Origin of the sequence: Haloferax sp. KTX1 (assembly GCF_902410085.1) — an archaeon.
Taxonomy (GTDB): Archaea; Halobacteriota; Halobacteria; order Halobacteriales; family Haloferacaceae; genus Haloferax; species Haloferax massiliensis.
Genome location: NZ_CABPRH010000012.1, coordinates 1 through 54532 on the forward strand (window position 1 = coordinate 1; position 54532 = coordinate 54532).

The window sequence follows — 54532 nt, forward strand, 5'->3', positions numbered from 1 at the left end:
AACAAGCAGAAGACGGCATACGAGTTTGCCTCTTGTCTCGTGGGCTCGGAGATGTGTATAAAGAGACAGCCTCGCACGTCCCCGTTTGAGGGTCCCCCGCCCGCGGCGACGCCCGCACGGTCCCGCGGCACTTCGTCTTTTCAAGGCGACGCAGACGCCCCGAGCGACCGCTCCCGCGCCGCCGTCACCGGGTCGGGTCGGAGTCCCGTCAGGGGATTTATGCACGTCGCCCGCCTACTGCACGTCGATGGAACAGTCCGAATCGGCGGACGGACCGCCGGTGGAGGCGCTTCGCGCCGTCTTCGACGTTCACGAGGTGCGGTCGGACGGTCGCCGTCGAATCTACTACGGCGAGTCGCTCGTCCCCGAGCAGATGCTCGTCCGCGAGATCTGGCCGTCGTTCCGGGGGGCCGGCTACGACGTGCAGGCGCAGGTCGCGGAACTCGGGGAGACCGACGTGGTCGTCGTCGAACCCGCCTCGCAGGGCATCGAGGGAGTCCCGTGGAAGAACATCGCGCTGTTCGCGCTGACGGTGCTCTCGACGCTGTTCGTCGGCGCGTACGCGTGGTACTACATCCCGCTGTCCGAGATCACCGCGAACCCGCTCGTGTTGCTTCGGGCGTGGCCCTTCACCGCCGCCGTCCTCGGCGTCCTCTCGGTCCACGAACTCGGCCACTACGCGGTCGGCCGATACCACGGCGTCAACGTCTCGCTGCCCTACCTCATCCCGTTTATCTTCCCGTTCGGCACGCTCGGTGCCATCATCCGCATGCGCGGGCAGATGCCCGACCGGAAGACGCTGTTCGACATCGGCGTCGCCGGCCCGCTCGCCGGCCTCTGTGCGACGGTCGTCGTCACTATCATCGGCCTCTCGCTCGAACCGATGACCGTCCCGAGCGAGGTCCTCGGCCGGTCCGGGGACATGATCGTGTTCAACAACCCGCCGCTGCTCGACGCCATCGCGACCGTGCTTAATCGGCCGACTGAGTACGCCGATCCCCGGACCGTCGTCCACCCCGTCGTCATCGGCGGCTGGGTCGGGATGTTCTTCACGGTCCTCAACCTGCTCCCGGTCGGCCAACTCGACGGCGGCCACATGGTCCGGGCGATGCTCGGCGAGCGGCAGGAGTCGCTGGCGGCGGCCGTGCCGCTCGTCCTGTTCGGCATCGCCGGCTACCTCCACTACGTCCGCGGCCTCGGCCTCAACCAATCCGTCGGCCTGTGGTTCTTCTGGGGCCTGATGTCGACGTTCATCGCCTACAACGGCCCGGCGAAGCCGATAGACGAGACGCCGCTCGGAACGGGACGGATGGCCGTTGGCCTCGTTACGTTCGCCCTCGGCGCGGCGTGTTTCCTCCTCGTGCCGATTCAGGTCATTCCGGGGTAGCGCGCGAGTCGCGGAGTAGAGCGGTTTCGACCCTGTGAAACCCCCCAACGAGACTGTGGCGTCCGTCGGACAGCATGATCTTCAGTAGACAGTTTCAACGGCACCTATGGATAGAATCGAACTCTATCACGTCGTCGGACTGTTCCTTTTGGCGATGATGACACTAACGGCCGATTTCTCCGGGTTCACGTTCCCAGCGAGCATATTCGGCGGCCTCGCGCAGATTGTCTCATACGCGGTGATGGTCGTCGCTCCGTCGTACGTTCTCGCAGACACCGTAACCCACCTGACCGACAGGTAGTTGGTCTGTGTTCAGCGCGGCTTCAACGACCGGACAGTAAGCGTAGTTGCCAACCGCGTCGGCTAGTCGCCACCGTGGGTGTAGCCGCGGTCGGGCACGGCCTCGCCGTCGGCGACGACGGCCTCGGCGGATTCCGATTCCTCGACGACGTTCCCGACCACCGTGAGCGGCACGTCGGTCGCATCGCGGGCGGCGTCGAGCGCCGACTCGGGGAGCGTAAAGACGAGTTCGAAGTCCTCGCCGAAGAACGCCGCAAGGTCGCGTCTGTCGGCGGAATCGGTGGCGGCCTCGGCGACGGCGTCGTGGACCGGGAGCGCGTCGAAGTCGAGTTCGAACCCACAGCCGCTCGCCTCAGCGAGCTGGTGGACCGACCGGGCGAGGCCGTCGCTCGAATCCATCATCGACGTGGCCGACCCGCGGAGGGCGACGCCGGCGGCGACGCGGGGCGTGAACCGAAACAGGTCGTTCGCGCGGACGGTGTCGCCCGCCTCGAACAGGCGGACGGCGGCGGCGGAGCGACCGAGTTCGCCCGTGACGCAGAGCAGGTCGCCCGGCTCCGCGCCCGAGCGGCGAACCGGGTCGTCGGTGCGGCCGATGGCCGTCGTCGCCGTCGTGAACTCCCGGTGGGTGTCGAGGTCGCCGCCGACGTACGACGCGCCGACCGCCTCGCAGACGTCCCGCGCGCCCCGGACGAAGTCGCCGAGTTCCGTCTCGTCGAGTTCGACGGCGGCGTAGGCGGCGACGGCGCAGGTGGCGCTCGCGCCCATCGCGGCCACGTCCGACAGCGACGCGCCGACGGCGCGCCAGCCGGCGGTGTAGCGGGTCGTCCCGGCGGGGAAGTCCGTCGTCTCGTGGAGCATGTCGGTCGTGACGACGAGGTCGTCGACGACGGCGGCGTCGTCGCCGGCACCGGGGAGGTCCGCGGCGAGCAGTCTGAGAGCGGCACGCTCGTCCATGTCTCGGACGTGTCGGGCGACGCGGAAATGTCCATCTATCCGCCGGTGAGCGGCGTCACGGGTTCGGACGACGAGGTGCGGAACGGCGACGGCGTCCGCGACGGACCTGTTTCTCGGCCGTCGAATCCGGTGACTTAATGCCCGTCGTAGACGCATCCCCAGCAAATGGCCCGCGAGAACCTCCGCGCGACGGTGCTCGGTTTCGCAGCGGCGGTCGTCGTCTTCGCCGTCCTGTTCTACTTCGCGGGCGTGGACGAGCTCATCGACCGGGTGACGATGGCCGAGCCGACCTATCTGGTCGCCATCCTCGCCATCACGCTCGTGTGGCTCGTCGCGTGGGGGGCGTCGCTGAAGACCGTGCTCGGCGTGCTCGGCGTGGACATCTCGGTCGTCCGCTCGTTTCTCATCTTCACGGGCGCGACGTTCTCGAACAACATCACCCCGTTCGGGCAGGCGGGCGGCGAGCCCGTGACCGCCCTCCTCATCTCCCGGAGCGCCGACACCGAGTACGAGACCGGGTTGGCGGCCATCGCCAGCGTCGACACCGTCAACTTCGTCCCCTCCATCACCATCGCGCTCATCGGCGCGGGCTACTACGCCACGGAGGTGACGCTCGGCCGCAACCTCGAAATCGCGCTCGTCGCCGTGGTCGGCCTCGCCGTCGGCGTGCCGGCGGCCGTCTACGTCGCGTGGAAGCGCCGCTACGACCTCGAACACCGGCTCATCGGCGTCCTGACGCCGGTCATCCGAACCGTCTCGCGGTACGTCCCGCGGGCGTCGGTGCCGTCGAACGACGGCATCGAGCGCCGCATCAACGGCTTTTTCCGCTCTATCGAGCGCGTCGGGCGAAACCCGCGGGGACTGGCGGTCGCGCTCGGCCTGTCGGGGGCCGGGTGGTTCTGCCAGATGGTCGCGCTCTGGGTGGCGTTCCACGCCATCGGCGCGCCCATCGCCTTCTCCATCGCGCTGTTCGTCGTCCCCATCGGGGCCATCGCCGGCGTGACGCCGCTTCCCGGCGGCGCGGGCGGCATCGAGTGGACGCTCGCCATCCTCGTCGCCGCCGCGAGCCCCGCCGTCTCGTTCGACGTGGCGACCGCGGGCGTCGTCGTCTTCCGCGGGTTCATCTACTGGGTGCCCGTCGTCCTCGGCGGCCTCGTGATGAGCACGGAGAGCGCGCGCGGGTGGCGGTCCTGACGGCGCGGTACGGGCTGTCACCCCGGCGCACGCCGGGCGGGGCGCAGGAGCCTCCAACCGCCCGTATCGGGCGAATACGATGCCTTTAAACGCCGCGATTATGAACCAATAGCCATGGTAACCATCTATGACGTCCCGGCGGACGCCCTCATCGACGAGGTCGCCGGACGACTCGAGGACCGTATCGAGCAACCCGACTGGATGGCCTTCGCGAAGAGCGGCCAGACCCGCGAGCTCCCGCCCCAGCAGGACGACTTCTGGTACGTCCGCGGCGCGAGCCTGCTCCGCAAGGTCGCCATGAACGGCCCCGTCGGCGTCGACCGCCTCTCGACCGAGTACGGCGGCCTCAAGCGCGGCTCCAACCGCTACAGCGTCTCCGGTGCGCACAGCGACGCCGGCAGCAAGAACATCATCCGCACGCTCCTCCAGCAGCTCGAAGAGGAGGGCCTCGTCGAGACCGCCAAGGGCGAGGGTCGCCGCATCACCGCCGAGGGGACGAGCTTCCTCGACAACGCCGCGTCCGACGTGCTCTCCGACCTCGACCGTCCGGAACTCGAACGCTACGCGTAGAGCCGCCGACACACACCGAGAGTTCTTCTTCGACGGCGGATTCCCCGAGAGCCGTCTGTATGCGGGTCCGTAATGGTTTTCAGACATCGGACCGTGCGCTAGGGTATGAGTGGCAGTCCCGACGATGAGCGACTGGAGGAGCTTCGAAAGAAGAAGATGCAGGAACTCCAGGAACAGCGGGGCGGCGGACAGGGTTCCGCGGAGCAACAGCAGGCCGAGGAGGCCGCCCAGCAGCGCGCCGAACAGCAGAAGCAGGCGCTTCTCAAACAGCATCTGACCGACGAGGCCCGCCAACGGCTCAACGCGGTGCAGATGTCCAAGCCGGAGTTCGCAGAGCAGGCCGAGCGGCAAATCGTCGCCCTCGCCCAGAGCGGGCGCATTCAGGGCCGCATCGACGACGACAAGATGAAGGCGCTCCTGAAGGAGCTGCAGCCCGAGTCGAAGAGCTTCAACATCCGCCGCCGGTAACACGTGGAACTCGCGCTCCTCTACAGCGGCGGCAAGGACTCCTCGCTGGCCGCACTGCTTCTCGACGCCTTCTACGACGTGACGCTCGTGACCGTCCACTTCGGGGTCACGGAAGACTGGACGCACGCCCGCGACGCGGCGGCCGAACTCGGCTACGCCTTCGAGACGCTGGAACTCGACCGCGAGGTCGCGGCGGCGGCGACCGCCCGCATGGTCGAAGACGGTTACCCCCGCGGCGGCATCCAACACGTCCACGAACACGCGCTCGAAGCGGTCTGCGGCCTCGATTTCGACGCCGTCGCCGACGGCACCCGCCGCGACGACCGCGTCCCCTCTATCTCGCGGGCGCAGGCCCAGAGCCTCGAAGACCGCCACGGCGTCGACTACCTCTCGCCGCTTTCGGGGTTCGGCCGCGGCGCGGTCGACCGCCTCGTGGCGTCGCACCTCGACGTCGAAACCGGGCCCTCCGAGGAGATTCCGAAGGCCGACTACGAGGGCGAACTCCGCCACCTCATCGCCGCCGAACACGGGCGGGCGGCGGTCGACGAGGTGTTCCCGGACCACGTCCAGAGCTACGTCCACGGCCGGCGCTGAGGGCGGCCCCCGCGCTCGGCCGCCGGCCCGACCGCCCGTTCCCCCGGCTCGTACCGCGTCGTTTTTCACCCCGCCGCGCGCCGGGTGAGTCATGGACCCCGGCATCGCCTACTCCGTTCTCGCCGCGTTCGTCTGGGGCATCTACATCTTCGCCCTGAAGCGGTACTTCCCGGGCTACTCCGGGGCGGTTCTCACGGTCGTCGTCAACGCCTTCGCCGTCGTCCTGTACCTCCCGGTCACGGCGGTGACGTACGACCCGGAGGCGGTCCCCTCGCTCGCCGAACTCGGCGCGACGGGCGTGGGAATCGTCGCCGGCACGGCCGCGCTCGTCGGCGTCGCGCTCATCCTGTTCGTCGACGCCCTCGACGCCGGCGACGTCTCCTACGTCGCGCCCATCAACAAGCTCGTCCCGGTGTTCGTCCTCCCCATCGAAATCCTGTTTCTGAACCAGCTCCTGACGGGGATGCAGGTCCTCGGCGTCGCGGTCGCCACCGTCGCCGTCTACGTCGCGAACTACGAGGGCGGGGCGTTCCTCGACCCGCTTCGGCGCGCGGTCCGGTCGCGGCCCGCCCAACTCGCGCTCGCCAGCGCGGCCTGTTACGCCGTCAGCGACGTGGGAAAGCGCGTGGCGCTCCAGGAACTCGGCATCCCGACGAGCGTGTTCGTCCCGGTGCTTTTCGTCGGCGCGGCGCTCGCCGTCCTCCCGGTCGCGGTCCGCGACTGGCCGGGGGTCCGCGGCGACCTCCCGAAGTTCGCCGCGGCGGGCGCGCTCGTCGCCGTCGGCGAACACGTCACGTCGACCGCCTTCGGACTGGTGCCGGCGAGCATCGCCTCGCCCATCGTCAACACGCAGGCCATCGTCGCCGTCGTCCTCGGCGGGGTCGTCCTCCGGGAGGCCCGGTTCGGCACGCGCCTCGCCGCCGCCGTGCTCGCGGTCGTCGGCGTCTCGCTCATCGCGCTCGGCGACGTGGCGGCGCTCCGCGCCCTCGTCGGGTAGCCGCCCTCGCCCCGAACAACAGGTTTCAAGCGCGACCTTCGCCAACCAACGCGCATGTACGACCGACTCAAGGGATTTCGTGACTTCTACCCCGGCGAGATGTCGGCCCGGCGCGAGGTCGTCGACACCGTCGAGACCGCCGCCGCCCGCTACGGCTTCCGCGAAATCGGGACGCCCCACCTCGAACGGACCCAGATGTACGTCGACAAGTCCGGCGAGGAAATCGTCGAGGAGCTGTACGCCTTCGAGGACAAGGGCGGCCGCGAGGTCGCGCTCACGCCCGAACTGACGCCGACGGTCGCCCGGATGGTCGTCGCCAAACAGCAGGCGCTGTCGAAGCCCATCAAGTGGGTCTCGACCCGGCCCTTCTGGCGCTACGAGCAGGTCCAGCAGGGTCGCTTCCGCGAGTTCTACCAGACCAACGCCGACATCTTCGGCTCCACAGAACCCGAGGCCGACGCCGAGATTCTGGCTTTCTGTGCCGACGCGCTGACCGACCTCGGGCTCACGGGCGACGACTTCGAGTTCCGCGTCTCCCACCGCGACATCCTCGGCGGCCTGCTCCGGTCGTTCGACGCCGACGTGGACGTCGCCGACGCGGTCCGCGCCGTCGACAAGTCCGAGAAGGTCGAACGCGCGGAGTACCTCGGCCTGCTTTCGGACGCCGGCCTCTCGTACGACCAGGCCGGCGAGTTCGCCGACCTCATCGAGCGCGGCGACCTCGACGAAATCGCCGCGTTCGGCGGCGACGACGTCGCGGCCGCGGTCGAGAACCTCCGGAACGTCCTCGCCGCCGCCGACGACTTCGGCGCGGGCGAGTTTTGCGAGGTGTCGCTGACAACCGCCCGCGGGCTGGACTACTACACCGGCGTCGTCTTCGAGTGCTTCGACTCCACGGGCGACGTGTCGCGGGCGACGTTCGGCGGCGGCCGCTACGACGACCTCATCGAGTCGTTCGGCGGCCAGCCCACCCCCGCCGTCGGCGTCGGCATCGGCGGCGCGACGCTCCAACTGCTCTGTCAGCGCGCCGGCGTCTGGCCCGACGAGGAGCTGGCGACCGACTACTACCTCCTCACCGTCGGCGACACCCGCGGCGTCGCCTCCGACATCGCCCGCGACCTCCGCGCGGCGGGCAACGTCGTCGAAGTCGACGTGTCCGACCGGAGCTTCGGCGCGCAGATGTCCTACGCCGACTCCGTCAACGCCGACACGGTCGTCATCGTCGGCGAGCGCGACCTCGAAAACGGCGAGGTGACGGTCAAGGACATGGCGAGCGGCGACCAGACCACCGTCCCGGTCGACGACTTCCCCGGCGACCGCGACGCGCCGACCTACGAGGACTACGAGTAGGCCGACCCGCCCCGCGATTCCCGCGCCCCGATACCGGCGCGCGCCCTTTTGTTTCCGCCCGTCGTACTGGCAGGCGACATGTACGACAGGATTCTCGTCCCGCTCGACGGCAGCGCCCCCGGCGACGAGGCGCTCGACCGCGCCATCGACCTCGCCGCGACGGCGGGCGCGACGCTCTACGCCCTCTACGTCGTCGACGAGCGGGTGCTCCACGCCACCCAACTCGACGCCGGCGGCCTCGTCCGCGCCTACGAGGAGGAAGGCGAGCGCATCGTCTCCGAGGCCGTCGAGGCGGCGGAAGCGGCCGGTATCGAGGTCGTCACGGCCGTCGAACACGGCTCGCCGCACCGAGCGATTCTCCGGTACGCCGAGGAGATAGACGCCGACCTCATCGTGATGGGCACCCACGGCCGCCGCGGCATCGAACGCTACCTGCTCGGGAGCGTCACCGAGCGCGTGCTCCGGATGGCCGACGTGCCGGTGCTCTCCGTCCGCAGCGAGGACTCGCCGGTCGAAGACGAGTGAGCGAGATGGGGTGAACCGCGCCGCGACGGCGCGGGTGGCGTCGGTTAAGTAGTCCGCCGGGAAAGCACCCGGCATGCGCGCCTTCCGCGTCGCCTACGACGGACGCCCGTACCACGGGTTCCAGCGACAGCCGGACGTGCCGACCGTCGAGGACGCCCTCTTCGACGCCTGCCGCGCGCTCGGCGTCTGCGACGACGACGAGGAGCCGGCCGGCTACGCCGCCGCCGGGCGGACCGACGCGGGCGTCTCCGCGCTCGCCCAGGCCGTCGCCTTCGACTGTCCCGACTGGTGTACGCCGCGGGCGCTGAACTCGGAGCTTCCGGGGACGGTCCGGACGTGGGCCGCCGCCGACGCCCCCGACGACTTCCACGCCCGACACCGTCCGACCCGGCGGGAGTACGTCTACGACCTCCACGCCCCGACGGAGGGGTTCGACGACGACCGGGCGAGAGACGCCTTCGACGCCTGCCGCGGCGAACACGACTTCCACAACCTCACGCCCGACGACCACGGAACGGTCCGGGCCATCGACGGCGACCTGACCCGCGACGGCGACTTCCTCCTCGTGCGCGTCGAGGCCGGCGGCTTCGCACGCGAACTCGTCCGCCGACTCGTCTCGCTCGTCCGCGCCGTCGGGTCCGGGTCGGCTCCGCCGTCGAAAGTCGACGACGTGCTCGGTCCCGCCCACCTCCACGGCCCCGAAGGAGTCCCGGCCGCGCCGCCGACCCCCCTGCTTCTCACGGCGGTCGACTACCCGAGCGTCGAGTTCGACGTGGACTCGATGGCCGCCGAGAGCACGGTCGCGGCCTTCGGCGAACGGGCGCTCGCGGACCGCATCGGCTGGCGCGTCGGCTCGCGCATCCGCGACGGCGTCCGGCGAGAAGCGGGCGACCGCACCGTCGGCGACGGCCGAGACCGCAGTTGACGGACGCGCGAGGAGTCAATAGCCCTCCGGAGCGGTTGGGGTCGCACATAGCAACGTTATCGTGACTCGGGCGCGAACCGTTCGACCATGTGCTACGACGCTGTCATCTTCGACAACGACGGCGTGCTGACGAAGCCGACGCTCCTCGAAGTCCAGCGGGAGGCGGTCAGACGGGCGTTCGCCGAGTTCGACGTGGAGCCGACGACCGAGACGGTCGACGGGGTCATCAACGGCGGCCTCACGCGCCTGCGCCGCATCTGTGCGGTCCACGACGTGCCGGTCGAGGAGTTCTGGTCGCGCCACGAGACCCACGCCGCGGCGACCCAGCGGACGTGCCTCGAAGACGGAACGAAACCGCTGTACGACGACGTGACCGCCCTCGACGACATCGGTCACCCGCTGGCGGTCGTGAGCAACAACCAACACGCGACCATCGAGCACATCCTCGACGTGTTCGACATCGGCGACCGCTTCGAGGTGGCCTACGGCCGCGACCCGACCGTCGAGGGCGCGCGGGTGAAGAAGCCGGACCCCCACTACATCGAGCGCGCGATGGGCGAACTCGGCGTCGATTCGGCGCTCTACGTCGGCGACAGCAACGTCGACGTGGTCGCGGCCGACCGCGCCGGCATCGACTCGGCGTTCATCCGCCGGCCGCACCGCGACGGCTACCAGTTGGCCGCCGAGCCGACCTACGAACTCGACTCGCTCGACGAACTGCTCGCGGTGTGCTGAGCGCGGGAGGACGACCCCCGCGACCCCGCGCCCACTGCGACCCCGCGCCGCGTGCCCGCGGCGGCCCCGTCCCACGTATCGACCAGTAGACACATCACGCGGCTCGCCGTCTGCTGTCACATGGACCGGTCCACCGCGTGGGACGCCACCCTCCGCATCGTCTTCGGCCTGTTTATCATCGGCGTCGGCAACGCCATCGGCGGCTTTCTCGCCAGCCTGACGGGTATCGCCGGCCTCGCGCTCTACCTCCTCATGGCCGTGCCGACGTTCGTCTGCGGGATGTACTACGTCGTCATCGGAGCCGGAATGGTCGTCGAGGCCGCGACCGAACGCGCGCTGTCGCAAGCTGACCTGACGGTCGAGGTCGCCGACGCCGACAAAGGCGGCGAGCACGACGAACGCGGCGACGACTCCGAGCCGTCCGCGGACGACTGACCGGCGCTACTCCCAGCCGTCGGGCCAGATACCCGCGGCCTTCATCCCCGTCTCGAAGTCGGCGTCGCGGAACGCCGCGGCGAGTTCGTCGTCGTCGAGGCGCGGAACCTCCCCGTCGGCGGCCGCCGCCGCGAGTTCGCGGACGACGAGCGCGGCGAGCATCCCGTGTTCGCGGACGTTTCTGTCGTCGACCTTGTCGCGGGTGTCGGCGTGGGTGTGGCCCCAGCCGCGGCCGCGCTCGCCGCTTTCGCTCCTGAGCTGGAGCGCCGGGACGCCGGCGCGGACGAACGGCCACTGGTCGCTGAACGGGTGCGGTTCGGGTTCGATTTCGACCGGGTGGCGCGTCTCGTTGCCGACCCGGGTCGCCACCGCGGCGGTCGCCTCGGAGGTGTGGCTGTGGGCGACGAGGTCGCGGAACCGCCCCGCGCCGTCGACGTTGACGACGGCGGCGACGCGGTCGAGGTCGAGGCGGTCGGCGAGGTGTTCGGAGCCGGTCAGACCCAGTTCCTCTGCGCCGACGCCGACGACGCGCACGCCGAGGTCGAGGTCCATCTCGGCGAGCAGTCGCGCCGCGGTGACGACGACCGCGATGCCGCAGCCGTTGTCGAGCGCGCCCTCGGCGATGTCGTGGGCGTCGAAGTGGGCACACAGGAGGAGTTCGCGGTCTGTGTCGGGGCCGACGCGACCCTCGACGTTCCGACTCTCGCCGGGCGTCGTCTCGGCGTCGACCGCGAGGGTCGCCTTCCCGCCGCGGGCCGCGTAGTCGGTCAGCCACGACCCGGTTTCGGCGCTCACGCCGACCGCGGGGGCGGCGGCCTCCTCGTCGTAGCGGAGCGCCCCGGTCGGCGGGAGTTGCCCGGGGACGTGGTTGACGAAGACGAAGCCGACCGCGCCGGCGTCGATAGCGTAGTTGAACTTCTCCATCCGGTGGACGAAGCGGCCGCCTGCGGGGGTGGTCGCGCTGGCGACGGCGAGCGCGCCGTCCACGTCGGCGGCGTCGATTTCGCTCGGCGTGCCGTAGCCGACGTCGACGAGCGGGCCGGCGACGGTCGCCGGCGGGGCGTACGGGAGCGCGACGGCCTCGAAGCGCCGCTCGTCGGGCGCGGTGAGGTCGAGCGTCGTGTCGCCGCGGGTCCAGCGGGCCATCTCGAAGGGGTCGAACTCCACGCGCCCGACGCCCGCGTCGGCGAGGGCGTCGGCGACGAGCGCGCTCGCGCGGCGGTCGCCCCGCCCGCCGGCCATCCGGTCGCCGATGGCGGTCAGGTCGGTGAGGAACGCCCACGGGCGGTCGTCGGCCCACGTCCGGGCGAACGCTTCGCGGACCGCGGGAGAGAGGTCGTCCATAGCACCCTCACACGCCCGCCGGTCAAAGTGGTTTGCGCCGTCGGACAGACCCGGGCGACGGCCGCGCCCGCGCCCGACACCGCAGCCGGGACCGACGCCCGGAGTCCGAAAATCGCCCACAACATCTAACCCAGTTGACGTGGTACGAACGACCGCCATGCCTACATGTCAGAACTGCAATTCTTTCGTCACGGAAGGCTACGTCAGGGTGTTCGCCCCGGAGGGCATGGATGACCCCCGCGTCTGCCCGCACTGCGAGGACTTAGTCCGGGACGGCTCGCAGGTCCGAGAAGCGAGGGCGACCCGACACTAACCGCGTCGCGGCCGCCCGCTTCGACCCCGGACCGCCCCTCGATTGATAAGGCTTACCAGCCGCGCGCGCGTCGAATTACCCGACATGAGTTCGGTTCCCGAGCGGAGCGACATCGACGAGGAGTACAAGTGGGACCTCGACAGCATCTACGCCTCCGACGACGAGTGGGAGGCGGCGTACGAGGACGTCGCGGAGCGCGTCCCCGAGCTGGCGAGCTACGAGGGTCGCGCCACCGAGGACCCCGAGACGCTCCTCGAACTCCTCGAAACGATGGAGTCCGTGCTCCGCGAGGTGTCGATGGTCGTCTCCTACGCGAACCTCCGCAGCAGTCAGGACACCCGGAATCAGGAGTACCAAGCGCAGGCCGGCCGCGCCGAGGCACTGGCGTCGAAGGCGCGGAGCGCGGTCAGCTACCTCGACCCCGAACTGCAGGAACTCGGCCGCGACGGCGTCGACGAGTTCGTCGAGGAAGAACCCGAGCTGGCGGCCTACGAGCACTACTTCGACGACGTGCTCCGGACGAAGGAACACACCCGCTCCGCGGAGGTCGAAGAAGTCCTCGCCGACCTCTCGGACGTGACCGGCGCGTCCAGCGACATCTACTCGATGCTCGCCAACGCCGACCTCGAATTCCCGACCGTCGAAAAGCCCGACGGCACGTCGGTCGAAATCACGCAGGGCAACTTCACGAAGCTCCAGAAACACCCCGACCGCGAGTTCCGCCGGACCGTCCACGAGGAGTTCTACGACCGCTGGGCCGACGTGCGCAACGCCGTCGGCACCTCGCTGAAAAACAGCGTCAAGAAGGACGTGAAGACCGCGCGCATCCGCGACTACGAGACCGCCCGCGAGTCCGCCCTCGACGGCCCCAACGTCCCCGTGGCGGTGTACGACAACTTACTCGACACCGTCCGCGACAACCTCGGCCACCTCCACCGCCACGCCGAGTTGAAGCGGGAGGCCATCGGTGCCGACGAACTCAGGATGTGGGACCTGTACGTCTCGCTCACCGGCGACCACGGCCCCGAGATTCCGTACGAACAGGCGAAGGAGTACATCGTCGAGGCCGTCGAACCGCTCGGCGAGGCCTATCAGGAGCGGATGGCCGAGGGGCTCGACGACCGCTGGGTCGACGTGTACGAGAACCGCGGCAAGCGCTCCGGGGCGTACTCCGCGGGGACCTACGACACCCAGCCGTTCATCATGATGAACTACCAGGACGACGCGGCCTCGATGTTCACGCTCGCCCACGAACTGGGCCACTCGATGCACTCCGAACTCGCCAACGACGCCCAGCCGTGGCACGACGCGAGCTACGACATCTTCACCGCCGAAGTCGCCTCGACGGTCAACGAGACGCTCCTGACCGAGTACCTCTTGGAGAACGTCGACGACGACGAACTCCGGACGCACGTCCTCGACGAGTACCTCGAACGGTTCCGCTCGACGCTGTTCCGCCAGACGATGTTCGCCGACTTCGAGCTCCAGATTCACGAGATAATCGAGGACGACGGCGCGCTCACGCCCGACCGCTTCGACGAGCTGTACGGCGACCTGAAGGCGGCGTACTACGAGCCCGCGGCGACCGACGACCGCATCGCCCGCGAGTGGATGCGCATCCCGCACTTCTACTACAACTACTACGTCTACCAGTACGCGACGGGCATCTCGGCGGCGGCGGCCATCGTCGAGCGCATCCGCGAGGAGGGCGAGTCGGCCGCGGCGGACTACCGCGAGGCGCTCGCGCTCGGCGGGAGCGAGTACCCCCTCGACGTGCTCCGGACCGCCGGCGTCGACATGACCGAGCCCGAACCCATCGAGGACGCGATGTCGGTGTACGGCGAGTTCCTCGACGAGGCCGCGACGCTCCTCGACCTCGAATAAACCGAAAATCGCGGCGGCGGCTCAGCCGACCTGCACGAGTTTGGCCTGCCCGGACGCGCTGTTGATGTGGACGTTGTACTCGCCGCGGTCGTCGGCGGCGTGGACGACCCACGCGGTCCGCTGTTGCGACGGCGCTTCGATGACGGCGTCGTCGTGGCCGGCGTGTGCGAGCTTTTCGCGCGCGATGCGCTGTGCGTCGAGCGGCGACCGGACGGACTGCTCGCCGTCGCGAAGCCGAATCGTCGTCACCGGGACGCTGGCGAGTCGGCCGACGCGCTCGGCGACGCTCCCGTTCACCAGCCGGTCGACGCCCTCGCGGCCGTGGGTCCCCATCACGATGAGGTCGGCGCGGTGCGTGTTGGCGAAGTCGGCGATTGACGCCGCGGGGTCGCCGACGAGGATGCTCGTCTCGATGTCGACGCCGCGCTCCTCGGCGCGTTCGGCCACGTCCGCGAAGGCGCGTTCGCTCCGCGACTGCGAGCGCTCGCCGTCGTCGTCGGTGTCAACGGGCGGTCGAGCGACGTACAGCGCGTGAACGGACGCGTCGACCGCGTCCGCGAGGCGAACCGCGTGACTCGCCGCGTTCATTGACTCCGGGCTGGTGTCGACGGGAACGACGATTTTGGTGTACATTTGTTGGCCCTCCTGAGCCAGGATACGCGGGGAACGGAGTAATATCGCGTATTCGGTTCTTATATTTCGAGAACGACCGGGGCGGTATGTAGCCCGGTGCGCCCTCTCTCCGGTAAGCGCCGCACGCGACGGCGTCATCACATTATGAATGACGGATGGAACATCGTCGTCTGCGTCAAGCAGGTACCCGATGCGGACGACGTCACGATAGACCCCGACACGGGGACGTTGAACCGCTCCGACGCGCCGGCGGTGCTGAACAAGCCCGACCACAACGCCGTCGAGTCCGCGCTCGCGCTCCGCGACGCCGTCGGCGGGACCGTGACCGCGATCACGATGGGGCCGCCGCCGGCCAGCGCGGTCCTACAGGCGGCCGTCGCCGCGGGCGCGGACGGCGGCGTCCTGCTCACCGACCGCGCGTTCGGCGGCAGCGACACGTGGCCCACGAGCCTCGCGCTCGCGCGGGCGGCCGAGGAACTCGACGCCGACGTGGTCATCTGCGGCGAGGAGAGCACCGACTCCTCGACCGGACAGGTACCGCCGGGCATCGCCGCCCACAACGGCTGGTCGCAACTCACCTACACCGAGTCCGTCGACCCCCGACCCGACGAGGGCGTCCTCGTCGGCACGCGGGACGTCGAAGGCGGCTACGAGCGCGTCGCCGCCGCGCTCCCCGTCGTCGTGGCGATGGTGTTCGGCGCGAACGACCCGCGACCCGCCGGGTTACACCGGAAGATATTCGCCGAGACCGAGTTCGAACCGGTCCAGTGGACCGCCGCCGACCTCGAAATCGAAGACCGGGTCGGCCTCGTCAACTCGCCGACGAAGGTCGGCGGGATGGACACCGCCTCGCCGGTCGAACGCGAGCGGACGCGCGTCGACAGCGTCGAAGCGCTCTACGACCACCTCGCGGAGGTGCTCTAGATGAGCGCCGCGAGCGGGCCGGAAATCGACGTCGCCGACTACCGGGACGTCTGGGTGTTCGTCGAACAGCACGAGGGAGAGGCCGCGCCGGTGTCGTGGGAACTCCTCGCGAAGGGGCGCGAACTCGCCGACGAGACGGGCGAATCGCTCGTCGCGCTCGTCGTGGGCGACGGCGTCTCCCACCTCGCCGAGGAGGCGGTGGCCCGCGGGGCCGACCGCGCGCTCCTCGCCGACGACCCGGTGTTCGAACCGTACCGCGCCGACCCCTACGGCGAGCAGTTCCGCGCGCTCGTCGAGGCGCGCAAGCCGAGCATCGTCCTCATCGGCGGGACCCACACCGGCCGCGACTTCGCGGGTCGGGTCGCCGTGCCCGCCCACGCCGGCCTCACGGCCGACTGCACCGAACTCGCCGTCGACGAGGCGGGACTCCTCCTCGCGAGCAGACCGACGTTCGGCGGGAGCGCGATGGCGACCATCAAATGTCCCGCCCACCGCCCGCAGATGGCGACGGTCCGCGCCGGGGTGTTCGACGCCGGCGAACCCGCCGAAACAGCCGCGAACGCGGCCGACGCCGTCGAATCGGTCGAGGTCGTCGTCGCCGAGGAGGACGCGCTCTCGACCGTTCTCGAACGTGTCGTCGGCGGCGTGGTCGACATCACCGACGCGGACGTCATCGTCGCCGGCGGCGCTGGCTGTGAGGGCGACGTGACGCCGCTGGTCGAACTCGCGGAGGCGCTCGGCGGCGAGGTCGCCGCCACCCGCGCCGCCGTCGAGGAGGGCTGGGTCGAACCCGCGCGACAGGTCGGCCAGACGGGCAAGACCGTCCGACCGCACCTCTACGTCGCCGCGGGCATCTCGGGGGCCGTCCAGCACCTCGAAGGGATGAACGGGAGCGACGTGGTCGTCGCCGTCAACACCGACCCCAACGCGCCCATCTTCGAACACGCCGACTACGGCATCGTCGGCGACCTCCACGAGGTGCTTCCGGCGCTGACTGCGATGGTCCGCGAGAAGCGGGAGGTGGCGGCATGAGCCCCGAGGCGACCACCGCGGGCGGCCTGCAACGCCCGACGCTCCGGACCGAGACGCCGAACTACGACGACGCGTTCGACGCCGTCGTCGTCGGTGCCGGACTGGCCGGGACCGCGGCGGCGCTGACGATGGCCCGCGACGGCCTCGACGTGCTGATGCTCGAACGCGGCCCCGCGGCGGGGACGAAGAACGTCTTCGGCGGCGTGCTCTACACGCCGACGATTCGGGAGTTAGTCGACATCGACGGCGCGCCGCTCGAACGCTACGTCGCCGAGAAGCGCTTCTCGATACTCTCGTCAGAGGGCGACGAGACCGCGGTTTCGATGCGGCCCGGCGCGTGGCGCGACGAGCCCCACAACGACTCCTACACCGTCCTCAGACGGCGGTTCGACGAGTGGTTCGCGAAGCGGGCGGTCGAGGCCGGCGCGACGCTCGTCACCGAGACGACGGTCACGGGGCTCCTCCGCGACGGCGACGCTATCGTCGGCGTGACGACGGACCGCCCGGACGGGGAGATTCACGCCCCGGTCGTCGTGCTCGCGGAGGGAGCGAACTCGCTGGTGAGCGAGGGCGCGGACCTCAAGGAACGCCCCGAGCGCGACGCGGTCGCGGTGTCGGTCAAAGAGGTGTTCAAACTCGACCGCGACACCATCGACGACCGCTTCCGACTCGACGGCGACGCCGGCGCGGCCTACCAGTACTTCGGCGAGGGGGCCGTCGGAGAGGCCGTCGGCGGCGGCTTCGTCTACACGAACAAGCGCTCGGTGAGCGTCGGGGTCGTCTACCGCGTCGAAGACGCCGCGGCCGGCCAGACGCCCGAGGCGACGCTCGACGCCTTCGAGTCGCACCCGGCGGTCGCCCCGCTCATCCGCGGCGGCCGACGCATCGAGTACAGCGCCCACGTCGTCCCCGAGGGCGGCGCGCGCGCGATGCCCGACCTCGTCCACGACGGGGCGGTCGTCGTCGGCGACGCCGCGGGCCTCGTGCTGAACAGCGGCGTCCACCTCGAAGGGACGAACATGGCCGTCGAGAGCGGCTACCACGCCGGGAAGGCCATCGCGGCCGCGCTGGCGGACGACCGGAGCGACGCCGAGGCGCTCGCCGCCTACGCGCGGGACCTCGACCAGTCGTTCGTGGTCGAGAACCTCCGGCACTACGACTGGTTCCAGCGGACCATCGCGGCCGACCGGCAGTTCCTCTTCGAGGACCTGCCGCGCGCGCTGGCCAGCGCCGAGACGGAGTACTTCAAGATGGACCGCGCGTCGAAAGACGAACACACGGGCGCGGCCCGCGACCACCTCGTCGCCGCCGCCGGCGGCTGGTTCGGCGCGGCGAAACGCGCCTGGCGCTTCCGGAGGATGTTATCATGAGCACCGCACAACCCCACGTTCCCGACGTGAGCATCGAAGACCGTCTGTACACGGTCAAGTACCGCGACGCCGGCGAGTCACACCTCGGCGTCGAGAACCCGGACGTCTGCGCCGACTGCACCACAAACGAGTGCACGTCGGTCTGTCCCGCGGCGGTGTGGACGGTCGACCCCGACGGCGACGGCGTGCCGTCCATCGCCTACGAGAACTGCCTCGAATGCGGGACCTGCCGCTACGGCTGTCCGTACGACAACGTCGAGTGGACCTATCCGAAGACCGGCGGCGGCGTCGTGTTCAAGCAGGGTTGACAGAACCAGTCCGCTGATTTCAGAGGATTCGGCTCCCCTACCTTCCCAAACCGAGATATAGTTGGACAGCCAATATGTTCTCGGGGACGTGACTGATGTCAGACGAGTGTTTCCGATTGAATCTGGGGGAGCAGACCGGTGTCGACGAAGTGGTACTCGGCTTTCGCAAGGACGGAGCGTTCTACGAGTTGCTGACGGTCTCGCCGCCTATCGAAGCCGAGGTTCGGTGCCTGTTGAACGAAATCATACGGCACGAGAATTAACCAGCCGTTTCCGCGAGTACGACGGCGCGCGCTGTCGCTCGCTCACGCTGTTGGTCCCGATGAGAACCGACGGAGCCGTCGCTCCGCGCGAATTTCGTCGCGCAGAAACGGGCCGGGAGGGAGTTGAACCGAGCCCAGACGTGCTCGCTTCGCTGTGCGCGACTGGTCGGGTTCAATCTCTCGAAGCCGTGTCACTCCTCACGGTTGTTCGGAGTAGAAACGGGCTGGGAGGGACTTGAACCCCCGACCGTCTGGTTAAAAGCCAGACGCTCTGCCTAACTGAGCTACCAGCCCTCGGAGTTTCTTTAAGTGGGGATACTGATAAGCGTTTATTTTCACAGCCCCCGCCTGCTTTGTACCCCGTTGCCGTCTCCCACATCATGGACCTGCGCGATTTCGTGGACACGCTGCTCCGGTTCGAGAGCGTCGCCCGCGCCGAGGCCCCGGCCCAGCAGTGGGTCAGAAACCGACTGCACGACTTCGAGTTCGACACCTACGAGTGGACCGCCGACCCGGCGCGGCTGGCCGAACACCCGTCGTTCCCGGACGACCCCGACGACATCGACACCGCGAACCGCCCGAGCGTCGCCGGCGTGGTCGAGTTCGGCGACCCCGACGCGGGACGGACTATCGTCCTCAACGGCCACGTCGACGTGGTGCCAGCCGACAGGGGGCTGTGGTCTCACGACCCGTACATCCCCGACTGGGACGACGACGCGGGCACCGTCAGCGCCCGCGGCGCGGCCGACATGAAAGCGGGGCTCGCGGCGTGCACCTTCGCGGCGCTCGACCTGCGCGACGCCGTCGAGGCGGGCGACCTCGACCTCGACGGGCGGGTCGTCGTCGAGAGCGTCGCCGGCGAGGAAGACGGCGGCATCGGGGCCGCCGCGGCCGCCGTCGACAACCCCTACCCGTTCGAGCGGGACGCCGCGGTCGTCGCCGAACCGACGCGGCTCAAGCCGGTCGTCGCCACCGAGGGCTCGGTGATGAAGCGCCTCCGACTGACCGGACGCACGGCGCACGCGGCCTCGCGGTGGCGCGGCGTGGACGTCATCGAGAAGTTCGAGGCGATTCGGGGGGCGTTTTTCGACCTCGAAGCGGAGCGGACCGACGCGATCAGCCACCCGCGTTTCGACTACCCGATACCGTGGCCCGTCTGCGTCGGCCGCGTCGAAGCGGGGTCGTGGGCGTCGAGCGTCGCGGGGTCGCTCACCGCGGAGTGGCGACTCGGCGTCGCGCCGGGCGAGACGGTCGCCGAGGTCGAAGCCGCGTTCGACGAGCGGTTGGCGAACGTCGTCGCCGACGACGAGTGGCTCTCGGCGCACCCGCCGACGTTCGAGCGGTTTTCGGTGCAGTTCGAACCGGCCGAAATCGACGCCGGCGAGCCGGTCGTGGAGTCGCTGCGGGCGGCGCTCCGGGCCGACGGCCGCGACGACGAACCGGTCGGCGCGACCTACGGCGCGGACTCGCGACACTACGTCGAGGCGGGGATTCCGACGGTACTGTTCGGCCCGGGAAACATCGACCACGCGCACTTTCCGGACGAGACCGTCGAGTGGGCGGAAGTCGAGGTCGCTCGGGACGTGATTCGCGAGACGGCGGCGCGGTTCCTTCAGTCGAGGTAGTCGTCGAGGGCGTCGGCGACCACGTCGCCGGGGGCCGAATCTTCGAGCGAGGCGCGGCGGCGGAGTTCGAGGTACGCGTCGGCCGGGAGCGTCACGTCGAGCGTGCCGATGTCGACACCGTGGTCCGACAGCGCGTCCACGACGGGCGCGCCGTCGTTGACCTCGCTGGCGAGCCGGCGGACCTCGCGGACGGTCAGCCCGGCGTCGAGCGTCGCCCACGCGAGGTGGAGTCTGGCGTCGCCGGAGACGCGGGCGATGTGCTTTGCGGCCGTGGGCGCGATGCGGCCGCGGGCGACGTGCCGGCGGACCGACTGCGGGAGGTCGTGGACGCGGGCCCACTTGCGGATGAAGGAGACGGACACGTCGCCGCCGGCCCGCTCGGCGGCGCGCTTGTAGGAGCCGACGCCGCGGACGAGCGCGGCGCAGGCGGCCGCGCCGCGGAGCATGAACACGTGGTCGTCGTCGCCGGCGGTGGACTCCGAAAACGAGCGAACCGTTCTGGCGGCCTCGGCGAGGCTGTCGGGGTCGGTGGGGTCGAAGCCGACGGCCTCGCGGGCGCGGTCGCCCGTGACGGCGGGGTCGCCGCGGACGACGGGTTCACCGACCGGTTCGCGCCGGTCGGCCGGAACCTCGGTCGTTCGTCGGCGGTCGTCGTTCGTCATCTACGAATCGATAGCGCGTTCGGGCTTAAAAACGTCCCCCCGAGAGGCGAGATTCGCGCGCGAACGAGAGGACAGAGAGATTACTCCTCGCGGGACTCCGAGAGGTGCGACCAGATTTCGGTACAGCCAGCGCCGTCTTCGAGGTCCTTGAGGTGGGCCGCGGGGTCTTCGTCGTCCGCCTCGGCGGACGGCTCGGCCTCGGCGTCGCGGTCGCGTTCGGGTTCGAGTTCTGCCTCGCCGGTCATGCGTCACCCTCCGTGGACTGTTCGAACAGCTCTGGGGCGACGTCGGCGGAGGCGTGTTGTCGGACGGCGGTGCGGTGGTCACTCATCACCACCACGTACCGGCCGGACCCGCATAAGGGAATCCGCACCTGTAATGTGTACCCCCACTCCCGGCTACCGGAACGGGTTGCCCCTACCTCTGACGGCCGATTTCGGCACAATCGCACGACTACGGTCGAACTACCGCCGAAGCGGGCGTCGCGCTCCCCCGCGGGGATTGCGGGCGTCGCCCCGCATAGGTAGCCGGAGCGCGGAAGGTGAGGTATGAGCGTCTCCCTGCGCGTCCTCGACGACGGGGCGTGGGTCTCCGTGAACGACGCCAGAGAAGTGAGCGTGAGCGAACTCTGGCGGCTCGACGACCCGTCATTCTGTGGGTGCGACCTTCCCGACTTCGTCGTCGAGAACGTCCTCGACGTCGGCGCGGACGGCAGAACCGTCGCCGCGAAAGTGTACGGCCAGTGCATCGCCTGCGGCCAGACGGGCGTGCCCGGCTGGGTCCCGGTCGGCAGGCTCCGCGAGGGCGAATTCGTCGATATCGACCGCGAGCGGGTCGTCCTCCCGGTTCGAAGCGGCGACGACAACGAGTAGGCAACATTATCCTCTTTTGGGCAGCACCGGGAAGGGTTGACGGTACGCTCGGGGCCTTACGTGGGCACGTATATGGATAGTCATACGAATGCCCACGGACGTCGAACGCTGGAAGTCGGAGGTCTACGGTAACGAGATACGAGAGCACCTGCTCGAATTCGCCGAGCAGGGCTGGGACACCATCCCGGAAGACGAGCGAGACGCCTGGTTCGAGCGCTTCAAATGGTGGGGACTGTACCACCAGCGCAACGGCCAAGAGTCGTACTTCATGATGCGCATCGGGACGCCGAACGGCGTGCTGACGCCCGGCCAGACCGAAGTCGTCGCGGAGGTCGCCGACGAGTACGCCCGCGGCCCGGCCGAAAACCCCATCTTCGGCAACGGCTACGTCGACTGGACGACCCGCCAGTCGATTCAGCTCCACTGGATCAAGCTGGAGGACATCCCGGAAATCTTCGACAAGCTCGAATCGGTCGGTCTGTCGACCCAGCAGGCCTGCGGTGACTCGTGGCGGAACATCGTCGGCTGTCCCGTCGCCGGCAAGGACAAACACGAGCACGTCGACGCGCTTCCCGTCGCGATGGAGCTCAACGAGACGTTCAAGGGGAACGACGACCACTCGAACCTCCCGCGCAAGTGGAAGGTCTCCATCACCGGCTGCCGCGAGGGCTGCGGACAGGGCGACATCAACGACCTCGCGCTCGAACCCGCAACGAAGGAAATCGACGGCGAGGAGACGAAGGGCTTCAACATCCGAATCGGCGGCGGCCTCTCGCGGAACGAGCCGCGGTTCGCCCGCGACATCGACGTGTTCGTGACGCCCGAGCAGGCCGCCGAAGTCTCGGGAGCCATCTCCGCGCTGTTCCGCGACAACGGCGACCGCGACAACCGCTACAACGCCCGCATCAAGTTCCTGATGGACGAGTGGGGCGCGGAGAAGTTCCGCGACGTCCTCCAGGAGGAGTACGTCGACTTCGAACTGGAGACCGCCGGCGAGGACCTGCGCTCGGAGTACTCCTACAACTCCGGCTACGCCGACGGCGGGCACTCCGACCACGTCGGCATCCACGAGCAGGCCGACGGCAACTACTACGTCGGACTCGACGTCCTCGTCGGTCGCATGGGCGTCGACGACACGAAGGAACTCGCCCGCGTCGCCGACGAGTACGGCTCCGGCGAGATTCGCATCACCCAGCGCCAGAACGTCATCATCACCGACGTTCCCGAGGAGAAGCTCGACGCGCTGCAGGACGAGGCACTCCTCGACCACTACTCGCCCGACCCCCACCCGTTCATGCGCGGCTCCATCGCCTGTACGGGCACCGAGTTCTGTTCGCTCTCCATCGTGGAGACGAAAAACCGGCAGGTCCGCTACGCCCGCTGGCTCAAGGAGAACGTCGAACTCCCCGCGGGCGTCGAGGACTTCCACATCCACCTCTCGGGCTGTACGGCCTCCTGCGCCCAGCCGCAGATCGCCGACATCAGCCTCCGCGGCATGAAGACCCGCAAAAACGGGGACCCGGTCGAGGCGCTCGACATCGGCCTCGGCGGCGGCCTCGGCGAGAACCCGAACTTCGCCGAGTGGGTCACCCAGCGCGTCCCCGTCGACGAGGTGCCGGGCGCAATCAAGAACCTGCTCGCCAACTTCGAGGAGCGCCGCGAGGGCGACGAGACGTTCCGCGAGTTCGTCGCGCGGACGGACGAAGAAGAGCTCGCCGAACTGGTCGAACCCGAGGAGACCAGCTACGAGGACCCGATGATGCACAACACGAAGCGCACGTGGTATCCCTACGCCGCCGACGACTCGATGGACGCGAGTCCCGCGCCGACCCGCGCCGACGGCACGCCCATCCCGAGCGACGACTGAGCCGACCGTTTTCGGCCGGTGACCGACCGCGACCGCCGCGTTCGTCGCCGGGTTCCGACCCGGTCCGCGCCGGTGACGACTCCGCCGCGCTACCTATTTACGACGACACCGAACACTACTCACAGATGCCAGACCGAATCCTGAAGGTCAACGCCTACACGACGCTGGACCTCGTCGACGCGTCGGCGACGGGCCACGACTTCGAGGAGTCGGCGTTCGCCGTGTGCAACGTCACCTCGCCGCGGAAGCACCCCGACGAGATCACCCTCGAACTCGAACTCGACTGGACGCAGCTCGACGCGCTCGCGCCGCACGCGGACAAGCTGACGCTGTCGCCCGAGGAGGCCCGGACGCTCGCGGCCGACCTCGAAAAGCACGCCGACCGCGTCGAAGCCGAACAGCGCGACTGACCGCAGTCTCCCGATTTTCGAGACGGTTCGACGACCCGGAGCGGCGCGGCCGGTCGCGGGAGCCCGGCGGTTCGTGGCAACATCCCCCGTGACAACTTCTAACCCAGGTTAGTCAACGAATCGTGTGAAACCGTGTCTCGAATGTTTGATTCGTACTGCAACGAGACCAATCGTTAGACATATGCCGTCGGAAGTCGCAGGATGTGTTGTGATACAGACGACGCCTCTACGCCGTCCACGTACCGAGCGTCGACCGCACTCCACCTCCCGCGCCCGCCCGGCGAATCGAACGCCGGCCACAGTGCGGGGGGTGGTGGCGTGAGCCGTCACCGGACCCTCGTCCTCTTCGTCGCGGCCGCGGCGCTGTTCGGCACCTCCTTCGTCGGCATCAAGGCCGCCATCGGGTCGGTGCCGCCGGTGCTGTTCGCCGCCTTCCGCGTCGACGTCGCCGCCGTCGTCCTCCTGACGCTCGTCGCCGTCCGCGGCGGCTACTGGCTCCCGCGGACCCGCGCCGACGCCCTCGGCATCCTCGCCAGCGCCGCGTTCGTCCTCGGGGCGAACAACGTGTTCCTCTTCCTCGGCCAGCAGCACGCGACGACCGGCGCGGCGGCGGTCATGTACAGCATCATGCCCGTCGCCTCCCCGGTGTTCGCCGTCCTGCTCCTCGACGACGCGCGCATCTCGGCGGTCGACGCCGCCGGCATCCTGCTCGGACTCGTCGGCGTCGTCGTCATCGTCGGCCCCCAGAGCGTCCTCGGCGGCGGGAGCGTCGGCCAGGCGCTCATCGTCTGTTCGGCGCTGTCGGTCGCCTTCGGGACCGTCCTGCTCAAGCGCGTCGGGCCGTCCATCGGGACGCTTCCCCAGACCGCGTGGGCGATGGCGGCCGCCGCCGTCGGCATCCACGCCGCGAGCCTCGGTCTCGGCGAGTCAATCGCGCAGGTCGCGTGGTCGCCGGAGCTCGTCGCCGCGATTCTCTACGTCGGGATGCCCGCGACCGCCGCGGCCTACCCGGTCTACTTCGCGCTCCTCGCGGAGGCCGGCCCGGTCCGCGGCAACCTCGTCGCCTACGCGATGCCGGTCGTCGCCACCGTCACCGGGTGGGCGTTCCTCGGCGAGTCCGTCTCGCCGGCGACCGTCCTCGGCTTCGGCGTCATCCTCTCCGGGTTCGTGCTCGTCCAGCGCGAGAGCGTGGCCCGGGTGGTCGGCCTGCGGGGAAGCGTCCCCGCCGAAGCCGAGTGAAAACACGGTGTTTTTGAAAGTATTTCTTTCTGATAGGTTGTCGAAGTCGTACTGAACAGAACGCACGCCTCGGTCACCGACAGTCGAGCGACAGTAGTTCTCGCATTACGAGAGCCACCTGACAGCGATGTATCTCTTTGGCTCGAATTATCATGAGAACCATGACCGAGACCACCGTAACCAAACGCGAACAGGCCATGAGTGACTACCTCGCGCTGTGGCACGGGGAGTTCTCGAAGATAGACGTGCTCTCCGATTCGTTCGTGGCCTACGAACCGAGCGCTCCGGGCGGCGAAGTGCGCGGGCCGGACGCCTTCGAAGCGTACGTTCGTCGACTCCGAACCGCGTTCCCCGACTTCACGATCACCCCCGAGGCCGCGCTCGAAGACGCGGAGATAGTCATGACCGAGTGGACGGGGACGGGCACGCACGAAGGGGAGTTCAACGGGCTCCCCCCGACCGGCCGCACGTTCGAACACAGGGGGATGTCGAAGTTCGCCATCGCGGACGGCGAGATACGGGAAGAGCGGATGTACTACGACCCGCGGGAGATCGCCGAGCAGCTCGGCTTCCTCGAAGAGTGAGCGCGAGGGGCGTTTCTCTTCAGGTCAACGGAGCGAAACAGAACCGAAAACGGAGACAGCAGGCCGAAACAGAACTTACGCGGCGACCCGCCGCCGGACCGCGACGGCGACCGACACCAGCGTCTCCTTTTTCATCGCCGCGAAGCCGAGGAAGATGGCTCCGAAGCCGACGAGCGCCGTCGCGTCGATGACGTGGCCGAGGAGCGCCCAGCTCATGAGCGCCGCGACCACGGGTTCGACGTAGCCGATGAGGTTGAGTTCGGTCGGCCCGAGGCGGTCCAAGAGTTCGAAGTAGAGGAGGAACGCCACCGCCCCGGAGACGAGCGTCAGGTAGAGGAACGACGCGACGCCGGCGGGGGCGAGTTCGATGGCCGAAAGCGACTCGCCGTTGGCGAGCGCCCAGCCGTGGAGCAGGACGCCGCCGCCGAGCATCGCCCACGCCTGCATCGACTGGACCGGGAGGTCGGTCCGGAGCGGGCGGGTGAGGACCGCGCCGAGCGCGAACGACACCGCGGCGAGGAAGATGAGGACGATGCCGAGTCCCTGCGTCGACCCGGCCGAGCCGGAGAACGCAGAGACGGGGTCGGCGACGAGGACGACGCCGGCGAAGCCGGCGAGCAGTCCGACCGTGGCGGTCCTCCCCAGCGACCCCTCGGTGAGGACGAACGAGGCGAAGACGGCGGTCAGGATAGGCGAGAGGCTGATGATGATGGAGGCCACCGCGCCGGGGACGTGTTCCTGTCCGAGGTACAGCAGGCCGTGGTGGGCGGCGATGATGAACACCGCGCCGATGGCGGTCGCGAGCAGTTCGTCTCTCGTCTCCGGCCGCCAGCGGTCGGTCGAGTAGCAGGCGTACGCCAGTATCACGAGGCCGGCGAGTTCGTAGCGGAGCGCGGCGAAAGAGAGCGTCGGGAAGAACTCCAAGCCGACCTCGATGGCGACGAACGAGGTGCCCCACATCGCCGCGAGCGCGACGAAAAGCAGGGGCGTCGTCGGAATGTTTGTCCAAGTGGTTCGCGTCATAGTCGAATCTGTTTCATCTCTCAGAGACGCACCGTGTTAAAGTCTTCTACAAGAGAATTAGATTGAGTTGGAGTTTAGAATATGTTTTCCGTGTTTTACTGTATCAAACACCGTATAATTCGTGATAGTTCGATTGGATTCGAGAGGTGGCGAAAACGGCGGACAGAACAAGGACTTACCTCACCGACCGCAACGGGAGGGTATGGACGAACGCGACGTGCGCCTGTTGAAGGCCATCGCGGACCTCGGGACGGGCAGTCCCGAGAAGCTACACGAAGCGACGGACATCCCCGTGTCGACCATCCACTACCGCCTGAACAACCTGAAAGACGACGGCGTCATCGAAAACGACCTCTACGACATCGACTTAGAGGCGTTCGGACTCGGCGTCACCGTGGTCGTGGAAGTGCTGGCGGACTACAGCGGGTCGTACGAGGAAGTCGGGAACAAACTGCTGGAGATAGAGGGCGTCACACAGCTCTACTTCACGATGGGTGAGACGGACTTCATCGTCGTCGCCCACCTCGCGGACTCCGACCGCGTGGAGCGCCTCATCAGCGACTTCGAGGCGACGCCGGAGGTCGAGCGAACGAACTCGACGTTCGTCATCTCCTCGATGCGCGACAGCCACCGGGCGCTCCAGAGCTACACGCTGGAGACGCTCCTCGACGAGTTGGGCATCGAGGACTGACAGTCGCCCGGGAGCGTATCGCGGTTGGTCACGTACTACCGACCATGTCGAACGACGTGCGAACGTGGCTGGTCGAACGGACCTACTCCGACGACGAACAGAACGTCATCATCCTCGTGTACGCGACCCCCGACGGGACGCGCTACCACCGGAAGGAGCGCTCGCTGACGAGTTTCGAGTCCGACGTGCGCGACACCTACGCCGCCGTCGACGTGCCCGAAGACGAACTGGGCCGCGTCGGCGACGAGGAGACGAGAGAGGCCTACGCGGCCGCCGCGAGCGAGATGGCCGAGTCCCACGAGCCGACCGACACGGTCTGAGCGGGCGGCCGGCTCAGGCGACCGCCGCGAGCGGGATGGAGACGACGGCCACCGCGCCCACCGGGTCGTTGTCCTCGAAGTGGACCTCGCCGCCGAACGAGTCGACCAGTTGGTTGACGAGGTAGAGTCCGAGGCCGGTGCCGGTGCTCTCCAGTCCCTTTTCGCCCTTGCCGAAGACGACTGACTTCCGCGCGTCGGGGATGCCCGAGCCGTCGTCGGCGATGCGGATGCGCGCCGTCTGGGCGTCGTCGTCCACGGTCGCCGAGACGGTGACGACGGTGTCGTCGGCGTTGTGCTGGACGGCGTTGTTGAGGAGGTTGCCGAGCACCGACGCGATGAGCGGGTTCGCGCGCACCGCCACGTCCGGAATCTCGCCGTCCACCTCGAACGTCGCGCGCGGGAACGCCTCGCGGCGGACTGCGAGTTCGCGCTCGACGGCGTTGGCGAGCGACATCGGGCGAGTCTCGACGCCGCCGCCGCTCATCGTCTCCATGAGGTCGCGGGCGACCTCGGTTATCTCGGTGGTGTGGCGACCCGTCGAGAGGATGCGCGAGAGGATGTCCGCGCCCTCCTCGTCGACGTGCTCTCGGAGGAGCTCCGCCCAGCCGACGACGACGGCCATGTCGTTTCGGATGTCGTGGCGGACGATGCGGTTCAGCGCCTCCAGTTCGGCGTTCATCCGTTCGAGTTCGTCCTCGCGGGTGCGGCGGGCGGTCACGTCCTGAATCGTCCCCCTGAGCGACGACACCCGCCCGTCGCGGATGACGGGTTCGCCGCGGGTGCGGACCCACACCTCCGCCCCTTCGGCGGTGATCAGTCGGAACTCGTCTTCCCACGGGACGCCCTCGGACCGACAGCGGTCCAGCAGTTCGCGGACCCGGTCTCGCTCGTCGGCGGCGTAGAACTCGACGGCGTCGTCGACCGTCGGCTCGTAGTCGAGCGACACCGCGTGGATGCGCTTGGTCTGGTCGGTCCACGCCAGCGTGGCGGTCACGAGGTCGAGCTCCCAGCCGCCCACCTTCGAGATGCGCTGGGTGCGTTCGAGGAAGTCGCGGCTCCGTTCGAGTTCGTCCTCGCGGAGCTTCTGCTCGGAGAGGCTCTGGAAGACGATGACGTTGCGGTCGCCTTCGAGAGACGTGATGGAGAACCGAACCGGGACGAGTTCGTCGTCGAGCCGGCGAATCGACACCTCGCCTTGCCACTTCCCGTCGGCTTCGAGCGCGGGCGGAATCGTCTCTCTGAGCCGTTCGAGTTCCGCCTCGTCGTGGAGGTTACCCCAGCCCGTCCCGAGCATCGCCTCGGTGTTCGGGTAGCCGCAGATGTCCGCCGCGGCCTCGTTGACGTACACGTGTCGGTCGTCCTCCGTGATGGTGACCCCGGCGTCGACGGCGTCGACCGCGCCCTTGAACGCTTCGAGGTCGCGCTCTCGGCGGCACTCCGCCGTCACGTCTTCGACCGTCGAGATGAGTCGGTCCCGGCCCGATATCTCGGCGACGGTGAGGCTGACGCGAATCCAAACGGTGTCGCCGGCGGCGTTCTCGATGGGCCACGTGAAAACGGACCCGCCCTCCTCGCGGGCGGTCTCGACCTCGTCGAAGGCGCGCTCGGCGTCGTAGCCGGGGAGGTCCGCGGTCACGTGCGTCGGACTCGTGTCGATGACCGACGCGCGGTCGAGGCCGAGGATATCCAGGTAGTGTTGGTTGATATCGACGAGTTCGAGCGTTTCGAGGTTTCGAACCGCGAGCCCGACGTTGACGGCCTCGAAGAGCGCGCGGTGGTCGAGCGAGCCGACGGTGTTCCGGGCGGCGTCGTAGACGACGTGCCCGAGGTTGTCGAGGTCGTGTTCGTCGGGGGCCGACCGCTCGAACGAGACGAGCGGCACGCCGTCGACGCGGAGCTTCGAGACGAGCGGTCGCCCCTCCGAGTCGGTGGCCTCGGTCGAGACGACGAGGCAGTCGATGCGACTTCGTTCGAGCACCGCGTGAACCGCGCCGGGGCTGTCGGCAGTCGAGACGCGGACCGCGGTCGTCGCGTCGCCGACCGCGGCGGGAAGCTCGGCGGCGAGACGCTCGCGAACGGCGGCGTCCTCGCTGACGACGAGGACGTGCAACCGACCAGGCATACCGGCGAAAAGGACAGCGGGGTTCAAGTATGAACCGGCAGCTGTCGGGGAAAAATCACGACCGGCCGTCCGAGCGAACGCCGTGCCCGACCGCGCCGAAGATTCTAACCTCCGGGCGGCCCAAAACGTGGAAATCCAATCTTTGCCGGCGTCGGAGTCGAAGGCTCGAAGCGACAACCGACCTAAACGTGGAGCGCGTACTGGTATCTATGGGGCGGCCACCGCCGCCTCGGTGAACACCATGACGACGACAAACGACTCGACGCGACTCGCGGGCATCGTCCTGCTCGCGCTGGTCGCGCTGTTCGCGCTCCCCGCCCTCTTCGGGATGGCCGGCCTCGGCGGCGGGATGCCGATGGGGTGGGGCGGCGGCTGGATGCACGACACGTGGATGCACGGCGGGACCGGCGGGACCGTCCCGTGGTGGATGTGGGGCATGGGCCTCCTCGGCCAACTGCTCGTCCTCGCGGTGATCGTCGCCGGCGGCGTCCTCCTGTTCCGCGCCCTGCGCGACGGAAGCGACGGGGGCGACACCGCGCTCGGCGAACTCCGCCGGGCCTACGCCCGCGGCGACATCGACGACGAGGAGTTCGACCGCCGCCGCGAGCGACTCGAACGCGACTGACGCGTCGGAAACCGAGACAGTCAGGTCGTTGCAGGCGAAACGAAGGGGCTTCGACCGGGTGGCTATCGCGGGAGTCCTCCCGGGAACCGGACGCGCGCCGACCGCAACGACTATGATTGTTTAGGCCAACCTAAAACCATGAGCACGGATTCGTCCGGTGGGAAGCTCCGCTCGTTCGTCGGTCGGTTCCGGTCGCAACGGACCCGCCTCCGCGTGTCCGCGTGCGTCGCCGCGAGTCGGTCGATAGCGGTGCCCGACGACGACGCCGACGACCGCGTCTGAGCGTCCGAGGGCCGGAGCGCCGTCAGCCGCCGCGGGGGGCGATTCGCCCCGACCGCCGCGCGCCTCAGACCTCGACCGTCGCCCCGATTTCGGGAGCCGTAGCCTCGTAGCCGTCGGCGCGTAGCTCCTCGGCGAACGCCGCACAGCGGTCGCCGTGGTTCACGAACACCGGGGCGTCGCGGTAGTCGTCGAGGAACGACAGGAGCCCGCCGCGGTCGGCGTGGGCCGAGAAGTCGTACATCTCGGCGCGGGCGGCCACCGGAACGACGCCGCCGTTGAGTTCGCAGCGGCCGCGTTCGACCAGTTCCCTGCCCGGCGTCCCCTCGACCTGATAGCCGGTGAGACAGATTTTGTTCGTCGGGTCGCCCCGAATCTCGGGGATGTACGTCATCGCCGGGCCGCCGGAGAGCATCCCGCTCGTCGTCACGATGACCGAGTTCTGCCGAGCGATGCGCTTGCGCTGGCCGTCCCGCCCCGAGACGATTCGGGCGTTCGACTTCGCCCGCTTGAGCGCCGCCGCGTCGCGGACGTAGTCGGGGTGGTTTCCGAGCATCTTCAGCACGCGTATTCCCATGCCGTCGACGTAGCAGTCGATGTCGTGGGCGTCGAGCACCATGAGAATCTCCTGCGTCCGGCCGATGGCGAACGCGGGGACGACGACGGTGCCGCCCTCCCAGACGGTCGTCCGCACCGATTCGACGAAGCGCTCCTCGACGGTCGCACGGTCGTCGTGTTCCACGTCGGAGTAGGTGGACTCGCAGACGACCACGTCGGCGTCGGGGCGGTCGGTCGTGCCCGAAACCAACCGCTGGTCGTCGGTGTGGAAATCGGCGGTGTACAGCAGGCGCGTCTCGCCGTCGTCGACGAGGACGTGGGCGCTGCCGGGGATGTGGCCCGCGTTGTAGAACGTGACCTCGTGACCGGCCGCCTCGAACGGCTCGCCGTAGTCGTGGTGTTCCGACTGCTGGGTCATCCGCCGGACGTGCGTCTCGGTGAACGGGGAGTTGTAGCTCCCGCCGTGGAGTTTGAGCGTGTCGCGCGCGAGGGTCCGGGCGAGTTCGTCTGTCGGCGGCGTCCAGTGGACCGCCGGCCAGTCGTCGCCGGAGAGGAGCGAGGGGACCGTCCCGACGTGGTCGAGGTGGCCGTGGGAGACGACGACCGCGTCGGGCTCGATGGAGCCGACGGGGAACTGCGGGGGGTTCCCGGTCAGCATCCCGTAGTCGAGCAGCAGCGAGTCGTTGACGAGAATCGCGCTGCGCCCGACCTCCTCGGCCCCGCCGAGGAACTGGAGTTTCATTGCCGGCAGTACCGACCGGAGGGGCTTTTGCTCGTCGGTCCGGCCGGGCCGGGCCGACGGACTCGCGGGCTCGACGCTTTTCAGGCCGGCCGCCGTCTCCCGAGGCGTGACCGGTTCCGACCCTGACCCCGACGCCGACGGCGACCGCGAAGCCGACGGCGACCGCGAAGCCGACGGCGACCGCGAAGCCGACGCCGAACCCGACCGCGACGCCCTCAACCGACTGGTGACGACGCTCCACGACCGACTCGCCGCGACGGCGACCCGGCCCGTCCGCGAGGACGCGAGCCGATGGCTCGGCGAAGCGGAGGCGGTCGCGGGCGACCTCGCGGTCGGCCCGCTCCCGGACGACGAGGTGGTCCGGACGCGACTCGGCCACGTCGAACGCCTGCTGTCGAACGTCGGCGAAACCGAAGACGAGGCGGCGGACGAACACGTGGCATCGGCGCGGGCGGCGCTGGCCGACGCGCTGGCGGCGCTCGGTGGGGATGACGGTGGGAGCGACGACGACAGAACCGGGTGAGCGGCTCGACGGGAGAGACGAGAACGGAGGCGAGAGACGAAGCGGGGACGCGTGGGGACCGAGAGAGACGCGCGTGCCGACCGGCGGGCTCAGTCCGAGAACCAGTCTCTCGCGGTGGACGCGAGGATGGAGAGGTCTTCGAACTTGAGCATGCGGAACATGGCGAGCGGACTGCCGCCGTTCGCGGCGTCCAACTGCTCGTTCGGGAGGCGATGGAGGTCTTCGAGCAGTTTGTCGTAGCGCTCGTTGGAGGCGCGGTAGAGCATCTCCGTCATGAACAGCCGGTTTTTCACCTTCGGCGCGACGCGCTCGTGCCACAGCTGGTCGTAGACGGCGAGCTCGGACGCCGAGGTGTCGCGGTCGGAGTTGGTGAGCGCGCGGTCGGCGGTCGCGGCCGCGACCCGGCCCGAGCGCATGCACTTGTCGATGCCCTCGCCCCACAGCGGGTCGACGGTCGGGACCGTGTCGCCGATGGCCATGAAGTTGTCCGTGCTCATGCGACCCGGCAGTTGGATGTGCGCGGAGCCGCGGTGCTGTTTGCCCGCGATGCGCTCCGCGTTCGCGAAGCGCGGGTCGGACTCGGTCCAGTACTGGAGGTAGTCGTCGATGGTGTAGCCCGACTTGGCGTTGTGGCGGTGGCCCTCGTTTTGGATGTAGCAGACGCCGACCTTCGCGGTGTCGCCGCCGGTGTGGAATATCCACGAGTAGCCGCCGGGCGCGATGTCGTGGTCGAGCCGAAGCATCATCGCGTCGGTGAGGTCGCCGTAGCCGTCGGGCGCGAGGTCCATGCCCTCGAACTCGTACTCGATGCCGATGGCCTGCTTCTCGCGGCGAAGGTCGCAGACGTCGAGGGCCTTGGCGAGCGGCGCGCTCGGCCCCGTGGCGTCGATGACGATGTCGGCGTACACCTCCTCGTCGCCGTTGTATCGGACGCCGACGATCTCGCCGCCCTCCATGACGGGTTTGGAGACGCGTGCGTCGAACAGGTACTCCGCGCCGTCGGCCTCCGCCTCGTCGACGAGCCAGTTCTTGAAGTCGGCGAATTCGAGGACTGCACCGGGCTGATGCCGGTGGTAGTGGTTGTTCGGGGACTCCAGGACGACGTCGTCGGTGAAGTTCATCACGACCTCGTCGGGGATGTTGAACGAGGCCATCGTCGACGGGAACGTCCCGGCGGTCGATTTGTTGCTCCTGGAGGGGAACTCGTCTTCGGACTCGGTTTCGAGGACGCACACGTCGTAGTCCCGGGCGGCGAGGTCTCGTGCCGCCTGTCCACCTGCGGGGCCCGCGCCCGCGATAATCACGTCGTAGTTGTCTGTCATTGTAGAGTAGGCATCACCGGTAGGGTTGGTCGTACGCGTTACACACCTTTTCTGTAACAAGCGTGTAATCTGCTTTGGTTTTGAACGGGGGAAAACGCGGGTCGTTCGACGGATTCTGACCGCTTAGAAGCGACAGATACCTCCGGGAGGCCGCGGGCGAGCGGGGAGCGTGCCGCGCCGCCGGAGCGCGGCGAAACCGACGACCGACAGGGCCGCAAAGCGGGCGGAGGGCGACGCTCAGGCTTTCGGGATGCGGCGAACTTGGAACTCTCGGTAGCCGCCGTAGGCGGCTTCGAGCGCCCCGAGCCACCAGTTCCAGCGCGTCGCGGGGCCGCCCTCGGGCGCGTCGCGCATGTTGCGCACGATTTCGTCGCCCGTGAGCGGCGCGCCGCGGTCGGCCTCGGCCTGCCCCGAGTCGGCGAGGTCGCGGGCCTGCCGGGCGACGACACGGCGTTCGGCGTCGGTGCCGCCGAACTCGGCGAGCGCGTCGCGGAACGACTCCTCGTCGAACGCGGGGTGGGCGTCGCCGTGCCTGTCGGTGGGAATCACGACAACGTCTACGCGGGCCGTACCAAAGAAGGACTCGGCCGATTCGAGTCGGTCAAGACCGGCGGTTTCGGAAGCGCGCGCCCGACGCGCGACGCGGTGACCGCGCTACGCCCACCACTCGCTCCGCCGCTCTCCGTACGTCGCGTTCCGGAACGGTTCGGGCTTGTCGTCGTCGGCCTCCGCGCCGAGGTAGTGGGCGGTCCAGTAGCCGACGTGCCAGCCGACGGCCTCGGTGTCGAGGTCGACGAGGACGACCCGATACTCGCCGTAGGTCTCTAAGGCGTCGTCGCCGTCGGGGTCGTAGCCGCCGGCGATGGCACAGGAGGCCGCGCCCGCGGCGCACGGCGAGGTGTCCGCGAAGGAGATGCGCACCTCGGCGTCCGCCGGGTCGTCCACGTAGGTGTAGGTGAGGTTGTCGGGCATCCCCGGCGCGCCGTCTTCGAAGTAGTCGAGGGCGTGCCGAATCTGCTCGCGGGCCGCGTCGGGGTCCGAGGCGTTCGCGTCGTCGACGTAGACCGTGAAGTTCGGGTCGTCCCACGGGAACGCCTTCTCGGTCGCGTTCGTCCGCGGGAGCGTGTAGAGGATGCCCGTGGCGTTCATCAGCTCCGCGGGCTCGTCGCCGTGAGCGAGTCCGAGGGTGTGACCGAGTTCGTGTTTGACGATGTTCACCGTCGAGTCGTCGCCGTATCCGGTGCGGATGTAGACGGTTTCGGGGCGGTCGATCTGTCGCGCGTCGGTGAGATACGGCGCGCAGCCGGCCGCGTCGTCCTGTCCGCTGCACTCCGGGACGGTGTCGGTAAAGCGGACCACGACGTCCGGGTCGCGGGCGTCGGCGTCGACCTCGTAGTCGACTTCGTACCCGAGGTAGCGCGAGTCGTTCACCTCCCAGTACGCCGTCGCCTCGCTCACGAACGCGGCGTAGTCGCGGTCGTCGTCGGGCGCTTCGACGGCGACCACGACCGGCTCGGACCCCCACGGCCCGTATCCGGACGCGGGTGTGAACGTCGTTGTCGGTTCGGACGTCGGCGACGCGGTGGGCGTGGCGGTCGGAGTCGTGGTCGCGGTCGTGGGGGAAGGCGAAGTCGCCGGTGTCGCGGTCGCCGAGTCGGTGGTCGGGGGCGAGGCCGCGGACGTGGCGGTCGTCGCTGTCGTCGCGTCGTCTCCGGTCGGTACCGGGGCGGCACAGCCGGCGAGGACGACGAGCGCCGCGACGAGGAGAGTCGAACCGCGCATACCGAGACTGCCGTGGCGAACGGGCAAGAGCGTTTCCCGACGCGGCGACCGACGGCGCGGTCGCTCGGGGTTCGAAAGCGGCTGAGAGGAGTAAGCCCCCTTCTGTTCGTCCCAGCATTCGGCTCAGCGTCCGCGTCCTTCTCGGGGCGAGCCCCGAGGGCGCGACGGGCGAACCCGACGCGCCGTCCGAACTACCTTCGCGGCGCGGACTTGCACCGGTGAGGATTCGCCGTTCCATCCGTTCTCGACCGTCGGCGATGGCGGAAGCCATCTCTCCCTCTGCGGGTTAACTCCCTCCCCTTACGGGTCGGTTCGCTCGCGGACGGTGAACCCGTCCGCGCCGGCGACGGCGTGGCCGTCGCGCGCGCATCATCGGTCGGGTCGAGCGGTCTCGTTTCTGTTCCAGCGCCAGCCGTCTCCGACTCCGGGCTTGCGCCCGGTCACCCGTTCGGACGGTGGGGGGACTTTCCTCATGCCCGTCTCGGGCACGGGAACTGGGCTCTCTCTGCCGACCTACCCTAGTCCGGTGGGTCGGATAAGCGGTTCGATTAACCGGGTCCTACCGGAGTTTAGCCCCGCGTTATATCGCAACGAAACCACATAACAGCGGGATAACATTCGAGGGAAGCGTTGAAGTCAACACAGGACTTGAATGGTAGTATGTCCGAGGCGCAGACCGTACACCTCACCTACGATGATGGGGCGCGGGCGGTCGAACTGGCGCGGGAATCGGTCGAATCGTACGTTCTTCACGGACAGAGAGAACAACCGGGCAGCATGCGCGACGCGTTTTACGCCCGAACCGGGGCGTTCGTCCGCATCAAGTCGACACGGGGGCGGGGTCGACTTCGGGGCTGTGCGGGCGCGTATCGGGGGAAAGACCAACTCGGTCACGCGATCGTCGACGCGGCCATCAAGGCCGCCTCGGGCGACTCGTGCCAGACCGAAATCGAAGCGCCCGAACTCCCGAATCTGAACATCTCCGTTTGTATCGTCAACAATTACACGCTGACTAACGACCCAGTCGCAGACATCGAACTCGGCACCCACGGAATCGCCATCGACGCCGGCGGCACCCACGGCTGGATGTATCCGACGCTGCCCGTCGAACTCGGCTGGTCGAAAGAGGAGTTCCTCACGAACGCCTGCCGCAAAGCCGGCCTGTCGCCGCTGGCGTGGCAGGACGACGACACCATGATCACCCTGTTCGAAGGGCAGGTCTTCCGCGAGCGCGACGACGGCGGGAGCGTCGAAGCGCTGTAAGTCGTCGCGGCGACGACTCGACTCCTTGGGGGGAGAGAACCGAACTGACGAGCGACGGCCCCGAGCGCCGCCGCAGAACGAGAACGCGCTTACTCGTCGCCGAAGCCGACGCGCTCGGCGTCTTCCTTGGCCCGCGTCGCGGCCGCGTCGATATCGAAGTCGAACGCCGAGACGACCTCGCCGTCGCGGACGAGCGGTTCGAGGAGCGCCTCGCCGTCGGTCGGACCGGGACGACCGCGGAGGCCGACGTGGTGGCCGCCGTCGGCCGTGCGGTAGACCTCTTTGACGCCCGAGAGCTTGCCCCGCTTGGCCGCGGGCTCGCCGTCGACCTCGACGATGTCGAGCGCGAAGTCCACCGGGTTGGCGTTCGAGATGTAGCCGCCGACGCCGAAGCCCTCGACCACGTCGCGGAGGTGTCGGAGTTCCGCCGGGCCGAGCCCGCCGCTCACGAAGATGCCAACGTCCTCGTGGCCGCGGGCGTCGAGCTCCCAGCGGACCTCGCGGACGATGTGGCGGAAGTCGCCGCGGCGCGAGGAGGTGGTGTCGAGGCGGACGCTATCGAGGTCGTCGCCGAGCGCCTCGACCGCCTGTAGCACCTCCTCGGTCTCGTCCCCGTAGGTGTCACAGAGGGCGACCCGCGGCACGTCCTCGGCGACCGCCTCGTCGAAGGCGCGGAACGCCTCGGCCTGATTGCCGCGCCCGAAGGCGATGAGGAGCGCGTGGGGCATCGTCCCCGACGCCTCCTTCCCGAGAATCTCGCCGGCGGCGACGTGCGAGAAGCCGTCGAGACCGGCCACGAGGGCGCTCCGCTCGACCATCGCGGCGATGGCGGGGTGGACGTGCCGCGCGCCGAACGACAGCACCGTCGAGTCGGGGGCCGCCGAGCGGGCTTCGAGGGCGGCCGTCGCACAGCCCGACGCGTGCGAGAGGAAGCCCAGAAGCGAGGTTTCGAGCCGGGCGAACTCCAAGTAGTTCCCCTCGATTCGCATCACAGGGCCGCCGTCGAACAGCGTGCCTTCGGGCATCGCGTCGACGTCGATATCGCGGCCGGAGAGCAGTTCCGCGGCGTCCTTCACGCCGGCGAACAGCTCGAACTCGCCGTCGGGGAACTGGTCGGCCGTCACCTCGGCGACGACGCGGGGGTTCTTGCCCGCGTGTCGGAGGGTCGCCTCGGTCCGCTCGAAGTAGGCGTCGGTCGCGACGCCGTCGCGGATGGCCTCGGGACCGACGATATCGAAGTCACTCATTGGCGCGGATTCCACCCGGCCGATGAAAAAGGTGTATAATCGGTCACGTGCGTCGAAGACGAATTCTCTTCAACGGGTCAGCAGACGGCGACGCCCGCGAAGTAGACACTCTCGTTCTTTCGGACGTAGGTCGTGCTCGGCGACCACGGCCGGTCTTCGAGCGAAATCATCGATTCAGCGGCCAGCGCGTCGTCGAAGGCGGCCCGTTCGGCGGGCGTGAGCGACTCGTAGGCGACTATCTCCGCGTCGGGAGGAACGTCGTCGGCCGGGTCCACATCGAGTTGCGGCGGGCAACTGTTCGACCACGGGACGAGCGACCCAGTGACGAAGAGGAAGGCCGCGACGGACAGGACGAGCAAGAGTGAGACGAGCGCGAAGCGACCGAGCCGGCGGGGCATACGGAGCGATTGTCAGTCGATTTACAAGTACTTTCCCCTAGCTTCGCTGGTGAACCTCGTCCAACTGTTCCACCGTCGGCGCGTTGACGACGGTGACGGTGTCCCCCTCCCGCGTCACCCGATAGGCGTCGGCGAAGGGGCCGTCGTCCACGCGGTAGGTGTTCTCGCCCGCGTCGGACGCGTTGAGGCTAAGTCGGAGCGTGTCGTTCACGTACGCCCGCTCGAACTGCTCGGCGTCCGTCTCGGTGTCCCAGACCGTCCGCCAGACGTAGCCGCGCTCGTGGGGGTTCGCCTCGGAGGTCTCGTCCGACGCCGGGCGGTAGGGGACCACCGCGTCGCCGACCCAGCCCTCGGAGGGGTCGGCGGTGTAGTTGTACGGCGAGTACGCGCCGGGGTCCTGTCGGAGGCTCGCCCGGTCGACGGCGCGGTGCTTCCAGAACGTCGCGAAGACGGACGCCTCGCCGACCGCGTCGGCGACGGGGTCGGTGTCGTAGCGCGTCCACGCGGCCGACGAGCGGTCTTCGACCGTCACCTCGACCGGGCGCTCGTCGGGGTATCGGTTCGGGTGGAGCACCTGCTCGGTCGAGGCGGGGCGGTCGGCGTAGGCGTCGTCGACGGCCGCCCAGCCGCCCCGCTCGCGCAGGTCCGAGACGAACGTCGGCCCCTCGCTGTAGGGCGTGTAGATGACGAGGAAGACCGGATAGTCGACCGCCCCGCCGCCCGACCCGCTGCTCGACGGGCGGGAAACGCAGTCCCAGTCGTCCGCACAGCGGGCCTCGTACAGGCGGTCGACGTAGCGGGCGTCGCCTTCGACCAGCCCGCTGTGGGCGAGTTGGGCGTCCTGCGTCGACGGGGAGCCGCCCAGACCGAACTGCTGGTCCTGTGCGGCGTGGACCAGCTCGTGGGCGAGCGTCTGCCGGTCGATGGTCGGTTGGGCGTCGTCGCTCACGACGACGATGCGGTCCTCGGCGGGGGAGTAGTAGCCGAGCACCACGCCGCCGTACAGCTCGTCGAACACCTCGTCGATGGTCCGGTCCTCGCCGACCAGCAACAGCGCCTCCCACACCTGGTCGTTCCAGTCGCCGTGGACCGGGTCGGTCGACTCGTCGGACTCGTTTCGGTACTCGGCGCGCGAGACGACCTCGACCGGCACGGACTCCTCGAACTCCAGTTCGCGGACGACCTCGACGCGGGCCATCGTGCGGGCGACGAACGCCTCCATCTCGGAGTCGTTCAGTCCGTCGGACTGGTCGACCGCGATGGACTCGTTGTACCAGTAGCCGTTCTCCCAGCCCAGTCGGTCGGTCGGCGGGTCGTCGGGCCACGACCAGTCGGCGGCCGGGTCCGCGCCCCCGACCGCGGCGTCCGAGTCGTCCCCCGCGGCGTCCGGGTCGGCGACGGGGGCGGCACAGCCGGCGACGACGAGCAGAACTGCGGAGAAAACGGCGGCGAGGCGGCTGTTCATAGCGAGTCCACGGGCGGGAGGGGAAAAAGCGCCTCGCCGCGAGGGTCAGCAGATGGCGACCACGGAGGTGTACGTCTCGTTTTCGTACCTGACGTACGGTCGCTCCACCCAGAACTCGTAGGCGTCGGTCCGCTCGGAAAACGACGCGGCGTCGGCGCTCTCTGCGGAGTTTGACCCGCCGACCGCCGCGTCGAACTCCGCGCGCCGCTCTGTCGAGAGGTTCGCGTAGTCGAAGACGGTCGCGTCGCTCGGAACCTCATTCGCGGGGTCGACCGAAAGCGTGGCGTTGCAGTCGAAGTACCACTCGTCGGTTTCCATGGTAGTCGCCGAGTCGGTCGGTGTGGGTTCCGCCGTCGTCGTCGCAGTCGCCGGCTTCGTCGTCGCAGTCGCCGGCTTCGTCGTCGCAGTCGCCGGCTTCGTCGTCGCCGACGGCGACTCACCCGACGTGTCGATAGTCGGGACACCGACACAGCCGGAGAGAACGATAAGCGCGGCGAGCGCCGCCAGCGGGAGGGCTCGAAAGCGGGCCATATCACGGTCGGCGTCGCCCCGCGGCAAGTGTTTTGTCACCGGGAGAGCGAAATGAGACGGAAAATCCGAGTGAGACGCGGAGCCGACTCAGCCGGCGAGCCCCGGCCGAATCTCGTCCACGTCGGCGGGCGTCGGCCCGTTGACGACGACGACGCGGTCGCCCGTGCGGACGACCCGGAAGGCGTCGTTGAACGAGCCGTCCTCGATGACGTAGACGCCGTCGTCCCGCCGGGCGGCGTCGTGGGCGCTGAGGATGTTCAGGTAGGCGTCGCGGAACTCCCGCGCGTCGCCGTCGGTGTCCCACTCGGTCACCCAGACGTAGCCGTACTCGGTGTCCGCGCCGGCCGCGTTACGGTAGGGGAACAGGCGGTCGTTCGCCCAGCCGTTCGACGGCGCGGCGTCGTAGTTGTACGTGTCGTACCGCGAGTCCGTGTCGAGGATGGACTGGACGCGGACGGTCTCCGCGCCGGACGTGCGGGCCTGATACCAGAACATCGCGAACATCGACGCCTCACCGACCGTGTCGGAACCCTCGACGCCCTGGTCGGGGAAGGTGGTCCAGCCGTTCGTCCCCTCGTCGGCGAAGGAGACGGGACGCGGCGACTCGTCGGTCACGTGGATGGTCTGTTCGGTGGACGCCGGCGGGTCGCGCAGGGCGTCGTTGACGGCCGCCCAGCCGCCCCGCTCGTAGAGGTCGTGGACGTACACCGGGCCGTCGGAGTACGGCTGGTAGATGGTGATGAGGACGCCGAGGTTCGGGCTGCCGCCGCCGCTGTTTTCGGCGTCGGGCGTGACGACGCAGTCCCACGTCCCGGCCGCGCACCGCTCGCTGTACTGTCGTTCGACGTAGCTGGCGTCGCCCTCGATGATGCCGTCGGTGGCGAGGTCGCCGTCCTGCGTCTCGCTGCGGAAGCGGGCGTCGGTCAGGTCGAACCGCTGGTCCTGTACGGCGTGGACCAGTTCGTGGACGAGCGTGGCGTTGTCGATGGTCGGCTCGCCCGGTGAGTCGGTGACGACCTTGATTTCGCCGTCGGACGGCGAGTAGAAGCCGAGGACCGAACTCCCGGTCGTCGCCGAGATGGCGTTCGCGCTCGTGGTCGACTCACCGGCGATGAAAAGCGCCTCCCACACTTGGTCGTTCCAGCGGTTGAACTCGGAGTCGGGCGAGCCGGAACCGCCGGCGTTGGCGCTCCGGTATTCGTCGCGGGAGATGACGCTGACGGGGACGCGCTCGTCGAACTCCAGCTGTCGGATGTGCTCGACGCGGGCCATCCCGCGGGCGACGTACGCTTCCATCTCGGAGTCGTTCAGGCCGTCGGACTGGTCGACCGCGATGGGCTCGTCGTACCAGTAGCCGTTCTCCCAGCCGAGCACGTCCTGGTCGGGGTCGTCGAAGCCGTCTCTGTCCGGGTCGGGGGTCGCGGGCGACGCGTCGCCGCCGGGCGCGGCCGTGGGGGCGGCACAGCCGGCGAGAACCAAGAGTACGGCGGCGAAAACGGCGCGGAGACCGGTGGTTCGCATATCGTACCCTTAGACTCCGGAGTGAAGTACCTTGTCGGGTTCGGGCGTCGAACCGGCGGACCGCGATGCGGTTCGGGCCGGTCGCGTCGGGCGGGTCGAATCTGACCGGCGTACTGTTTTGGTCGTCCCGGCGCAACCCACGCGCATGGCACTCGACCCGAAGCGAACCGCGGTGGTCGTCGTCGATATGCAGAACGGCTTTTGTCACCCCGACGGGAGCCTGTTCGCGCCGGGGAGCGAATCCGCGGTCGGCCCCGTCACGGAGCTCGTCGCCGCCGCCCGCGACGCCGGCGCGCGCGTCGTCTACACCCGCGACGTCCACCCGCCGGAGCAGTTCGACGGCAACCACTACTACGACGAGTTCGAGCGCTGGGGGGAACACGTCGTCGAGGGGACGTGGGACGCCGACCTCCACGCCGACCTCGACGTGCGCGACGAGGACCTCGTCGTCGAGAAGCACACCTACGACGCGTTCCACCAAACGCAGTTGGAGGGCTGGCTCGACAGCCACGGCGTGGACGACCTACTCATCTGCGGCACGCTGGCGAACGTCTGCGTCCTCCACACCGCCGGGAGCGCCGGGCTGCGCGACTACCGACCGATTCTCGTCACCGACGCGCTCGGCTACATCGAGGAAGGACACAAGGAGTACGCCGTCGACCACGCCGACTGGCTGTTCGGCGAGACGACGACGCTCGCGGACGTGGCGTTCGAGTAGGCGGGCGGTCCCGCCGAGCGCGACCGGAATCTCGGCTCGCGTCTCGGTCCCGGACCCGACCGCGGTTCAGTCCCGAAAGAGCCGATACGCGCCCTGTCCGGTTGCGACGGCGTCGTCCCAGTCGCTCGACGGCGACTGCCGGGCGGCCACGTCGGCGTCCTCCTCGGGGTCGGTGCTGACGACGGTGATGGTGCTCACGCCGACCGACCCGCCCGCGCGGACCACCTCCGCGACCGCCGTCAGGTCGCCCGACGCCCGTCGCAGGTAGTTCACGTTGAGGTTGATGGTGGCGACGCCGCCGGCGACCGGGTCGTCGAGCATCGTCCGGAGGGCGATGCCGCCCGCGGTGTCGATGAGCGTCGCCGCGATGCCGCCGTGGATGGTGGGCGGCGACACGGTGTTGGTGAGCTTCTCGTCGTACGGAATCGACATCACGATGCGGCCGCGCTCGATGGCGTCGACGCTGGTGTCGAGCCACGACAGGTAGCCGTGTTCGTCCTCGATGTGTCGCTGGACGATGGCCGCGGCCTCGGCGGGAAAGTCGTCGGTCATATCACGAACGAGTATGTCAGATAGTATGTAACCGACGGTCGGTGACCCCCGACGGGATTCCCGCGAGCGAAGCGAGCGGGAAGTCGTCGGGGGAGTGAGGCCGAGCCGAGCGGACCCGACGGAATTCTCACGGGCGAAGCGAGCGGGAAGTCGTCAAACCGGAACCGCGTGAAGTATATACACGTTCCCGGACTGGTACGGGTATGAGCGATTCCCGCGTCGTTCTCGTCGACGAGTGCCCCGACGACCTCGTCGAGGCCGTCGAGCGACGCGGGTTCACAACAGAGTCGTGCGCGGGACCGGACGCGGTGTTCGACGTCCTTGACGGCGGCGTCGGCGGCGTCGTCCTCTGCGGCGACGTCGACACCGGGTTCGTCTCCCGCGTCCGCGGCCGGGTCGGCGTGGTCCCGGTGTTTTTCCTCGTCGGCGACGGGACCGCGAGCGCCGGTGAATCGGCCCACTGCGGCGGTGCCATCGCCCTCGACGAACCGGAGGTGCCGGCGGCGGCCGACTCGGTCGCCGCGCGAGTCGAACGAGTCATCGAGTTCTCACGGTGGGCGTCGAACGACCGGAACTCGGAGTCGCTGTATCGGACCGTCGTCGAACAGAGCCACGACGCCATCTTCGTCACGCAGGGCGGCGAGTTCCGCTTTTGGAACCGCCGGCTGACCGAACTCACCGGCCTGAGCGACGGTGAACTCGCCGAGACGCCGGTGTTGAGCGTCGTCCACTCCGACGACCGCGAGCGGGCCGCCGACATCGCCGCGACGCGGCGGCGGGGCGGCGACGCCCCCGCGAGCTACGAGATACGCATCGTCGACGCCGACGGCGACATCCGCGAGTGTTCGGCGAACGTCAAGGAAATCGAGTATCACGGCTCGTACGGCGTGCTCGTCTCGGTGCGCGACGTGACCGAACAGCGCGCCACGGAGGCGCGGTTCCGCGGCCTCGTGGAGCTGGCTCGGGACCTCGTGACCCTCGTCGGGACCGACGGGCGAATCAGGTACCAGAGCCCCTCGGTCACCGAGGTGCTCGGGTTCGAGCCCGGCGAACTGGTCGGGAGGTCCGTCTCCGACCTGATTCACCCCGACGACTGGGAGGACGTCGAGGAGGTTTTCGAGCGCGCGCTCCAGACCGGAGCCGACGGGACCGACCCCGTCCGCTACCGCCACCGGAACGCCGAGGGGTCGTGGACGTGGCTCGAATCCGTGGGGAGCAACCAGACGGGTACCTCGGTCGACGGGTTCGTCGTCACCTCGCGGAACGTGACCGAACAGCGGAGCTACGAACAGCGGCTCAAGCGCTACGAGACCATCGTCGAGAGCATCGGACAGGGCGCGTACGTGGTCGACGAGGCGGGTGTCGTCCAGTTCATCAACGAGGCCGCGCTGTCGCGGACGAACATCCCCATGTCGGCGTTCGTCGGCCGGCACGTCTCCGCGCTGCGCGACGCCGGCTATCTCGCCGCCGACCAGTACGAGCGCGCCGAGGCCGCCCTCGACGCCGTCCTCGGCGGCGAGAGCGAGCGCGAGCGGTTCGAAATCGAGCTGTCGCTCCCGGAAGCGGAGTACGTGGTCGAGTTCACCGTCTCGCCCATCGTCGGCGACGACGGCGGGGTCGTGGGCGCGGTCGGCATCTCGACGGACGTCACGGAGCGAAAGCGGTACGAACAGCGGCTCAACGCGCTCCACGCGTCGACCCGACGGCTGACGGGGGCGACGAGCCGCGAGGAGGTCGCCGACATCGTCCGCGAGGCCGCCACCGAAATCCTCGACTACGCGATCAGCGGCGTCCTCCTGTACGACGAGTCGCTGGACGCGCTCGTCCCGGCGGCGTTCACCGACGAGGCGTGGGCGGTGTTCGGCGACGTGCCGCCGATTCCGCGGGGGACCGGCCTGACGTGGGAGGTGTTCGAGCGCGGCGAGCACAACCTCTACCGGGACGTGGACTCGAACCCCCGGCGGGCCGTCCGCGACGCCGGGGTCAGAGAGGAGCTCATCGTCCCGATTCCCGACCACGGCGTGTTCTTCGTCGCCTCGCTCGACGAGGGTGAGCTGGCCGACCAGCGCATCGCGCTGGCGAAGGTGCTGGCCGCGAACACCCGTGCCGTCTTGGACCGGGTCGAACGCGAGCGGCTCCTGCGGAAGCGCGAGCGCGAACTCGCCAGCCAGAACGAACAGCTCGAATCGTTCGCGTCGGTCGTCTCCCACGACCTCAAGAACCCGCTCAACGCGGCGATGGGCTATCTCGAACTCGCCCGCGAGCGGTACGACGGCGACGAGTTGGACCGCGTCGCCGACGCCCACGAGCGGATGGCCGCTATCGTCGAGGACGTGCTGGCGCTCGCGCGGAACGGCCAGATGGTCGAGGCGGCAGAGCGGCTGTCGCTGCGTCCCGTCGCCGAGGCGGCGTGGACGACCGCCGCGGGCGGCGCGCCGGAGGCGACCCTCGCTGTCGACGGCGACGTCGCGGTCGACGCCCACCGCGGGCGGCTCAGACAGCTCCTCGAAAACCTCTTTTCGAACGCGGTCCGCCACGGCGGCGACGACGTGACCGTCCGCGTCGGCCCCCTCGGCGACCGCGACGGCTTCTACGTCGCGGACGACGGTCCGGGGATTCCGCCGGACGAGCGGCCCCGCATCTTCGAGGCGGGCTACACCACGAGCTCCGAGGGGACGGGGTTCGGCCTCAGCGTCGTCATGAGCGTCGTGAACGCCCACGGCTGGAGCGTCTGGTTCGTCGAGAGCGATGACGGCGGCGCGCGGTTCGAAATCACGACGGAGAGCGACTGCTGACGGGTCGGAGCGTGCCACCGGCGGCAACACTAACTGCCGGTCGGCCGAACCGAGCGGCATGGAGACGCCAGACGAGACGACGGTCCGCGCGGTCGAGTCGTGCCGGGTGTCGCTTCCCGGGACCGTCGACGGCGGGCGGGTGCTGTTCGGATTCGACGGCTACGTCGACCGCGTTCGGGAGTTCGTCTCCGAGCGGCAGTCGGCCGACGCCTACGAGCGGGTGCCGACCCTCGAAGCGTTCGCCGACCGCGTGAACGACTCGGTCGACGCCGAGAGCTCGCTCAGCTTCGAGTGGATTCAGGCCGGCGTCCGCACCGGCGGCCACGTGAGCCACCTCGCGCGCGCCTTCGACCGACTGGGGTTCGACCCCGCGGTCGTCGGCTGCCTCGGCGACCCGGTCGAAGAGCCGTTCGCCGAGGAGTTCGGCCACCTCCCGCTCGAAACGCTCGGGTCGCCGGGCTACACCGACGCCGTCGAGTTCGGCGACGGGAAGCTGATGCTCACCGAAATCGGCGCGCTGATGACGCTCGACTGGGCCGGCATCGAGTCGCGGGTCGGCCTCGACCGACTGGGCGAGTTGGTCGACGGGACCGAACTCGTCGGGATGGGCTACTGGTCGGAGATGCCCGAGCTACCGGACGTGGCCCGCGGCCTCCGCGAGGAGCTGTGGCCGACGCTCTCGGACCCGCCGGAGACGCTGCTTTTGGACCCCGGCGACCTCAGAAAGCGGGAGCCGGCCGTGGTCGCCGCGGGCGTCGAGCAGGTGTCGGCGCTGGACGACGCGGTGGACGTCGTCGTCTCGGCGAACCGCTACGAGACACGCTACCTCGCGCGGCTGGCGGGCGTCGAGAGCGACGACTTCGGCCGCGAGTCGCGGGCGGCGTTCGACCACCTCGGCATCAGCCGGTTCGCGGGCCACGGCGTCGACGCGGCGCACCTCGTCGACGACGGGGGGACCGCGACCGTCGGCGTCCCCCGGACTGACGATCCGGTGTTGACGACGAGTTCGGGCGACCATTTCAACGCGGGACTCGCGCTCGCACACGTCCTCGACCTCGGGCGCGCCGAGTCGCTCGTCGTCGCCAACGCCGTCGCGGGCCACTTCGTCAGAAACGGGTCGCCGCCGACGTACGACGAACTCCGGGCGTTCGCCTCGGCGTATCTCGATTACTTCGACTCGGATTAAATACCGATTGTCCACACAAGGGTCAGATATATTACTAGAATCGGCGTACCGATATGTGTCGGTAGCACCCCCACACGGGCGCACCGCCGGAGGGTCCGCGTGTCGCCTCCGTCCGGGCGCGGTACCGACCCCACCGTGGCATCCAGCGCCCGGGTGCCACCTCCCCACCACGGTCCCGTTCTGGCGCGCCGTCGGCTCTTCACTCGGACCGCGGGTCGCGTTCGAGGTCGTCTATCGCCGACCCGACGAGATGTCGGAGCGCCCTGCGAAGCCGCTGTGAGAGCGCCTGCTCGGTGATGCCCAACTGGCTCGCGATGTCGTCGAGGGCCGTCTCTTTCGGCGTCTCGAAGTAGCCCCGTTCGAAGGCGAGTCGAAGCGCGGTCAGTTGCTTCTCCGAGAGGGCGATGTCCGGCGGGTGGCGCTCGTCGAGGCGGGCCGGTTCGACGCGGCGAACGTCGATGTCGATGTCGCGGGAGAGACAGGCGTCGTGGAACCGGGTGGTCAGCTCGTTCGACGGGAAGTACACCGAAAGCGACCAGCCGTGGCTCGTGCCGACCATCCGCCGGACGATGCCGTCGCACTCGCGAATCGCCGAGATGATGTCGCCGTCGCGGGTCGCCCACTCGCAGCGGTAGAGCCGACCCTCGGGGCCGTCGGAAATCGGTTCGAAGCGGTCGATGCTCGCGTGGTCGTCGAGCAGGCCGTCGAGCGCCTCGCGGTCGCTCCCGCGGGCGACGAAGTACGGGACCGGCTCGCCCGTCACCGGGATACCGCCGACGAGCGTGAGTTCGAACTCGGGGTCGTCGAGCGCCACGTCGGAGGACGGCCCGGCCAGCGGGTGTCCGAGTTCGACCTCGTACCCGCTTGCGTGGTCGTCGGTCATCGCGGCGGGAAGCCGACGGCTGCGTCGAAACCCCAACCGACGGCGCGCGCTCGTATGTCGAGTCTCACAAACGGAGAAAATTACGGGCGAGCGAAGGATATTTTTTGCGGCGTCGGACCCTTTCATAGTAAAGGCATTTAAAACGAACCCTCAAAATGGAGGGGTTATGCGGTCGCCCGCGGCGGGCGCTCTCGTGTCAGCCAAAAATTGTTTCTTCCGCATCAGTCGAGTCGAATCGGGTCGGCGCTGGGGCGGATCGCGACCGACACCTCGTCGCCGACGGCGAACTCGTGACCGGGGCAGACGACTTTGGTCCCGAAGCCGACGCGAGATGCGAATAGTGACAATCCGGTGACTCGAACGTCGTCGACGAGTACGTCGAAGTCGGCCCACGGAACGTCGCGGCCGGCGGTCCGGCCGACCCGCTCGCCGAGGAGCGACAGCGACTGCCCGCTTTCGACGGGCGAGAGCGTGCCCCCGAACCCGTAGTGAGCGAGGCCGCCGTCGAGGACGACGCCCTCGTCGCTGGCGAGACCGACGAACTCGTCGGGTCCGACCCCCGCGTCGGCGCGGGTCGGGGCGTCGAGGACGACGAACGTCTCGGCTGTCTCGACGACGGTTCCCGTCCCGTCCCAGTCGAGCGGCGAGACGGTCACGTCGGGCGAGACCGGGAGCGACCCGCGGGCGCGGTGGTGGTTCGCGTCAGCGGCCCGGAAGCCGAGGTGGACGTGGTTTGCGACCCACGGCGCGAAGAACCCGGAGCGGACGAGCCGTCCCAGCGAGTCGCCGACGTCGACCTCGTCGCCCGCGTCGACGCCGGGGTCGACGTGGAGGATTCGCGCGACCAGTCCGTCGCGGGGGTCGTCGTCGGGGTCGCCGAGCCAGTCCAGCCCGGACGCCTCGGCGTCCACGTCCACGAGCACGAGGTACTCGTCGTCGTGGGCGTAGGGCTTGTCGGGCGCGCGGACGGTGCGCGTCTCGCGGACGACGCCCCCGACGGGCGAGCGGGCCACCGGGTCGTCGTCGGCGACGTAGAGGTCGATTGCACAGCCGTCGTCGTGGGCGGGGTACGGCGAGTTGTAGAGCGAGAAGCGCTCGAAGCGCGAGAGCGTCGACCGCGGCAGTCGCAGCATGGTCGTCGGGACGTGACGGGTGCGCTTAGGTACGTCGGGGTGTTCCTCTCGGGTATGCGCGTCATCCGCGGCCGCGGGCCCGACCGGGAGGCCGACCGGGCGGTCACCGCGGCCATGCTCCGCGAGGCGGGCGAAACCGACGAACCGGCGTTCCGCGCGTGGACGCCGCACCGACAGCTCGCGTTCGGCAGGCGCGACACCCGCGCCCCCAGATACGGCGAGGCCGTCGCCGCCGCCGAGGAACGCGGCTTCCCCGCCGTCGAGCGCTCCGTCGGCGGCCAGGCCGTCGCCTACACGGGAACCACCGTCGCGTTCGCCCACGCGCTTCCGCTCGACGACGCCCGGAGCGGTCTCGACGCGCGGTACGAGGCCGGAACGACCGCCGTCGTCCGCGCCCTGCGGAGCCTCGGCGTCCCCGCGCGGCGGGGCGAGCCCTCGCAGTCGTACTGCCCCGGCGACCACTCGGTCCAAGCGGGCGGGAAGCTCTGCGGCCTCGCCCAGCGGGTCCGAAAGGAGAGTGCGCTCGTCTCCGGCGTGGTCGTCGTCGCCGACCGCGACGAGATAGCCGACGTGCTCGCGCCCGTCTACGAGGCCATCGACGTTCCCTTCGACCCGAACTCGGTCGGCAGCGTCGCCGACGCCGGCGGTCCGGCGAGTTCGGACGCGGTCTGCGACGCCCTCGAAGCCGTCTTCGTCGGGGACGCGGAGACGCGAGTCGAGGACGCGGCGAACCTCGCGTGAGCGACTCGGGACGCGGCCGACGGCGGGGCGACGAAACCGGCCGCGACCGCTCCGCGAACCACCGGAGCCATCACTACCCGAACCGCCGGACTTAGCACCCGGCGCGTCGCACCCCCTCGTATGCGAATCGAGAACGCGACGCTGGCCGACGGCCGCGCCGTCGACGTCCGCGTCGGGGACGGGACCGTCGAGGCGGTCGGCGACCTCGACCCCGTCGCCGACGAGGAGACCGTCGACGCCGAAGGGAACCTGCTTCTGCCGGGCGCTATCGACGTGCACGTCCACTTCCGCGAACCCGGATTCGAGCACAAAGAGACGTGGGAGACGGGCGCGCGGAGCGCCGCCGCCGGCGGCGTGACGACCGTCGCCGACCAGCCGAACACCGACCCGACGACGACCGACGGCGCGGGCTTCGACGCGAAGGCCGCACGCGCCGCGAACGCCTGTATCGACTACGGCATCAACGGCGGCGTCACCGCCGACTGGGACCCCGACAGCCTGTTCGACCGGCCGCTTTTCGCCCTCGGCGAGGTGTTCCTCGCCGACTCGACCGGCGACATGGGCATCGAGGCCGACCTGTTTGCCGAGGCCGCGGAGCGCGCCGGCGAGGCGGGCGTTCCCGTCACGGTCCACGCCGAGGACGCCGACCTGTTCGACGAGTCCGCAATCGAGGGCGACCTCGGCGGGGTCGGCCGCGACGCCGACGCCGACGCGTGGAGCGCCTACCGGACCGCCGAGGCCGAGGCGGTCGCCGTCGAGCGCGCCGTCCGCGTCGGCGGCGAGACCGGCGCGCAGATTCACATCGCCCACACGAGCACCCCCGAGGGCGTCGACGCCGCCCGCGACGGCGGCGCGACCTGCGAGGCGACGCCGCACCACCTGTTTCTGTCCCGCGACGACCTCGCCGAACTGGGCACCTACGGCCGGATGAACCCGCCGCTGCGCTCCGAGGCGCGCCGCGAGTCCATGTTCGATCGCCTCGCCGACGGCCGCATCGACGTGGTCGCCACGGACCACGCGCCGCACACCCGCGAGGAGAAAGAACAGTCGCTTCTCGACGCCCCGAGCGGCGTCCCCGGCGTCGAGACGATGGTGCCCCTGCTTCTCGGCGCGGTCGTCGAAGGCGACCTCACCGCCGAGCGCGTCCGCGACGTGGTCGCCGCGAACCCCGCCGAGGTGTTCGACCTGCCGCGCAAGGGCCGAATCGAGGCGGGTGCCGACGCCGACCTCGCGCTCTACGACCTCGACGCCGCCCGCGAGATTCGCGGCGCTGACCTCCACTCGAACTGTGACTGGACCCCGTTCGAGGGCCACACCGGCGTCTTCCCCGAGTGGACGATGCTCCGCGGCGAGTTCGTCTGGGACGGCGAGGGCTTCGGCGAAGTCGCCGGCGAGAACGTCCGCGACTGACCGGAGGCGGGAACCGACCGGGAGCCCGCCCGCTCAGAACCGCGCGGCCGCGACCTGCGCGCCCTTCCAGCCGACGCCGACGAGCACCGCGAGCGGCGCGGTCGGGACGACGAGCGAGACGGCCGACCCGGCGAGGCCGCCGAGGCCGTCGAGCGCGGACGACAGGACGACGCTCCCGAGGAAGCCGCCTACGGCGAGCGCCGGCGCGACCAGCGCGTAGGCGAACAGCCAGCGCTGCCTGCGAGTGAAGTGGACGCCGTAGCCCGGCCCGGGCGGGATGAGCAGGCCGCCCGCGAAGAGGACGAAGCCGGCGACCCCGAAGACGAGGAGGAAAAAACCCGTGAGCCCGTGGGCGAAGCCGTCGCTGCCGGGCGGCGGCGGGGGCATCGTGACGGCGGTCCGCCAGACGACCGCGAGGAGGGCGACCCCGGCCCCGGCGACGGGGAGTTGGAGCGAACCGAGGACCGCGCGGAGCGACCATCGCATCGGGTCGACTGTCGGCCGGTGGACAGATAGCTGTACCGCAATCGCCCCCCGAGCGTCGGCTGCGGGGCGGGCGTATCCGATGCAAGCGAATCCTTTTCCCGTCCGACACCCCGAAGGAGTGACACGCATGACCGACGAGCAGACGCCGCCGCGAGGCCGCGGCCCGAACGCGGACGAACCGCACGCACTCACGGGACTGCTGTCGTTCTGGGAGACGGTCGTGGAGGACGCCGAGGCGACCGCGGCCGAGTACGAAGACGAGGGCTGGGAGACGCTCGTGCTCCACCCCGGCGACGTGACGGTGCTGCCGCCGGCGAACCTGCCCGACGCGACGGAGCGCGTCGGCTTCGACGTGCTCGTTCCCGGCAGCGAGTTCGACGCGCTGTCGTCGTGGGTCGAGTCGGCCGCGTTCGACCGCTACGACGTCTACCGCGCCCGCGAGGACGACACCGTGTTCGCCGTCTCGGTCGTCCAGGACGCCGCGGCGTCGAAGGCCGTCGTCGTCCCGCTGTACTACGGGCTCGACGAGGTGGACGCGATGGAGACGAAAGCGCGAGAACGGGGCGAACTCCGCCTCTACGTCCGGCCGGTCGAGGCCGACCGACGGGTCGAGTTGGTCCAGTCGGACCCGGAGCCGCTTTTCCCCTGACTCCGCGTCAGCGCGGAGTCGGCTCTGAACCGACCCCGCCGCGGGGCGTCACTCCTCGTCCGACAGCTCTTCTTTCCGCAGGTCGGTGCTCGCCTCGCGCACCTCGCGCATGACGCTCGAAATTCGCTCTTCGGCTTCGAGTTCCTCTTCGACCGAGAGATCCACGCCCTCGACTTCGAGCAGGAACTTGGCGATCTCCGTCACCTCGTACATCATCTCGTCGAGCTCCTCGGCCGTGAAGAAGCCCGACATCGCGCCGTAGAGGAACGTCGCGCCCGACTTCCGGACCTTGTCGCGGAACGCAGACCGGGCCTGGTTGACCGCCTGCGGGGTGTAGGTGTCGGTCATGAAGGGGACGAGTTCGGGGAGGTTGTTCCCGATTTTCGTCATCTCGACGCCCGTCTCGGTTCGGAAGTCGGCGCAGAGCCGCGCGATCGCCCACTCGCGGGCCGTCACGTAGGTCCGCTGGCGGAGGAAGTCGTTGACGCGGTCGTACTGCGCGCCGTCGACCTTCTTGAACCGGGCGTACTTCTGGACGTCCTCGGGGACCGCGTCCTCGGCGTCCTCGGCGTCTGGACCGGAATCGTCTCCGGCCGCGGCCGTCGATTCCGCGGCCGCCGCCCCCGAAGTCTCGGGCTCCGCGTCTGCCGGTTCCGTGTCTGCCGCGGCGTCGTCCGCCTCCGCTCGCGCGTCCGCGTCGGGGCGAGCCGTCTCCTCGGCGTCGCTCGCGCCCGTCTCGAACTGGTCGGACTCGTCTGTCATACCGCGGGCTACCGCGGCACGGCCGAAAAGGGTTCCGCGACGTTCGGTCCCCGCCGACGGGGGTGAGGCCTTCCGTTTCCGGGTAAGGGTTTTCTATCGCGCCCGCGAGATTGGGAATCATGAAGGTACTGCTCGGAATCGGTGGCAGCGACGATTCCATCCGGGCGCTCGAAACGACGGTCGAACGGACGGCCGAGGTCGGCGACGACCTCACGGTCGCTATCGTGGAGAACCCGTCGGTCGAGCGCTCGCGCGAGGACATCGAAACGCGCGTGACGGAACTGCTCGGCGAGCGCGGCGTCGACGCGACCGTCCGCCGACTCGACGGCGACCCGGGGAGCGCGCTCGTCGACCTCGCCGAGAACGAGGGGTTCGACCAGCTGGTGCTCGGCGGCGGCGAGACGAGTCCGATGGGGAAGATACAGATCGGCAACATCGCGGAGTTCGTCCTCCTGAACTCCCACGTGACCGTCACTCTGGTACGATGAGCGACCGAACGTTCTCAGACGCCGTCGCCGACCCCTACGACGCGCCGCCGCTGTCGTTCACCGACAGGGAAGACCGCACCATCGAGGTGCGCGCGCACGACGGCTCCGACGAGGAACTGGAAGCGCTCGTCGAGATGTACGACGCGTTCGACCCCTCGGACCGCGCACAGGGCATCCCGCCGGGCCGCGAGGACCGCATCCGCGACTGGCTGGAGAACATCCTCGACGAGGACTGCCTGAACGTCATCGCGTGGGACGGCGACGAGGTGGCCGGTCACGCGACGCTCGTCCCCGACGGCGACGCCTACGAACTGGCCATCTTCGTCCACCAGACCTACCAGCGCGCCGGCATCGGCACGCGGCTCATCAAGGCGCTGCTCGGCTACGGACGCGTGTCCGGCGTCGAGAAGGTGTGGCTCACGGTCGAGCGGTGGAATCGCGCGGCGGTCGGCCTCTACCAGACCGTCGGCTTCGAGACGAGCGACGCCGAGAGCTTCGAGCTGGAGATGACCATCCGACTGGCGGACCCGCCGGACGAGGAGGGGGGTTG

59 protein-coding genes, 1 tRNA gene and 1 other RNA gene (1 of these 61 cut by a window edge) are annotated in these 54532 nt (G+C 69.3%); 38 read left to right on the forward strand and 23 right to left on the reverse strand.

Annotated features, from left to right (window positions below; all coding sequences use genetic code 11):
- Positions 1-247 precede the first annotated feature (247 nt).
- Together FY251_RS16610 and FY251_RS16615 are read left to right on the forward strand one after the other, a co-directional pair.
- Entirely contained in the window at positions 248-1387 is a 1140-nt protein-coding gene (locus FY251_RS16610) for a site-2 protease family protein (protein ID WP_148416187.1), read from the forward strand.
- Positions 1388-1493: 106 nt separating this feature from the next.
- Positions 1494-1688, forward strand: coding sequence for a hypothetical protein (locus FY251_RS16615; RefSeq protein WP_148416188.1), 195 nt, complete (start codon positions 1494-1496; stop codon positions 1686-1688).
- 62 nt (positions 1689-1750) lie between these two features.
- On the opposite strand, the gene thiL is transcribed toward FY251_RS16615, so the two are convergent.
- Positions 1751-2644, reverse strand: a complete 894-nt coding sequence (gene thiL / locus FY251_RS16620; protein ID WP_148416189.1) for a thiamine-phosphate kinase — start codon at positions 2642-2644, stop codon at positions 1751-1753.
- 165 nt (positions 2645-2809) lie between these two features.
- Here thiL and FY251_RS16625 point away from each other — a divergent pair, with 165 nt between their 5' ends.
- From FY251_RS16625 to FY251_RS16670, 10 genes are all read left to right on the forward strand, one after another.
- Positions 2810-3838, forward strand: coding sequence for a lysylphosphatidylglycerol synthase transmembrane domain-containing protein (locus FY251_RS16625; RefSeq protein WP_148416190.1), 1029 nt, complete (start codon positions 2810-2812; stop codon positions 3836-3838).
- A gap of 114 nt (positions 3839-3952) precedes the next feature.
- Positions 3953-4408 carry a 30S ribosomal protein S19e gene (locus FY251_RS16630; protein ID WP_148416191.1) on the forward strand — a complete coding sequence of 152 codons (456 nt, stop codon included), beginning with the start codon at positions 3953-3955 and terminating at the stop codon, positions 4406-4408.
- Positions 4409-4513: 105 nt separating this feature from the next.
- Positions 4514-4876: a DNA-binding protein gene (locus FY251_RS16635; RefSeq protein ID WP_089776939.1), complete on the forward strand. Its 363-nt coding sequence runs from the start codon at positions 4514-4516 to the stop codon at positions 4874-4876.
- 3 nt (positions 4877-4879) lie between these two features.
- On the forward strand, positions 4880-5470 hold the full coding sequence (locus FY251_RS16640; RefSeq protein ID WP_089776940.1) for an alpha hydrolase: 591 nt from the start codon (positions 4880-4882) through the stop codon (positions 5468-5470).
- A 91-nt stretch (positions 5471-5561) separates the two neighbouring features.
- The gene (locus FY251_RS16645) at positions 5562-6467 is read left to right on the forward strand and encodes an EamA family transporter (protein ID WP_148416192.1); all 906 of its coding nucleotides are present in this window, start codon (positions 5562-5564) and stop codon (positions 6465-6467) included.
- Between the two features lie 54 nt (positions 6468-6521).
- Positions 6522-7817 carry a histidine--tRNA ligase gene (gene hisS / locus FY251_RS16650; protein ID WP_148416193.1) on the forward strand — a complete coding sequence of 432 codons (1296 nt, stop codon included), beginning with the start codon at positions 6522-6524 and terminating at the stop codon, positions 7815-7817.
- A gap of 78 nt (positions 7818-7895) precedes the next feature.
- Positions 7896-8342, forward strand: coding sequence for a universal stress protein (locus FY251_RS16655; protein ID WP_148416194.1), 447 nt, complete (start codon positions 7896-7898; stop codon positions 8340-8342).
- Between the two features lie 73 nt (positions 8343-8415).
- Positions 8416-9267, forward strand: a complete 852-nt coding sequence (truA, locus tag FY251_RS16660; RefSeq protein WP_148416195.1) for a tRNA pseudouridine(38-40) synthase TruA — start codon at positions 8416-8418, stop codon at positions 9265-9267.
- A gap of 87 nt (positions 9268-9354) precedes the next feature.
- Positions 9355-10002, forward strand: coding sequence for an HAD family hydrolase (locus FY251_RS16665; protein ID WP_148416196.1), 648 nt, complete (start codon positions 9355-9357; stop codon positions 10000-10002).
- Between the two features lie 120 nt (positions 10003-10122).
- Positions 10123-10437, forward strand: coding sequence for a hypothetical protein (locus FY251_RS16670; protein WP_148416197.1), 315 nt, complete (start codon positions 10123-10125; stop codon positions 10435-10437).
- Between the two features lie 6 nt (positions 10438-10443).
- Here FY251_RS16670 and FY251_RS16675 read toward each other — a convergent pair whose 3' ends face one another.
- Complete coding sequence (locus FY251_RS16675) at positions 10444-11781, reverse strand: M28 family metallopeptidase (RefSeq protein ID WP_148416198.1); 1338 nt, start codon at positions 11779-11781, stop codon at positions 10444-10446.
- Between the two features lie 397 nt (positions 11782-12178).
- Between FY251_RS16675 and pepF the strand changes: the two genes are divergently transcribed.
- Entirely contained in the window at positions 12179-13978 is a 1800-nt protein-coding gene (gene pepF, locus FY251_RS16680; RefSeq protein ID WP_148416199.1) for an oligoendopeptidase F, read from the forward strand.
- A gap of 21 nt (positions 13979-13999) precedes the next feature.
- Here the strand turns inward: pepF and FY251_RS16685 are convergent, their stop codons facing one another.
- Entirely contained in the window at positions 14000-14611 is a 612-nt protein-coding gene (locus FY251_RS16685) for a universal stress protein (protein WP_148416200.1), read from the reverse strand.
- A 144-nt stretch (positions 14612-14755) separates the two neighbouring features.
- On the opposite strand from FY251_RS16685, the gene FY251_RS16690 reads away from it, so the two are divergent.
- The 4 genes from FY251_RS16690 to FY251_RS16705 are packed head-to-tail and all read left to right on the forward strand — an operon-like array spanning position 14756 to position 18245.
- The gene (locus FY251_RS16690; RefSeq protein WP_148416201.1) at positions 14756-15535 is read left to right on the forward strand and encodes an electron transfer flavoprotein subunit beta/FixA family protein; all 780 of its coding nucleotides are present in this window, start codon (positions 14756-14758) and stop codon (positions 15533-15535) included.
- On the forward strand, positions 15536-16567 hold the full coding sequence (locus FY251_RS16695; RefSeq protein WP_148416202.1) for an electron transfer flavoprotein subunit alpha/FixB family protein: 1032 nt from the start codon (positions 15536-15538) through the stop codon (positions 16565-16567).
- Positions 16564-17937: an FAD-dependent oxidoreductase gene (locus FY251_RS16700; protein ID WP_148416203.1), complete on the forward strand. Its 1374-nt coding sequence runs from the start codon at positions 16564-16566 to the stop codon at positions 17935-17937. Before FY251_RS16695 ends, FY251_RS16700 begins: the two co-directional genes overlap by 4 nt.
- On the forward strand, positions 17934-18245 hold the full coding sequence (locus FY251_RS16705; RefSeq protein ID WP_058566271.1) for a ferredoxin family protein: 312 nt from the start codon (positions 17934-17936) through the stop codon (positions 18243-18245). The genes FY251_RS16700 and FY251_RS16705 overlap by 4 nt, the downstream gene beginning before the upstream one ends.
- 483 nt (positions 18246-18728) lie before the next feature.
- Here the strand turns inward: FY251_RS16705 and FY251_RS16710 are convergent.
- Positions 18729-18802, reverse strand: a tRNA-Lys gene (locus tag FY251_RS16710).
- Between the two features lie 86 nt (positions 18803-18888).
- Here FY251_RS16710 and FY251_RS16715 point away from each other — a divergent pair.
- Positions 18889-20133, forward strand: coding sequence for a M20/M25/M40 family metallo-hydrolase (locus FY251_RS16715; RefSeq protein ID WP_148416204.1), 1245 nt, complete (start codon positions 18889-18891; stop codon positions 20131-20133).
- On the opposite strand, the gene FY251_RS16720 is transcribed toward FY251_RS16715, so the two are convergent.
- Both FY251_RS16720 and FY251_RS22655 read right to left on the reverse strand, forming a co-directional pair.
- Positions 20121-20795 (reverse strand): hypothetical protein, encoded by a 675-nt coding sequence (locus tag FY251_RS16720; RefSeq protein ID WP_148416205.1) that lies wholly within the window; start codon positions 20793-20795, stop codon positions 20121-20123. The genes FY251_RS16715 and FY251_RS16720 overlap by 13 nt on opposite strands.
- Positions 20796-20875: 80 nt before the next feature.
- The gene (locus FY251_RS22655; RefSeq protein WP_187367427.1) at positions 20876-21040 is read right to left on the reverse strand and encodes a hypothetical protein; all 165 of its coding nucleotides are present in this window, start codon (positions 21038-21040) and stop codon (positions 20876-20878) included.
- Between the two features lie 303 nt (positions 21041-21343).
- On the opposite strand from FY251_RS22655, the gene FY251_RS16725 reads away from it, so the two are divergent.
- From FY251_RS16725 to FY251_RS16745, 5 genes are all read left to right on the forward strand, one after another.
- Positions 21344-21667 (forward strand): hypothetical protein, encoded by a 324-nt coding sequence (locus FY251_RS16725; protein WP_148416206.1) that lies wholly within the window; start codon positions 21344-21346, stop codon positions 21665-21667.
- 88 nt (positions 21668-21755) lie between these two features.
- Positions 21756-23534, forward strand: coding sequence for a nitrite/sulfite reductase (locus tag FY251_RS16730; protein WP_148416207.1), 1779 nt, complete (start codon positions 21756-21758; stop codon positions 23532-23534).
- Between the two features lie 125 nt (positions 23535-23659).
- On the forward strand, positions 23660-23944 hold the full coding sequence (locus FY251_RS16735) for a DUF6360 family protein (protein WP_008574757.1): 285 nt from the start codon (positions 23660-23662) through the stop codon (positions 23942-23944).
- A gap of 318 nt (positions 23945-24262) precedes the next feature.
- Positions 24263-25183 carry a DMT family transporter gene (locus FY251_RS16740; RefSeq protein WP_148416208.1) on the forward strand — a complete coding sequence of 307 codons (921 nt, stop codon included), beginning with the start codon at positions 24263-24265 and terminating at the stop codon, positions 25181-25183.
- Between the two features lie 161 nt (positions 25184-25344).
- Positions 25345-25767, forward strand: coding sequence for an ester cyclase (locus tag FY251_RS16745; protein ID WP_148416209.1), 423 nt, complete (start codon positions 25345-25347; stop codon positions 25765-25767).
- 75 nt (positions 25768-25842) lie between these two features.
- Here FY251_RS16745 and FY251_RS16750 read toward each other — a convergent pair whose 3' ends face one another.
- The gene (locus tag FY251_RS16750) at positions 25843-26790 is read right to left on the reverse strand and encodes a DMT family transporter (RefSeq protein WP_148416210.1); all 948 of its coding nucleotides are present in this window, start codon (positions 26788-26790) and stop codon (positions 25843-25845) included.
- A gap of 202 nt (positions 26791-26992) precedes the next feature.
- On the opposite strand from FY251_RS16750, the gene FY251_RS16755 reads away from it, so the two are divergent.
- Both FY251_RS16755 and FY251_RS16760 read left to right on the forward strand, forming a co-directional pair.
- On the forward strand, positions 26993-27481 hold the full coding sequence (locus FY251_RS16755; RefSeq protein ID WP_004041677.1) for an Lrp/AsnC family transcriptional regulator: 489 nt from the start codon (positions 26993-26995) through the stop codon (positions 27479-27481).
- A gap of 44 nt (positions 27482-27525) precedes the next feature.
- Entirely contained in the window at positions 27526-27801 is a 276-nt protein-coding gene (locus FY251_RS16760) for a hypothetical protein (RefSeq protein ID WP_148416211.1), read from the forward strand.
- Between the two features lie 13 nt (positions 27802-27814).
- Here FY251_RS16760 and FY251_RS16765 read toward each other — a convergent pair whose 3' ends face one another.
- Positions 27815-29923 (reverse strand): PAS domain-containing sensor histidine kinase, encoded by a 2109-nt coding sequence (locus tag FY251_RS16765; RefSeq protein ID WP_148416212.1) that lies wholly within the window; start codon positions 29921-29923, stop codon positions 27815-27817.
- Between the two features lie 241 nt (positions 29924-30164).
- Here FY251_RS16765 and FY251_RS16770 point away from each other — a divergent pair, with 241 nt between their 5' ends.
- Together FY251_RS16770 and FY251_RS22660 are read left to right on the forward strand one after the other, a co-directional pair.
- Positions 30165-30548, forward strand: coding sequence for an SHOCT domain-containing protein (locus FY251_RS16770; protein ID WP_148416213.1), 384 nt, complete (start codon positions 30165-30167; stop codon positions 30546-30548).
- A gap of 138 nt (positions 30549-30686) precedes the next feature.
- Positions 30687-30830, forward strand: a complete 144-nt coding sequence (locus tag FY251_RS22660; RefSeq protein ID WP_187367428.1) for a hypothetical protein — start codon at positions 30687-30689, stop codon at positions 30828-30830.
- Positions 30831-30894: 64 nt separating this feature from the next.
- Here FY251_RS22660 and FY251_RS16775 read toward each other — a convergent pair whose 3' ends face one another.
- Positions 30895-32127, reverse strand: a complete 1233-nt coding sequence (locus FY251_RS16775) for an MBL fold metallo-hydrolase (RefSeq protein ID WP_148416214.1) — start codon at positions 32125-32127, stop codon at positions 30895-30897.
- Positions 32128-32233: 106 nt separating this feature from the next.
- On the opposite strand from FY251_RS16775, the gene FY251_RS16785 reads away from it, so the two are divergent.
- Positions 32234-32650, forward strand: coding sequence for a hypothetical protein (locus tag FY251_RS16785; RefSeq protein WP_187367429.1), 417 nt, complete (start codon positions 32234-32236; stop codon positions 32648-32650).
- 89 nt (positions 32651-32739) lie between these two features.
- Here the strand turns inward: FY251_RS16785 and FY251_RS16790 are convergent, their stop codons facing one another.
- The 4 genes from FY251_RS16790 to rnpB form a co-directional block, all read right to left on the reverse strand.
- Positions 32740-33972 (reverse strand): digeranylgeranylglycerophospholipid reductase, encoded by a 1233-nt coding sequence (locus tag FY251_RS16790; protein WP_089776962.1) that lies wholly within the window; start codon positions 33970-33972, stop codon positions 32740-32742.
- Positions 33973-34209: 237 nt separating this feature from the next.
- Positions 34210-34521: a hypothetical protein gene (locus FY251_RS16795; RefSeq protein ID WP_058566260.1), complete on the reverse strand. Its 312-nt coding sequence runs from the start codon at positions 34519-34521 to the stop codon at positions 34210-34212.
- 105 nt (positions 34522-34626) lie between these two features.
- On the reverse strand, positions 34627-35754 hold the full coding sequence (locus tag FY251_RS16800; RefSeq protein ID WP_148416215.1) for a matrixin: 1128 nt from the start codon (positions 35752-35754) through the stop codon (positions 34627-34629).
- A gap of 79 nt (positions 35755-35833) precedes the next feature.
- Positions 35834-36264: RNase P RNA component (gene rnpB / locus FY251_RS16805), an RNA gene on the reverse strand.
- Between the two features lie 150 nt (positions 36265-36414).
- On the opposite strand from rnpB, the gene FY251_RS16810 reads away from it, so the two are divergent.
- Positions 36415-37017 (forward strand): TIGR00296 family protein, encoded by a 603-nt coding sequence (locus tag FY251_RS16810; RefSeq protein WP_004041686.1) that lies wholly within the window; start codon positions 36415-36417, stop codon positions 37015-37017.
- 89 nt (positions 37018-37106) lie between these two features.
- Here the strand turns inward: FY251_RS16810 and FY251_RS16815 are convergent, their stop codons facing one another.
- From FY251_RS16815 to FY251_RS23150, 4 genes are all read right to left on the reverse strand, one after another.
- The gene (locus tag FY251_RS16815; protein ID WP_148416216.1) at positions 37107-38264 is read right to left on the reverse strand and encodes a nicotinate phosphoribosyltransferase; all 1158 of its coding nucleotides are present in this window, start codon (positions 38262-38264) and stop codon (positions 37107-37109) included.
- 77 nt (positions 38265-38341) lie between these two features.
- Positions 38342-38662 (reverse strand): hypothetical protein, encoded by a 321-nt coding sequence (locus FY251_RS16820; RefSeq protein ID WP_148416217.1) that lies wholly within the window; start codon positions 38660-38662, stop codon positions 38342-38344.
- A gap of 37 nt (positions 38663-38699) precedes the next feature.
- Positions 38700-40127 carry an Hvo_1808 family surface protein gene (locus FY251_RS16825; protein WP_148416218.1) on the reverse strand — a complete coding sequence of 476 codons (1428 nt, stop codon included), beginning with the start codon at positions 40125-40127 and terminating at the stop codon, positions 38700-38702.
- 45 nt (positions 40128-40172) lie between these two features.
- Positions 40173-40445 carry a hypothetical protein gene (locus FY251_RS23150; RefSeq protein ID WP_255516728.1) on the reverse strand — a complete coding sequence of 91 codons (273 nt, stop codon included), beginning with the start codon at positions 40443-40445 and terminating at the stop codon, positions 40173-40175.
- On the opposite strand from FY251_RS23150, the gene FY251_RS23155 reads away from it, so the two are divergent.
- A complete protein-coding gene (locus FY251_RS23155) occupies positions 40444-40713 on the forward strand; it encodes a hypothetical protein (protein WP_255516729.1) in 270 nt (89 codons plus the stop codon). The two genes, FY251_RS23150 and FY251_RS23155, sit on opposite strands and share 2 nt — an antisense overlap.
- A 32-nt stretch (positions 40714-40745) precedes the next feature.
- On the opposite strand, the gene FY251_RS16835 is transcribed toward FY251_RS23155, so the two are convergent.
- A complete protein-coding gene (locus tag FY251_RS16835) occupies positions 40746-42179 on the reverse strand; it encodes an Hvo_1808 family surface protein (RefSeq protein WP_148416220.1) in 1434 nt (477 codons plus the stop codon).
- Between the two features lie 145 nt (positions 42180-42324).
- On the opposite strand from FY251_RS16835, the gene FY251_RS16840 reads away from it, so the two are divergent.
- Positions 42325-42897 carry a cysteine hydrolase family protein gene (locus FY251_RS16840; protein WP_148416221.1) on the forward strand — a complete coding sequence of 191 codons (573 nt, stop codon included), beginning with the start codon at positions 42325-42327 and terminating at the stop codon, positions 42895-42897.
- 66 nt (positions 42898-42963) lie between these two features.
- On the opposite strand, the gene FY251_RS16845 is transcribed toward FY251_RS16840, so the two are convergent.
- Positions 42964-43449 carry a PaaI family thioesterase gene (locus FY251_RS16845; protein WP_148416222.1) on the reverse strand — a complete coding sequence of 162 codons (486 nt, stop codon included), beginning with the start codon at positions 43447-43449 and terminating at the stop codon, positions 42964-42966.
- 203 nt (positions 43450-43652) lie between these two features.
- Between FY251_RS16845 and FY251_RS16850 the strand changes: the two genes are divergently transcribed.
- Entirely contained in the window at positions 43653-46244 is a 2592-nt protein-coding gene (locus FY251_RS16850) for a PAS domain S-box protein (protein WP_148416223.1), read from the forward strand.
- A 58-nt stretch (positions 46245-46302) separates the two neighbouring features.
- On the forward strand, positions 46303-47430 hold the full coding sequence (locus FY251_RS16855) for a hypothetical protein (RefSeq protein ID WP_148416224.1): 1128 nt from the start codon (positions 46303-46305) through the stop codon (positions 47428-47430).
- Positions 47431-47629: 199 nt separating this feature from the next.
- On the opposite strand, the gene FY251_RS16860 is transcribed toward FY251_RS16855, so the two are convergent.
- Together FY251_RS16860 and FY251_RS16865 are read right to left on the reverse strand one after the other, a co-directional pair.
- On the reverse strand, positions 47630-48313 hold the full coding sequence (locus tag FY251_RS16860; RefSeq protein WP_148416225.1) for a helix-turn-helix domain-containing protein: 684 nt from the start codon (positions 48311-48313) through the stop codon (positions 47630-47632).
- A gap of 221 nt (positions 48314-48534) precedes the next feature.
- The gene (locus FY251_RS16865; RefSeq protein WP_148416226.1) at positions 48535-49446 is read right to left on the reverse strand and encodes a hypothetical protein; all 912 of its coding nucleotides are present in this window, start codon (positions 49444-49446) and stop codon (positions 48535-48537) included.
- Positions 49447-49500: 54 nt separating this feature from the next.
- Here FY251_RS16865 and FY251_RS16870 point away from each other — a divergent pair, with 54 nt between their 5' ends.
- Positions 49501-50187, forward strand: coding sequence for a lipoate--protein ligase family protein (locus FY251_RS16870; RefSeq protein WP_148416227.1), 687 nt, complete (start codon positions 49501-49503; stop codon positions 50185-50187).
- A gap of 120 nt (positions 50188-50307) precedes the next feature.
- Positions 50308-51597, forward strand: a complete 1290-nt coding sequence (locus FY251_RS16875) for a dihydroorotase (protein ID WP_148416228.1) — start codon at positions 50308-50310, stop codon at positions 51595-51597.
- Between the two features lie 33 nt (positions 51598-51630).
- Here FY251_RS16875 and FY251_RS16880 read toward each other — a convergent pair whose 3' ends face one another.
- A complete protein-coding gene (locus FY251_RS16880; protein ID WP_148416229.1) occupies positions 51631-52083 on the reverse strand; it encodes a hypothetical protein in 453 nt (150 codons plus the stop codon).
- A 127-nt stretch (positions 52084-52210) separates the two neighbouring features.
- On the opposite strand from FY251_RS16880, the gene FY251_RS16885 reads away from it, so the two are divergent.
- A complete protein-coding gene (locus FY251_RS16885) occupies positions 52211-52732 on the forward strand; it encodes a hypothetical protein (protein WP_148416230.1) in 522 nt (173 codons plus the stop codon).
- Between the two features lie 48 nt (positions 52733-52780).
- Here the strand turns inward: FY251_RS16885 and FY251_RS16890 are convergent, their stop codons facing one another.
- Entirely contained in the window at positions 52781-53494 is a 714-nt protein-coding gene (locus FY251_RS16890; RefSeq protein WP_148416231.1) for a DUF5806 family protein, read from the reverse strand.
- 119 nt (positions 53495-53613) lie between these two features.
- Between FY251_RS16890 and FY251_RS16895 the strand changes: the two genes are divergently transcribed.
- Together FY251_RS16895 and FY251_RS16900 are read left to right on the forward strand one after the other, a co-directional pair.
- Complete coding sequence (locus FY251_RS16895) at positions 53614-53982, forward strand: universal stress protein (protein WP_089776978.1); 369 nt, start codon at positions 53614-53616, stop codon at positions 53980-53982.
- Positions 53979-54532 carry the 5' portion of a GNAT family N-acetyltransferase gene (locus FY251_RS16900; RefSeq protein WP_148416232.1) on the forward strand. It continues 1 nt past the right edge of the window, so only the first 554 of its 555 coding nucleotides appear in the window; the start codon lies at positions 53979-53981; its stop codon straddles the right edge of the window (only 2 of its three bases are visible, at positions 54531-54532). The genes FY251_RS16895 and FY251_RS16900 overlap by 4 nt, the downstream gene beginning before the upstream one ends.

Coding starts and splice junctions, on each gene's coding strand:
- FY251_RS22660 (WP_187367428.1), top strand. CDS start 30,687: ATGAGCACGGATTCGTCCGGTGGGAAGCTCCGCTCGTTCGTCGGTCGG.
- FY251_RS16665 (WP_148416196.1), top strand. CDS start 9,355: ATGTGCTACGACGCTGTCATCTTCGACAACGACGGCGTGCTGACGAAG.
- FY251_RS16675 (WP_148416198.1), bottom strand. CDS start 11,781: ATGGACGACCTCTCTCCCGCGGTCCGCGAAGCGTTCGCCCGGACGTGG.
- FY251_RS16895 (WP_089776978.1), top strand. CDS start 53,614: ATGAAGGTACTGCTCGGAATCGGTGGCAGCGACGATTCCATCCGGGCG.
- FY251_RS16790 (WP_089776962.1), bottom strand. CDS start 33,972: ATGACAGACAACTACGACGTGATTATCGCGGGCGCGGGCCCCGCAGGT.
- FY251_RS16630 (WP_148416191.1), top strand. CDS start 3,953: ATGGTAACCATCTATGACGTCCCGGCGGACGCCCTCATCGACGAGGTC.
- FY251_RS16720 (WP_148416205.1), bottom strand. CDS start 20,795: ATGACGAACGACGACCGCCGACGAACGACCGAGGTTCCGGCCGACCGG.
- FY251_RS16735 (WP_008574757.1), top strand. CDS start 23,660: ATGCCAGACCGAATCCTGAAGGTCAACGCCTACACGACGCTGGACCTC.
- FY251_RS16875 (WP_148416228.1), top strand. CDS start 50,308: ATGCGAATCGAGAACGCGACGCTGGCCGACGGCCGCGCCGTCGACGTC.
- FY251_RS16645 (WP_148416192.1), top strand. CDS start 5,562: ATGGACCCCGGCATCGCCTACTCCGTTCTCGCCGCGTTCGTCTGGGGC.
- FY251_RS16775 (WP_148416214.1), bottom strand. CDS start 32,127: ATGAAACTCCAGTTCCTCGGCGGGGCCGAGGAGGTCGGGCGCAGCGCG.
- FY251_RS16880 (WP_148416229.1), bottom strand. CDS start 52,083: ATGCGATGGTCGCTCCGCGCGGTCCTCGGTTCGCTCCAACTCCCCGTC.
- FY251_RS16845 (WP_148416222.1), bottom strand. CDS start 43,449: ATGACCGACGACTTTCCCGCCGAGGCCGCGGCCATCGTCCAGCGACAC.
- FY251_RS16890 (WP_148416231.1), bottom strand. CDS start 53,494: ATGACAGACGAGTCCGACCAGTTCGAGACGGGCGCGAGCGACGCCGAG.
- FY251_RS16690 (WP_148416201.1), top strand. CDS start 14,756: ATGAATGACGGATGGAACATCGTCGTCTGCGTCAAGCAGGTACCCGAT.
- FY251_RS16820 (WP_148416217.1), bottom strand. CDS start 38,662: ATGCCCCGCCGGCTCGGTCGCTTCGCGCTCGTCTCACTCTTGCTCGTC.
- FY251_RS16655 (WP_148416194.1), top strand. CDS start 7,896: ATGTACGACAGGATTCTCGTCCCGCTCGACGGCAGCGCCCCCGGCGAC.
- FY251_RS16670 (WP_148416197.1), top strand. CDS start 10,123: ATGGACCGGTCCACCGCGTGGGACGCCACCCTCCGCATCGTCTTCGGC.
- FY251_RS23155 (WP_255516729.1), top strand. CDS start 40,444: ATGGTAGTCGCCGAGTCGGTCGGTGTGGGTTCCGCCGTCGTCGTCGCA.
- FY251_RS16760 (WP_148416211.1), top strand. CDS start 27,526: ATGTCGAACGACGTGCGAACGTGGCTGGTCGAACGGACCTACTCCGAC.
- FY251_RS16865 (WP_148416226.1), bottom strand. CDS start 49,446: ATGCTGCGACTGCCGCGGTCGACGCTCTCGCGCTTCGAGCGCTTCTCG.
- FY251_RS16840 (WP_148416221.1), top strand. CDS start 42,325: ATGGCACTCGACCCGAAGCGAACCGCGGTGGTCGTCGTCGATATGCAG.
- hisS (WP_148416193.1), top strand. CDS start 6,522: ATGTACGACCGACTCAAGGGATTTCGTGACTTCTACCCCGGCGAGATG.
- FY251_RS16695 (WP_148416202.1), top strand. CDS start 15,536: ATGAGCGCCGCGAGCGGGCCGGAAATCGACGTCGCCGACTACCGGGAC.
- FY251_RS16705 (WP_058566271.1), top strand. CDS start 17,934: ATGAGCACCGCACAACCCCACGTTCCCGACGTGAGCATCGAAGACCGT.
- FY251_RS16725 (WP_148416206.1), top strand. CDS start 21,344: ATGAGCGTCTCCCTGCGCGTCCTCGACGACGGGGCGTGGGTCTCCGTG.
- FY251_RS16860 (WP_148416225.1), bottom strand. CDS start 48,313: ATGACCGACGACCACGCAAGCGGGTACGAGGTCGAACTCGGACACCCG.
- FY251_RS16700 (WP_148416203.1), top strand. CDS start 16,564: ATGAGCCCCGAGGCGACCACCGCGGGCGGCCTGCAACGCCCGACGCTC.
- thiL (WP_148416189.1), bottom strand. CDS start 2,644: ATGGACGAGCGTGCCGCTCTCAGACTGCTCGCCGCGGACCTCCCCGGT.
- FY251_RS16770 (WP_148416213.1), top strand. CDS start 30,165: ATGACGACGACAAACGACTCGACGCGACTCGCGGGCATCGTCCTGCTC.
- FY251_RS16755 (WP_004041677.1), top strand. CDS start 26,993: ATGGACGAACGCGACGTGCGCCTGTTGAAGGCCATCGCGGACCTCGGG.
- FY251_RS16870 (WP_148416227.1), top strand. CDS start 49,501: ATGCGCGTCATCCGCGGCCGCGGGCCCGACCGGGAGGCCGACCGGGCG.
- FY251_RS16765 (WP_148416212.1), bottom strand. CDS start 29,923: ATGCCTGGTCGGTTGCACGTCCTCGTCGTCAGCGAGGACGCCGCCGTT.
- FY251_RS16825 (WP_148416218.1), bottom strand. CDS start 40,127: ATGAACAGCCGCCTCGCCGCCGTTTTCTCCGCAGTTCTGCTCGTCGTC.
- FY251_RS16685 (WP_148416200.1), bottom strand. CDS start 14,611: ATGTACACCAAAATCGTCGTTCCCGTCGACACCAGCCCGGAGTCAATG.
- FY251_RS16730 (WP_148416207.1), top strand. CDS start 21,756: ATGCCCACGGACGTCGAACGCTGGAAGTCGGAGGTCTACGGTAACGAG.
- FY251_RS16635 (WP_089776939.1), top strand. CDS start 4,514: ATGAGTGGCAGTCCCGACGATGAGCGACTGGAGGAGCTTCGAAAGAAG.
- FY251_RS16835 (WP_148416220.1), bottom strand. CDS start 42,179: ATGCGAACCACCGGTCTCCGCGCCGTTTTCGCCGCCGTACTCTTGGTT.
- FY251_RS16800 (WP_148416215.1), bottom strand. CDS start 35,754: ATGCGCGGTTCGACTCTCCTCGTCGCGGCGCTCGTCGTCCTCGCCGGC.
- FY251_RS16855 (WP_148416224.1), top strand. CDS start 46,303: ATGGAGACGCCAGACGAGACGACGGTCCGCGCGGTCGAGTCGTGCCGG.
- FY251_RS16615 (WP_148416188.1), top strand. CDS start 1,494: ATGGATAGAATCGAACTCTATCACGTCGTCGGACTGTTCCTTTTGGCG.
- FY251_RS23150 (WP_255516728.1), bottom strand. CDS start 40,445: ATGGAAACCGACGAGTGGTACTTCGACTGCAACGCCACGCTTTCGGTC.
- FY251_RS16810 (WP_004041686.1), top strand. CDS start 36,415: ATGTCCGAGGCGCAGACCGTACACCTCACCTACGATGATGGGGCGCGG.
- FY251_RS16610 (WP_148416187.1), top strand. CDS start 248: ATGGAACAGTCCGAATCGGCGGACGGACCGCCGGTGGAGGCGCTTCGC.
- FY251_RS16745 (WP_148416209.1), top strand. CDS start 25,345: ATGACCGAGACCACCGTAACCAAACGCGAACAGGCCATGAGTGACTAC.
- FY251_RS16715 (WP_148416204.1), top strand. CDS start 18,889: ATGGACCTGCGCGATTTCGTGGACACGCTGCTCCGGTTCGAGAGCGTC.
- FY251_RS16850 (WP_148416223.1), top strand. CDS start 43,653: ATGAGCGATTCCCGCGTCGTTCTCGTCGACGAGTGCCCCGACGACCTC.
- truA (WP_148416195.1), top strand. CDS start 8,416: ATGCGCGCCTTCCGCGTCGCCTACGACGGACGCCCGTACCACGGGTTC.
- FY251_RS16885 (WP_148416230.1), top strand. CDS start 52,211: ATGACCGACGAGCAGACGCCGCCGCGAGGCCGCGGCCCGAACGCGGAC.
- pepF (WP_148416199.1), top strand. CDS start 12,179: ATGAGTTCGGTTCCCGAGCGGAGCGACATCGACGAGGAGTACAAGTGG.
- FY251_RS16625 (WP_148416190.1), top strand. CDS start 2,810: ATGGCCCGCGAGAACCTCCGCGCGACGGTGCTCGGTTTCGCAGCGGCG.
- FY251_RS16750 (WP_148416210.1), bottom strand. CDS start 26,790: ATGACGCGAACCACTTGGACAAACATTCCGACGACGCCCCTGCTTTTC.
- FY251_RS22655 (WP_187367427.1), bottom strand. CDS start 21,040: ATGACCGGCGAGGCAGAACTCGAACCCGAACGCGACCGCGACGCCGAG.
- FY251_RS16815 (WP_148416216.1), bottom strand. CDS start 38,264: ATGAGTGACTTCGATATCGTCGGTCCCGAGGCCATCCGCGACGGCGTC.